Annotated in this window: 32 protein-coding genes (2 of these 32 running past the window's edge); 17 read left to right on the top strand and 15 right to left on the bottom strand. The window is 71.4% G+C overall.

Features of this window, described 5'->3' with window-relative positions; all coding sequences use genetic code 11:
* Positions 1–235 carry the 3' portion of a UdgX family uracil-DNA binding protein gene (locus tag ACIRPT_RS06485; RefSeq protein WP_403823125.1) on the top strand. Its footprint begins 482 nt before the window's first position, so only the last 235 of its 717 coding nucleotides appear in the window; its start codon lies beyond the left edge, outside the window; it ends in the stop codon at positions 233–235.
* Between the two features lie 97 nt (positions 236–332).
* Here the strand turns inward: ACIRPT_RS06485 and ACIRPT_RS06480 are convergent, their stop codons facing one another.
* Positions 333–890: a MarR family winged helix-turn-helix transcriptional regulator gene (locus tag ACIRPT_RS06480; protein WP_403823122.1), complete on the bottom strand. Its 558-nt coding sequence runs from the start codon at positions 888–890 to the stop codon at positions 333–335.
* A 212-nt stretch (positions 891–1,102) separates the two neighbouring features.
* Between ACIRPT_RS06480 and ACIRPT_RS06475 the strand changes: the two genes are divergently transcribed.
* The 3 genes from ACIRPT_RS06475 to ACIRPT_RS06465 all read left to right on the top strand — a co-directional run bounded on the left by ACIRPT_RS06475 (position 1,103) and on the right by ACIRPT_RS06465 (position 3,425).
* On the top strand, positions 1,103–1,462 hold the full coding sequence (locus ACIRPT_RS06475) for a DUF3040 domain-containing protein (protein WP_403823120.1): 360 nt from the start codon (positions 1,103–1,105) through the stop codon (positions 1,460–1,462).
* Positions 1,449–1,697: a DUF2180 family protein gene (locus ACIRPT_RS06470; protein ID WP_403823117.1), complete on the top strand. Its 249-nt coding sequence runs from the start codon at positions 1,449–1,451 to the stop codon at positions 1,695–1,697. The genes ACIRPT_RS06475 and ACIRPT_RS06470 overlap by 14 nt, the downstream gene beginning before the upstream one ends.
* A gap of 138 nt (positions 1,698–1,835) precedes the next feature.
* Positions 1,836–3,425 (top strand): FMN-binding glutamate synthase family protein, encoded by a 1,590-nt coding sequence (locus ACIRPT_RS06465; RefSeq protein ID WP_403823402.1) that lies wholly within the window; start codon positions 1,836–1,838, stop codon positions 3,423–3,425.
* Positions 3,426–3,568: 143 nt separating this feature from the next.
* On the opposite strand, the gene ACIRPT_RS06460 is transcribed toward ACIRPT_RS06465, so the two are convergent.
* On the bottom strand, positions 3,569–4,780 hold the full coding sequence (locus tag ACIRPT_RS06460) for a serpin family protein (protein ID WP_403823114.1): 1,212 nt from the start codon (positions 4,778–4,780) through the stop codon (positions 3,569–3,571).
* A gap of 218 nt (positions 4,781–4,998) precedes the next feature.
* Here ACIRPT_RS06460 and ACIRPT_RS06455 point away from each other — a divergent pair, with 218 nt between their 5' ends.
* The 3 genes from ACIRPT_RS06455 to ACIRPT_RS06445 all read left to right on the top strand — a co-directional run bounded on the left by ACIRPT_RS06455 (position 4,999) and on the right by ACIRPT_RS06445 (position 10,379).
* Positions 4,999–6,444, top strand: a complete 1,446-nt coding sequence (locus ACIRPT_RS06455; RefSeq protein WP_403823111.1) for an MFS transporter — start codon at positions 4,999–5,001, stop codon at positions 6,442–6,444.
* Between the two features lie 811 nt (positions 6,445–7,255).
* Positions 7,256–8,779 (top strand): glycerol kinase GlpK, encoded by a 1,524-nt coding sequence (gene glpK / locus ACIRPT_RS06450; RefSeq protein ID WP_403823108.1) that lies wholly within the window; start codon positions 7,256–7,258, stop codon positions 8,777–8,779.
* A 7-nt stretch (positions 8,780–8,786) separates the two neighbouring features.
* Positions 8,787–10,379, top strand: coding sequence for an FAD-dependent oxidoreductase (locus ACIRPT_RS06445; RefSeq protein WP_403823105.1), 1,593 nt, complete (start codon positions 8,787–8,789; stop codon positions 10,377–10,379).
* A gap of 195 nt (positions 10,380–10,574) precedes the next feature.
* On the opposite strand, the gene ACIRPT_RS06440 is transcribed toward ACIRPT_RS06445, so the two are convergent.
* The gene (locus tag ACIRPT_RS06440) at positions 10,575–10,925 is read right to left on the bottom strand and encodes a PRC-barrel domain containing protein (RefSeq protein WP_403823102.1); all 351 of its coding nucleotides are present in this window, start codon (positions 10,923–10,925) and stop codon (positions 10,575–10,577) included.
* Between the two features lie 394 nt (positions 10,926–11,319).
* Here ACIRPT_RS06440 and ACIRPT_RS06435 point away from each other — a divergent pair, with 394 nt between their 5' ends.
* The 4 genes from ACIRPT_RS06435 (at position 11,320) to ACIRPT_RS06420 (ending at position 13,668) form a co-directional block, all read left to right on the top strand.
* The gene (locus ACIRPT_RS06435) at positions 11,320–11,448 is read left to right on the top strand and encodes an LPFR motif small protein (RefSeq protein WP_403823099.1); all 129 of its coding nucleotides are present in this window, start codon (positions 11,320–11,322) and stop codon (positions 11,446–11,448) included.
* A 62-nt stretch (positions 11,449–11,510) separates the two neighbouring features.
* The gene (locus ACIRPT_RS06430) at positions 11,511–12,299 is read left to right on the top strand and encodes an Fpg/Nei family DNA glycosylase (RefSeq protein WP_403823096.1); all 789 of its coding nucleotides are present in this window, start codon (positions 11,511–11,513) and stop codon (positions 12,297–12,299) included.
* A gap of 329 nt (positions 12,300–12,628) precedes the next feature.
* The gene (locus tag ACIRPT_RS06425; RefSeq protein WP_403823093.1) at positions 12,629–13,246 is read left to right on the top strand and encodes a hypothetical protein; all 618 of its coding nucleotides are present in this window, start codon (positions 12,629–12,631) and stop codon (positions 13,244–13,246) included.
* Positions 13,243–13,668, top strand: a complete 426-nt coding sequence (locus ACIRPT_RS06420) for a methyltransferase (protein ID WP_403823399.1) — start codon at positions 13,243–13,245, stop codon at positions 13,666–13,668. The genes ACIRPT_RS06425 and ACIRPT_RS06420 overlap by 4 nt, the downstream gene beginning before the upstream one ends.
* Positions 13,669–13,827: 159 nt before the next feature.
* On the opposite strand, the gene ACIRPT_RS06415 is transcribed toward ACIRPT_RS06420, so the two are convergent.
* Positions 13,828–14,385, bottom strand: coding sequence for a CGNR zinc finger domain-containing protein (locus ACIRPT_RS06415; protein ID WP_403823090.1), 558 nt, complete (start codon positions 14,383–14,385; stop codon positions 13,828–13,830).
* A 97-nt stretch (positions 14,386–14,482) separates the two neighbouring features.
* On the opposite strand from ACIRPT_RS06415, the gene ACIRPT_RS06410 reads away from it, so the two are divergent.
* A complete protein-coding gene (locus ACIRPT_RS06410; RefSeq protein ID WP_403823087.1) occupies positions 14,483–15,175 on the top strand; it encodes a haloacid dehalogenase type II in 693 nt (230 codons plus the stop codon).
* A gap of 36 nt (positions 15,176–15,211) precedes the next feature.
* On the opposite strand, the gene ACIRPT_RS06405 is transcribed toward ACIRPT_RS06410, so the two are convergent.
* The 8 genes from ACIRPT_RS06405 to ACIRPT_RS06370 form a co-directional block, all read right to left on the bottom strand.
* On the bottom strand, positions 15,212–15,895 hold the full coding sequence (locus tag ACIRPT_RS06405; protein ID WP_403823084.1) for a thioesterase II family protein: 684 nt from the start codon (positions 15,893–15,895) through the stop codon (positions 15,212–15,214).
* Positions 15,896–16,153: 258 nt separating this feature from the next.
* Complete coding sequence (locus tag ACIRPT_RS06400) at positions 16,154–16,420, bottom strand: hypothetical protein (protein WP_403823081.1); 267 nt, start codon at positions 16,418–16,420, stop codon at positions 16,154–16,156.
* 11 nt (positions 16,421–16,431) lie between these two features.
* Complete coding sequence (locus ACIRPT_RS06395; protein WP_403823078.1) at positions 16,432–16,647, bottom strand: MbtH family protein; 216 nt, start codon at positions 16,645–16,647, stop codon at positions 16,432–16,434.
* A gap of 1 nt (position 16,648) precedes the next feature.
* A complete protein-coding gene (locus ACIRPT_RS06390; RefSeq protein ID WP_403823075.1) occupies positions 16,649–40,639 on the bottom strand; it encodes a non-ribosomal peptide synthase/polyketide synthase in 23,991 nt (7,996 codons plus the stop codon).
* Positions 40,640–40,724: 85 nt separating this feature from the next.
* Entirely contained in the window at positions 40,725–43,025 is a 2,301-nt protein-coding gene (locus ACIRPT_RS06385) for an ATP-binding cassette domain-containing protein (RefSeq protein WP_403823072.1), read from the bottom strand.
* A gap of 225 nt (positions 43,026–43,250) precedes the next feature.
* The gene (locus ACIRPT_RS06380; protein ID WP_403502997.1) at positions 43,251–43,547 is read right to left on the bottom strand and encodes a DUF5132 domain-containing protein; all 297 of its coding nucleotides are present in this window, start codon (positions 43,545–43,547) and stop codon (positions 43,251–43,253) included.
* 368 nt (positions 43,548–43,915) lie between these two features.
* Positions 43,916–45,034: an alpha/beta fold hydrolase gene (locus ACIRPT_RS06375; RefSeq protein WP_403823068.1), complete on the bottom strand. Its 1,119-nt coding sequence runs from the start codon at positions 45,032–45,034 to the stop codon at positions 43,916–43,918.
* Between the two features lie 58 nt (positions 45,035–45,092).
* Positions 45,093–46,838: a DUF885 domain-containing protein gene (locus ACIRPT_RS06370; protein ID WP_403823065.1), complete on the bottom strand. Its 1,746-nt coding sequence runs from the start codon at positions 46,836–46,838 to the stop codon at positions 45,093–45,095.
* A 160-nt stretch (positions 46,839–46,998) separates the two neighbouring features.
* Here ACIRPT_RS06370 and ACIRPT_RS06365 point away from each other — a divergent pair, with 160 nt between their 5' ends.
* The 5 genes from ACIRPT_RS06365 (at position 46,999) to ACIRPT_RS06345 (ending at position 53,909) form a co-directional block, all read left to right on the top strand.
* Positions 46,999–48,600 carry an ABC transporter substrate-binding protein gene (locus ACIRPT_RS06365; RefSeq protein WP_403823062.1) on the top strand — a complete coding sequence of 534 codons (1,602 nt, stop codon included), beginning with the start codon at positions 46,999–47,001 and terminating at the stop codon, positions 48,598–48,600.
* 27 nt (positions 48,601–48,627) lie between these two features.
* Positions 48,628–49,614 carry an ABC transporter permease gene (locus tag ACIRPT_RS06360; RefSeq protein ID WP_403823059.1) on the top strand — a complete coding sequence of 329 codons (987 nt, stop codon included), beginning with the start codon at positions 48,628–48,630 and terminating at the stop codon, positions 49,612–49,614.
* Between the two features lie 88 nt (positions 49,615–49,702).
* Entirely contained in the window at positions 49,703–51,565 is a 1,863-nt protein-coding gene (locus tag ACIRPT_RS06355; protein ID WP_403823056.1) for a dipeptide/oligopeptide/nickel ABC transporter permease/ATP-binding protein, read from the top strand.
* A complete protein-coding gene (locus ACIRPT_RS06350) occupies positions 51,562–52,569 on the top strand; it encodes an oligopeptide/dipeptide ABC transporter ATP-binding protein (protein WP_403823053.1) in 1,008 nt (335 codons plus the stop codon). The genes ACIRPT_RS06355 and ACIRPT_RS06350 overlap by 4 nt, the downstream gene beginning before the upstream one ends.
* On the top strand, positions 52,503–53,909 hold the full coding sequence (locus ACIRPT_RS06345; RefSeq protein ID WP_403823051.1) for an NAD(P)/FAD-dependent oxidoreductase: 1,407 nt from the start codon (positions 52,503–52,505) through the stop codon (positions 53,907–53,909). Before ACIRPT_RS06350 ends, ACIRPT_RS06345 begins: the two co-directional genes overlap by 67 nt.
* A gap of 148 nt (positions 53,910–54,057) precedes the next feature.
* Here the strand turns inward: ACIRPT_RS06345 and ACIRPT_RS06340 are convergent, their stop codons facing one another.
* From ACIRPT_RS06340 to ACIRPT_RS06330, 3 genes are all read right to left on the bottom strand, one after another.
* The gene (locus ACIRPT_RS06340) at positions 54,058–55,578 is read right to left on the bottom strand and encodes a SulP family inorganic anion transporter (protein WP_403823048.1); all 1,521 of its coding nucleotides are present in this window, start codon (positions 55,576–55,578) and stop codon (positions 54,058–54,060) included.
* 35 nt (positions 55,579–55,613) lie between these two features.
* Complete coding sequence (locus tag ACIRPT_RS06335; protein WP_403823045.1) at positions 55,614–56,234, bottom strand: carbonic anhydrase; 621 nt, start codon at positions 56,232–56,234, stop codon at positions 55,614–55,616.
* A 676-nt stretch (positions 56,235–56,910) separates the two neighbouring features.
* Positions 56,911–57,671, bottom strand: the 3' portion of a protein-coding gene (locus tag ACIRPT_RS06330; RefSeq protein WP_403823043.1) for an SMP-30/gluconolactonase/LRE family protein. Its footprint extends 82 nt past the window's final position; 761 of the gene's 843 nt are visible here — the last part of the coding sequence; the start codon falls outside the window, past its right edge; the stop codon is at positions 56,911–56,913.

Below are 57,671 nucleotides of genomic sequence, written 5' to 3'. Positions count from 1 at the left end.
GTCGTTCCGGGTGACGAAGGACCGGGGCACGCTCGTTCGCCTGCCCGAGGACGGGGGATCGGGAGACGGGCGATCGGCAGACGGCGCGCCGGGCCCTGCCGACGGCAAGGGGGGATTCGTCGTGGCGACTCTCCATCCCGCGGCTATTTTGCGTGCCGAAGACCGCGAGAAGCCGTACGCGGGGCTGGTATCGGACCTGCGGGTGGCGGCCAGGGCTTTGGTTCGGGAGTCATGAACCGTGTCCCTGGCCCGGTAAGAGTCCGCGCGAGCCGGAGACCACCGAGCCCTGGCCGGCATCGTGTCCACCAGCGGCGCCTCGCCGGCGGCCCACTTCAGTCATTCCGAAGATCGTCAATACGCCTGGGGGCCTTGGGCGATTCGGTCAGCGAATCCACCGCCACCTCACCCGCGGTCTCGGTCAGTGCCCGTAGCGCCCGTACCAGGCCGGTGCGCTGATCGGCGGAGAGGCGGGCGACGATCGCGCCGATTTCCTCGTACCGGTGCGCCATGACCCTCTCGACCAGTCGCCTGCCCGCTCTCGTGACGCGCAGGACAACCTCGCGGCGGTTGCCCTGATTGATCTGCCGGTCCACGAGGCCGATGATTTCGAGTTTGTCTATCATGCGCATCGCCGTGGACGGGTTCACATCCAATGCGGTGGCCAGCACGGCGAGCTTGACCGGGCCCTCTCCGTGCAGAACGACCAGGGTGCGCAGCTGGGGCAATGTCAGCGTCGGGTCGATGGCGGCGAGCGCGCGGGCAGAGATCGCGACGAAGAGCCGGGACGCCGTCATCACGGCGGCAGTAACCTCCCCGACGGTGTCGTGCAGATCATTCTCGTGCGGATTCACCGGCACCGCTCTTCCGTCCCGCTTCGCCTTCCGCCCCATATCGCCTTTATATCGCTCCCCGCATCACCGGAACACGCGATTGACTGCCGACTTCCCCGGCAGATATTCATCATTGCAGAATGCAATGATAGCCTGAAAGTGACGCCATTCGAAGCATCTGAAGCGAAGCGATTCGAATGGCGGCCAAGTAGCCCGTCCGCGCGGCACGGCATCACGCATTCACGGCATCGGGGGGCCGGGAGGAGGCGACCATGGGCCTGTCCATACATGACCGGCGGGTCCTCGCCGAGATCGAGCAGCACTTCATGGAGAACGATCCCGACCTCGCCCTGCGACTGGCCGCCTTCGGCGCTGACTGTTCGACGCGCCGCCGGATCTCCGTTGTGTGGCGTCTCCGCTTCGGTGTCCTCCTGGCCTGCGCATTCCTGACGGCGAGCGTGATGCTGCTCATCGCGGCCTGCGTCGCCCAGAACGGGGCGGTGCTGATCGCAGCCGGAATCTCTGCATTCGCGGTCGGAGCGCCCCGCCTCGTGGCACGCCTTGTCGCCGGGTACGGCCGCCGGGGCCGGCGAGTCCGGAAAAGGAAGGCGGGAACTCATGAAGTGCTATGACTGTGCGCTGGCCGACAAGGCAGTCGAGGCCGTGGGCAGCTGTCACCACTGCGGCGCCGGAGTCTGCCTCCAACACTGCCATGCCACCTTGGAGCCCGGACACCGGCTGGCCGGGGTCGGCCAGACCACACTTCCCCGGCTTGCCCGCGAAATCACTTGCCTCACGTGCCATTTTGCTCAGTCTCCGGCGTATCCGGCCGAGACGAAGAGGGCGCGGGACAGGGCCGCCACATGAGTGCACGCAGAGGCCCATGCCGACAGGCATGAGCCACCGGTCGTGGAGGTATGCCACCCATTGTGCCGATGGGGCGGAAGGTGTTCCCATGCCATGGGGATGCAGTGCACACCGGAGGCTCCCGGGAAGGGAGGTGCCATGAACCGCAGAATCGCTGTGCTCGCTTTGGTGCTGCTGGCAACGCTCGGCGTGGTTGCCGCATTGGCCCTCTCCCCATGGTGGTGGTGCGCGGCCGGCCCGTTGCTTGCGACGGCTGTGACCGGCACGTACGACCTCACCCAGAAGCGTCATTCGGTACTTCGCAACTACCCGGTCATCGGGCATCTGCGGTACGTCATGGAAGACCTCAGACCCGAGCTCCAGCAGTACTTCGTTGAGCGGGACTACGACGGGCGCCCCTTCGACCGGGACACCCGCTCGACGGTCTATGAGCGGGCCAAGGGCACCGCGGATGTGGATCCGTTCGGTACCGAACTGTCGGTGTACGAGCCCGGCTACGAGTACTTCGCGCATTCCGTCGCGCCCTGCCGCGTGCCCGAAAGCCCGGCTACGGTGACCGTGGGCGGGCCCGGATGCGACCGCCCCTACGAGATGGCGCTGCTGAACGTGTCCGCGATGAGCTTCGGTTCGCTGTCGGGCAATGCAATCCTCGCTCTGAACCGGGGTGCCGCCGCAGGGCATTTCGCACACGATACGGGTGAGGGCGGAATCTCCGAGTACCACACCCGCTACGGCGGGGATCTGGTCTGGGAAGTGGGGACGGGTTACTTCGGCTGCCGCACCCCGGACGGAGATTTCGACGCCGAGGAATTCGCCCGGAAGGCGGCTTGGGAGAGTGTCCGCTGTGTCTCCCTGAAACTGTCCCAAGGCGCGAAGCCAGGAAAGGGCGGGGTTCTCCCGGGAGCGAAGGTCAATGCGGAGATCGCCCGGGTACGGGAGATCGAAGAGGGCCGCACCGTCATCTCGCCCTCCTACCACCGCGTCTTCTCCACCCCACGTGAACTGGTGCTGTTCCTTGCCCGGATGCGTGAACTGGCAGGCGGAAAGCCGGTCGGCTTCAAATTGTGCGTGGGCAGCCGACGCGAAGTGCTGGCAATCTGCAAGGCGATGCTCGCCGAGGACATCACGCCGGACTTCATCATCGTGGACGGCGCCGAGGGAGGTACCGGGGCCGCCCCGCTGGAATTCGTCGACCACGTCGGCACACCCTTGACCGAAGGGCTCATCACGGTCCGCAACGCCTTGGTGGGCGCAGGACTGCGGGACCGCATCCGCATCGGGGCGAGCGGAAAGGTCGCCACCGGTGCGGATATCGTCAAACGGCTGATCCAGGGAGCGGACTACACCAACGCGGCACGCGCCATGATGTTCGCGGTCGGCTGTATCCAGTCACAACGCTGCCACGCCAACACCTGCCCCGTGGGCGTCGCCACGCAGGACCCTCACCGGACTCGGGCGCTCTACGTACCGGACAAGTACCTACGGGTTCAACGCTTCCAACAGGCCACGGTGCACAGCGCCATGGAAATCATCGCGTCGCTCGGCGTACGAGAACCCTCGCAGCTGCATCCTCGTATGCTCTACCGACGGATCTCACCGCACGCCGTCGCCTCGTACAACGAACTGTTCACTTGGCTGGAGCCCGGCCAGCTGATTTCCGGCGATCGGCTTCCCGAGGATTGGGCGGGCGATTGGGCCGGGTGCTCACCGGACACGTTCCGCGCGTGAGCAGGTGCCGGATTCGCCCCGTTGGAGTCGTACAGGCCGGCGTGGGCCGCCGTTGGTCCGGCCCCTGATACCGCCCGTCGGCGTTCCTCTGACCGGCGGTGTCATGCCGTCTCCCCGCTCCAGGCCTAGCTGTCGCAGTTGTCTCACTCGTCGTAGTCGCCGTACTCGCGGTGCTCCGGGTAGACCGGTTCGGCCACCCATCCCGCTGTCAGGACCAGGCGCGAAACGCGGTGGACGGTCAGGAATCCGAAGGGGCGGTCGAAGACGGCCTCGATGCGGCGGACCGTGTGGCGCGGCCGCGGTGGCATACCGCCGGCCACGGCAGCGAACGCCGTGACGGAGGCCGACTCGAAGCCCTCGGCGTCGAACACGGCGAGGGCCGCCTGGCGGGCCGAGCCGATCGCCAAGGGTTTCGGGCCGATGCCCGGGAAGTGGCCGCGGCTCGTGTCCCTGGCCGTCGACAGGCCGAACAGCGCCGGCCGCGCCAGTAGATCGTGTTCCGCCTCGACGCGGAAGGGCACGGTACACACGTCGAGCACCGGCTCCGGGGTGCGGCTGCGCTCGGTCGACACCCGCACCCCCGGGCCCGCCTCGCCGAAGGGAAGGCGGCTGCCGGGGACCGGGGCAAGGGCGCCGGAGAGCGCGCCGATCCCATGGCACAGGACCTGAGCGGGAGTCATGGACGGCGCTCCCATGACGAGGTGGACATCGACGCCGGTGTCGCCGAGCACCTTGAGCAGCGTCAGAGGCCCGTCCGGGGTCTCCGCCGCGGCCACCCGGTCCGGTAGCGAGGTGGTGCGGCGCAGCCCGAGCAGGTGCCGCCCTTGCCATGGGCCGCTGTCGGGGACCGTCTCCGTTTCGTCGAACGGCTGCAGCCAGCGGGTCCGCACCGTCTGCGCGGCCGCCAGGACGAGTTCGGTCTCCTCGTCCAGCGCGACCGGCATGCTGCGGATCAGGCCGTCGGTGCGCTCCTCGACCCATGTGTCGAGGGCCCTGCGGTCGGCCGCCGGGTCGCCGCTGAAGGTACCGGTTGTCCCGGCAGGCAGCCGGGTCGTCCAGCCGGCGTGCAGCGGCAGAGTGGCCCTGGTCCAGAGCCCGAGCGCGGTCCGCGTACCGCGGATCGACCCCAGTGCATCGAGAAAGCCGCACGCTGCTTGGGCAGCCTCGGTGGCGGACAGGCCTACCGCATCGGCCAGTTCGGTCCGCGCCGGACCGTCGGCGGCGTCCGCGAGGAAGGCGAGCGGCGGCCACAGGCCGGTGGCGGAGAAGACCGTCCCCTCCGGCCCCGTCCGGGTCCCCGCCCACCGCGCGGTGAGCCGGTTCACTAGGCGTACGGCATGTGCTGTCGGCTGCACGACATCCCCTGGTCCCCCGGGTTCCCCCAGCCTCCGGAGGCACGCACCCCGTAGCGGCCACCGCCTCGTTGAAGCTGCTCCAACCCGAAATCGAGTGGCACACAGTAACGTGCGCCGAATAGTTTGTGCGCTCGTGGCTGATGGTCCAAAAGCGTTCATCACTTGGCTGGTTGGTACTCGCGGCACCCGCTGTGACGGTCCCCGGCGGGCGGATGGCGATGGCTGACCGTGCGCTCGTGCGGCCCGAGGCCGCCGAGGAGGGATTGTTCTCCCGGGAGTACCGGACCGCCACCTCTAGCTCCGCCGCGGTGATGTTCCTCACCGGCTTCGCCGCGTTGGCCGTGGTGCCTATCCTGCCGATGGCCGCGCGGGACCTGGACGGGGTGTCCCTGTTCCCGTTGGTGGCAGGCTGCTTCGTGGCAGCGAGCCTGCTGGGCGGGGTCTTGGGCGGCCACTGGGCGGACCGCTCCGGGGCGCGCAGACCGCTGGCGGCCGGGATGGCGCTGACGGTGGTCACCCTGGTGGTCTCGGCTACCAGTACCTCCATCTGGCAGCTCGCGGGCGGGCGCTTCCTGGACGGGCTGGCCGCGGGCATGGTCGCGGTGTCGATCAACACCGCCATCGGCCAGGCATACCCGGAACGTCTGCGGCCCCGTGTGCTGGCCTTGATGAGCGCGTGCTGGATCATCCCCTCGCTGGCGGGCCCCCCGGTGGCCGGGCTGGTGTCCGAGTGGTGGTCGTGGCGGGCGGTGTTCTTCGGCCTGGCCGCCCTGACCCTGTTGCCGGCTCTCGTACTGGTCGTCGCGCTGCGAAGCCCTTCCTGGCAGGGAGCCGCTGCGCCGTCGGACGACCGTCCGCCCCGCCCGCCGCTCCTGCTCGCGTCGATGGTGAGCCTGGGCGCGGCGCTGGGGCAGTACGGCGTGTCGGGCTGGGACGTCCACCACTTGTGGTGTGCGGCGGCGGGGCTGGGCCTTCTCGCTTGTGCGCCGCGGCTGCTGCCGGCAGGCACATGGCGGGCCGCCCGGGGCCTGCCGACCACGGTGTTGCTGCGCGGCCTGGCCTCTGGCACGTATTTCACGATCGAGGCGTTCGTGCCGCTGATGCTGATCAGCGAACGGCACCTGGCCGCGGTCGTGATCGGCCTGGCGTTCACGGGTTCCGCCGTGCTGTGGGCTGCCGCTTCCTGGGTGCAGGGGCGGCTGCTGGAGGACCGGCCCCGGCACCGGCTGGTGGCCGTCGGTGCGTTGGTGATGACGGCGGCGGTCGCGCTGGCCGTGGCCGGGACGCTTCCCGGGGTGCCGGCGCTCACTGCCGCGTCGGCCATGCTCGTGGCGGCCGTCGGCATGGGTCTGCTGGCCCCGTCCCTGTCCGTGTTGTCGCTCTCGCACAGCCCACCCGGCCGACAGGGCTACGCAAGCAGCGCGATGCAGACCAACCAGAACCTTGGCCAGATCACGGTCCTGGCCCTGTCCTCCGCCGTACTCAACGCCTGCCTGGGGATCGGCGCATCCGAACTGGCCGGCTACGGGGCCGCCTTCGGACTGCTGTTCGTGCCGACCCTGCTGATCGTCCTGTTCGCCGGGCGTGCCCGCAGCACCGGAGCCGGGGTGGCTGCTGTTGCCCGTCGCAGCGAGCCGTCCTCGACGGGCAGCGGTTCGAAGTGACTCCGCCGACTACCTGGAGCGCACCGTCGAGATCGCGGGAGACGAGCTGCCGCAGGGCCACGGCGGCCCTCGGTCATGCCCAGGGCCCGCTGCTCGCGCCGCTTCGGCCAGGGTTCAATTGCGCCCTGCTGGCGGCGAGTTACGAGAAGTACGGTGCCGCGGGTAGCGAACTCGTACGCCGCGCGCTCGCGGCACTACGACCTGATCATGACCTCCGGCTACTACGACTACGAGGCCTACGCGCGCACCCTGGCCGCCGAGCTGGGCGACCACCGGAACGTCCTGGAACTCTGTGTGGGCACCGGGCTGGTCCCCGAAAGCCTGCTGAAGCTCGGCAGGTCCGACCTGCGGATCACCGGCATCGACCATACCGAGAGCATGGTCTCGGTAGGCACGAGCCAGGCTCGGGAACCGCGTGCGGCTGATCCGGCAGATCATCGCGGAGATGACGGTGCCGGCGGCCTTCGATGCGGCCTACTCCGTCGGCGGCGTCTGGTAGGGGGTCCAGGACACCGCCCCTCACCGGCTCTCTCCCGCCGGCGGGACGCTCCCGATCCCGCCGGCTCGGATCGCTACCACGTCGAAGTTACCGGCCGGCAACCCCTTGACGTCATTCTCGGGGCGAGCAAAACTGCCGTCCACCGGTCGACATTGTCGAACACCGGACGGAGATCGGGGCAGCGTCGCCCCGACGGGGGCTAGGCCAAGGTGCGGTCGGTAAGCGGAATCGGCGCTGCCTGTACGAGCCGGCTCCCCCTGAATACCGGGTCCCGTCGCCACCGCACCGCATTGAGCCGCTCAGGAGCACACCGTGACCGACGCGCATACCGCCGGCCCGTTCATCGCCGCGATCGACCAGGGCACCACCTCCAGCCGCTGCATCGTCTTCGACAGGGACGGCCGGATCGTGGCCGTCGACCAGAAGGAGCACCGGCAGATCTTCCCCAGGCCGGGCTGGGTGGAGCATGACGCCGGGGAGATCTGGATCAACGTCCAGGAGGTCGTCGCCGGCGCCCTCGACAAGGCCGGGATCACCCGCACCGACCTCAGGGCGATCGGCATCACCAACCAGCGCGAGACCACCCTGCTCTGGGACAAGAACACCGGTGAGCCCGTCCACAACGCCATCGTCTGGCAGGACACCCGCACCGACGCCCTGTGCAAGGAGCTCGGCCGCAACGTCGGCCAGGACCGCTTCCGCCGCGAGACCGGCCTGCCGCTCGCCTCCTACTTCTCCGGTCCCAAGATCCGCTGGCTGCTCGACAACGTCGAGGGCCTGCGCGAGCGCGCCGAGCGCGGCGAGATCCTCTTCGGCACGATGGACTCCTGGATCATCTGGAACCTCACCGGCGGCCGGTCCTGCGGCGTCCACGTCACCGACGTCACCAACGCCTCGCGCACCCTGCTGATGAACCTGCACACCCTGGAGTGGGACGAGCGCATCCTCGCCTCCATGGAGATCCCGGCGGCCGTCCTGCCGCAGATCCGCTCCTCCGCCGAGGTGTACGGCATGGCCGGCGGAATCCTGTCCGGCGTGCCGGTCGCCGCCGCGCTCGGCGACCAGCAGGCCGCGCTCTTCGGCCAGACCTGCTTCGCGCAGGGCGAGGCCAAGTCCACGTACGGCACCGGCACCTTCATGCTGATGAACACCGGCCACCAGCCCGTCAACTCCCACAGCGGGCTGCTGACCACGGTCGGCTACCGGATCGGCCGGCGGGCGCCGGTCTACGCCCTGGAGGGCTCCATCGCCGTCACCGGCTCGCTCGTCCAGTGGATGCGCGACCAGATGGGGCTGATCAACACCGCCGCGGAGATCGAGACGCTGGCCGCCGCGGTGGAGGACAACGGCGGCTGTTACTGCGTTCCCGCCTTCTCCGGCCTGTTCGCCCCCTACTGGCGCTCGGACGCGCGCGGCGTGATCACCGGCCTGACCCGCTACGTCACCAAGGAGCACATCGCCCGCGCCGTGCTCGAGGCCACCGCCTGGCAGACCCGCGAGATCGTCGATGCGATGCACAAGGACTCCGGCGTACCGCTGACCGCGCTGCGCGTCGACGGCGGAATGACCTCCAACAACCTGCTGATGCAGACCCTCTCCGACGTCCTCGACGCGCCCGTGGTGCGCCCGCTGGTCGCGGAGACCACCTGCCTCGGCGCCGCCTACGCCGCCGGACTGGCCGTCGGCTTCTGGCCGGACACCGACGCGCTGCGCGCCAACTGGCGCCGGGCCGCCGAATGGACCCCCCGGATGGACGCGAACACCCGTGACCGCGAATACGAGAACTGGCTCAAGGCCGTCGAGCGAAGCACCGGCTGGATCGAAGAGGAGCGCTGAGGACGGCATGAGCACCCTGCGAAATGAGCATCCCCTGGGCGCGCATCCGAACTCCGGCCGCGCCGAGACCCGTACGCACCTGGCCAAGGCGACGTACGACGTCCTCGTGATCGGCGGCGGCATCCTGGGCATCTCCACCGCCTGGCACGCCGCGCAGGCCGGACTGCGGGTGGCCCTGGTGGACGCCGGTGACTTCGCCGGCGCCACCTCCTCCGCCTCCTCCAAGCTGCTGCACGGCGGTCTGCGCTACCTGCAGACCGGCGCCGTCAAGCTCGTCGCGGAGAACCACCGCGAACGGCGGGTGCTGGCCAAGGACGTGGCCCCCCACCTGGTCAATCCGCTCACCTTCTACCTGCCGGTCCACAAGGGCGGCCCGCACGGCGCGGCCAAGCTCGGCGCGGGCGTCTTCGCGTACTCGATGCTGTCGGGCTTCGGCGACGGCGTCGGACGGCTCATCTCCCCCGCCAAGGCCGCGGCCGCGAACCCCGGCTTGCGCACGGACAACCTCAAGGCGGTCGCGGTCTACGGCGACCACCAGATGAACGACGCGCGCGTGGCCGTGATGACCGTGCGCGCGGCCGTCCAGTCCGGTGCGGTCGTCATCAACCACGCCGAGGTCACCGGCCTGCGCTTCACCCATGGCCAAGTGTCCGGTGCCGATGTGCAAGACCGCCTGGACGGCACCGAGTTCGGCGTCGACGCCCGTCTGGTCATCAACGCCACCGGCCCGTGGGTGGACCACCTGCGCCGCATGGAGGACAAGAGCGCGGCCCCGAGCATCCGCCTCTCCAAGGGCGCCCACATCGTCCTCCGGCGCAACGCCCCGTGGAAGGCCGCGATGGCCACCCCGATCGACAGGCACCGCATCGCCTTTGCCCTGCCGTGGGAGGACCAGCTGCTGCTGGGCACCACCGACGAGGCGTACGAGGGCGACCCCGCCGACGTTCGCGCCACCGAGGCCGACATCCGGCAGATCCTGGGCGAGGCCGCGCTGTCGGTGCGCGACGAGCACCTGTCGCGCGACCTCATCACGTACGCCTTCGCGGGTCTGCGGGTGCTGCCCGGCGGGCCGGGCGGAGTGGAGTCGGCCAAGCGCGAGACGGTGGTCACCGAAGGGCGCGGCGGCATGCTGTCGGTCGCGGGCGGCAAGTGGACGACGTACCGCCACATCGGCCGTACGGTGCTGCGGAAAGCGGCGCGGCTGCACCGCTCGCGCTCCGGCGGCGAGAAGCCGGCCTCCCCCCTCACGCGACGAGCGCCGCTGCCCGGCCTCGCGGACCCCGAAGCCGTCGCGCACCGGCTGCTGACCCACCGGGAGCCGGGCGTGCTGATGGACCCGGTGACCGCGCGCCATCTGGCGACCCACTACGGGTCGCTGTCCTTCGACATCGCGCACCTGGTCATCGACGACCCCGCCCTCGGTGAGCGGATCCACCCCGACGGCCCGGAGATCTGGGCCCAGGTCGTCTACGCACGGGACCACGAGTGGGCGAGGACCGTCGACGACGTGGTACGCCGCCGTACGACGCTGACGATCCGCGGCCTGGACACGGACGACGTCCGCGCCCGCGTCCGGGACCTACTGGTGCGGAAGGAGTGAGGCGATGAGGGCACCGGACGGGAGCCGACATCCCGGCCGCGAAAACGTCTTCAACACCACGATCACGTGGCTTCGTTGACACGCGGTCCGCAATGCGCCGCCGTGCCGGGAGAAGGGACCCCCATGCACCAATTGCTCGACGACGAAGCGTGAGCTCGGCGGTGCCGGCGGGTGGTTCGACACCGCGGCCCTCCGTCAGGTGTGCGGAGCGCCGTAGTAACTCGCCAGCTCACGGTGATATTCGTCGTCGCGGATGTGTTTCTCCCTGTCGAACTCTGGCGCGTTCTTGATTTCCCGCTTCGTACGGGCGACATACAGCGTCGTCGCGTCGAAGTCGACCGAGGAGATGACGCCGGCCGGCAGCAGGACATGCTTGCCGAAGATCCGTCCTCCTGTGTCGACCACCAGCCAGGAGGCGCCGGCCTCGTCGGAATGCTCGTCGACCGTGCCGACGCTGCCGTCGATGGCCTCGACCCTGAAGCCGGTCAGTTCGGTACCCGGCCGGTGGCCCGAAGCGTCCTGATAGCTCCAGATGTTGCCCGCCATGGCAAGAGCTCCCATTGTCGTCACAGCTGTGGCGGCAGAGCCGGACGTGAGGAACGGATCCGGCACCACGGAGGAGGAGCGCGAGGAACGGAGAGCCGAGGTGCAAGACGAGAAGTAGCGGATTCCCGGCTTTCGCTGTCTGACGGTGTGGCCATTGGCCTTTTGGCCGCCGAGCCTTGGCCTTCGTCCGGGGCGCTCACCTCTGACACAATTATGCGCCCGACACCGGACGGCTGCCGCCGCGGCAACCCACCGGAGGGGGCGGACCTTCGACTGAGCGGGGCGTGACCCGAACGGGTACGGTCGAACTGACGGCGCGCTTCGCTCCCTCAGCGGGACCGGAGGCGTCACCCTCACATTCCCTGGCCGGCGGCCAGGACGGAGGTCCGTACGCATGCTGAAGGCACTCGCAGATATCGTCCGCTCGGTCGGCAGCGCCATTGCCACGGTCGTCACCTTGCCGTTCCGGGCCGTGGCCCGGCTCTTCGGAGGGGCCTCGGACACGGTTCACGGGCGCCACTGAGTCGTGTGCGTCATGTCCTCAACACCGTCCGGGTGTGCGCCGCGACGGAGGCGCGATAGGCGATGCCCGAGTTGCCCGATGTCGAGGGCTTCCGGCAGGTCCTCGTCTCCTGTGCGCTGGGGCGGACGGTTCGGCGGGTCGAGGTGTATGACGCGGGTGTGCTGCACGGGGTGAGCGCGTCGCGGTTGCGCCGCGAGCTGGAGGGCCGCCGGTTCGCCGAGCCCGAGCGGCACGGAAAGTGGCTGCTCGCCCGCTGCGACGGCGGGCCGACGCTGCTGATGCACTTCGGAATGACCGGGCTGTTGGTGTGCTGCCACCCCGGCGACCCTCTCGATCCCCATGACCGCGTCGCGTTCACGGTGGGCCACGACCGTCAACTCCGCTACCGCGACCAGCGCAAACTCCGGGGCCTGTGGCTGGCGGACGATTCCGGCGTGGCGCGGACCCTGGACCGTCAGGGGCCCGATGCGCTGGCGGTCGACCGCGCGGGGTTCGATGCGGCGCTCTCCGGACGGCGCGGGGGCGTCAAGTCGGCCCTCATGAACCAGTCGGTACTTGCCGGGCTCGGCAATCTGCTGGCCGACGAGGTCCTCTGGCGGGCAGGGCTGCACCCGGCCCGCCGGGTCGGCGGACTGAGCGAAGGCGAGCGAGGCCGGCTGTACGCGGACATGCGCCGCACCCTGCGGTCGTCCGTGCGCGCGAGGCGCGTACCGCCCCGGGAATCCTGGCTCACCGGTCATCGCGACGCCGGCAACGCGGTATGTCCGCGCTGCGGCGACCGGCTGTGCAGGGGCCGGATCACAGGGCGGGGCACGGTGTGGTGCCCCAGCTGCCAGCCGGACAGATCCTGAGCCCGCGGCCGGCGGGCCGGGATGTCCCGGCTGCGGTGGCGACGCTGCGCCGTGAAGAGGTGGCATCGGGAAGCCGCCGGACCACCCGCCCCGTGACCGCCCCGAAAAACCCTCCCCGACAGACCGCAGAAAGGGCCTCAGCGGCCGCGTGAAGGGGTCGCCAGGCCACCGACAGACCCGGCGGGGGGCCTGGGTCAGCCACCCGCGCAAAGGGCGGACAGGCGATCCACAAGACGCTCGGCAGACCCGGCGAAACCGCCGCTGAACTGCACATATAACCGATAATTGTAGGACGTACCAGCACCCCCCTCGACGACAGGAGTGAACCCTTGGCGACCCCCGGCGAGGCCCGGCAGGCCGTTCCCAACAGCCACCGCCCGTCCTCGCCCCTGCACGACCTGATGTACGGGCACATCCACGCGTCCGCCCTGCGGGCCGTCACGGTGCTCGGCATCGCGGATCTGCTGGCCGACGGCCCGCGCACGCCCGAGGACCTCGCAGCGCGCTCCGGCACCCAGGCGGGCCCGCTGCGCCGCGTCCTGCGGCTGCTCGCCGTGCGCGGCCTGTTCCGCGAACACCCCGACGGCACTTTCGCCCTCACCGAGGCGGGCGCGGCCCTGCGCGACGGCGTGCCGGGCTCCCAGCGCGCCGCGGTGCTGCTGTTCACCGACGAGATGTTCCGCCGGGCCGCCGCCGGCATCCCCGAAACCCTGACCACCGGGCAGGCCGGCTTCGACGTCGCCTACGGCCTGCCCCTCTTCGACCACCTGTCGGCCACCCCCGAGGCGAGCCGGCTGTTCGACGGGGCGATGACCTCGCTGACCGGCAGCGTCAACGCTCCCCTCGTGCGCAGCTACCCCTTCCCCGACAGGGGCACGGTCGTCGACGTCGCCGGCGGCCGGGGCGGGGGCTCCTTCGCGAGGTCCTCACCCGGCACCCCGGCCTGAGCGGGATCCTCTTCGACCGGCCCGAGACGGTCACCGACCACCTGCTCGACACCGAGCACCTGGCCGGCCGCTGGAGCGCGCAAGACGGCGACCTCCTCACCGCCGTGCCCACCGGCGGCGATCTATATCTGCTCAAGAACATCCTGCACGACTGGCCCGACGAGGACTGCGTACGCATCCTGGCCACCTGCCGGACCGCCATGGCGCCCGGCACCCGTCTCCTGGTCATCGACGCGGTCCTGCCCGGCGACGGCACCCCGCACCCCGCCATCGCCCTGGACATCGTGATGCTCATGCCCCTCAAGGGCCGCGAGCGCACCGCGGCGGAGTTCGAGGACCTGCTGAAACGCACCGGTTTCCGGCTCAACCGCGTCCTGCCGGCCTCGTCCGTGTCCTCGGTCATCGAAGCCCAAGCGGTCTGAAGCAGCCCGGCCCGGCCGGGACCCGCCGCACCAGGTCGGCGGAGGCGATCGTCAGAAGCCGGCAAGCTGCTGAGTAACTCGACGACCGCCTCCGCCGACGGACGGAAGCGGCGCCGGACGTTCTTGCCGCAGCTCGTGATCGGCAATGCGGCGGGTACGTCAGGTCGTTCCCTCGCGCCCGCGGCCCGCGGCGGTGGTCGAGGCTCGTCTGCGCGCTCGATAGGCCGCGGCCTTGACGCGGTTGCCGCACTCGTCCATCCCGCACCAGGTGCGCCGGGCGCCGCGCGAGCGGTCGAGATAGAGGCGCGTACAGCCGGTGCGACCGCACTCCTTGAGACAGGCGTCGGGATCGGCGAGTACGGCGATACCGCTTCTGGCCAGGTGAGAAAGGACTGCTGGGAGGTCTCCCGACATCTGCAGCCCTGCGTCGCTGAGCTTCATCGTGGGCACTGGCCCGGCGGCCGTGTCGTTGACGATCTCGAGACTGCCTGGATCGAAGGGCCGGCCGAGCACGCGGGCGAGGGCCAGTTGGTAGATCGCTTCTCGCAGTGACAGCGCGGCCTCGAACGTGGCGAAGTCGGCGGCAACTCGGTCGGGGAGCTCGTCGCACTCGGCCACCCACCGCTCCAGGTCCCCGGGTGCGGCGAGGACGTCGACGGGCCCGTCTCGGCGAGACCCCACGGTGCCGGCCAGATCGAGGGCTGGGTTACCGCTCACGAACGCGAAATTCACGTCACCATCTTGACCGGTGACGAGGCTGCTGGCAACGTCGTCACCTGTTGAACCGGTGACACCCTCACATACGGGAGAACGCATGGCCCAGATCCCCGGCATCGAGGTCGTCGTCTTCGACGTCCTCGGAACGCTGGTAGACGAACCGAGCGGGCTTCGAGCGGAAATCCGCGGCGCGCTGCCCGGGTTTGACGATGCGTCTGTCGACGAGCTGCTCACCTTGTGGCAACGGCATCGCGAGGTCGAGGAGCGACGCATCGGGCAGGGGCACCGCGCGTACGTCAATACCGAGGTCATCGATCGAGAGGCCGCTCAGCGGGTGGCCGACCATGCCGGACTCGACGATCCGGCGGCCATCGCCCGGCTGGCCACGGCGGGCCAACGGCTGCCGCCCTGGAGCGACTCCCCCGCCGCTCTCGAACGGCTCGCGCGGCGGTTCCCCGTGCTGGGCCTCTCCAACGCCGGCCGCACCTCTCTGCTGCGGCTCAACGCACATGCCGGGCTGCGCTGGCACCAGGCCCTGTCCGGCGAAGCCGCCCTGGCCTACAAGCCGGCGCCGGAGGTCTACCGGCTCGCCATCGACGTCGCCGGATGTCCACCGGAACGCGTGCTGATGGTGGCCGCCCATGCCTGGGACCTGCGCGGAGCCCAGGCGACGGGCATGCGGACCGCCTACGTCCGGCGACCGGTCGGGGATCCGCCGACGAGCTCCGATGCCTTCGACCGGCGGTTCAACGGACTGGACGAACTGGTCACCGCGCTGACGGCGAGGTAGCCGGGCCGATCCGCGCTCCGCCGGGCGGCCGGCACCTCACCGTAGGCGGCCGCCGATGTCGGCGAGCAGTTCGCGCTCGCGCGGCACGAGGTAGAAGTGGTCGCCCCGGAACGAACGGACGTCGAAGGCTCCGGGGGCGGTCAGCTCGGACCAGGAGCGTGCGTCGTCGACGGCGCAGTGAGGGTCGTCGTCACCGGTGTAGGCCGTGATCGGCGCCCGTACGCGCGCTGGGTGCCGGGGGCGGTAGTTTTCGAGGAGCCGGTAGTCGGCTCGCAGCGCCGGCAGCAGCAGTTCGCGCAGTTCGGGGATGTCGTAGGCCTCCGCGTCGACGTTGCCGAGCCGCCGGACTTCGGCGATCAGCGTCTCGTCGTCGCTCTTGTGCAGTTCGGTGCGCTCGGCCCGGTGCGGGGCGGCTCGCCCGGAGACCAGCAGCCGCCGGGGGACGATGCCGCGCTTTTCGAGCCGCAGGGCGACCTCGTAGGCGACGGAGGAACCCATGCTGTGGCCGAAGAGCGCCAACGGACGGTCGAGGTAGGGCTCCAGGGCCGCGTCGATCGCGTCGGCGAGGTCGTCCATGCGCTCGGCGCAGGGTTCGGTGAAGCGGTCCTGACGGCCGGGGTAGCGGACCGCGAGCAGTTCGACGTCCTGGGGCAGCAGGGCGCGCCACCCATGGTAGAGCTGGGCGGTGCCGCCGGCGTGGGGGAAGCAGATCAGGCGCAACCTCGTTTCGTCCGCCGCCCGGTGGACGCGGAACCACGCGCTCGCACCGCTCCCGGCTCGGGGCCACCCGGCACTCCGGTGGGCCAAGGTCATGGTGCGCTCACTCCCTTTCGGCCGTGTCGGCCGTTTTCTCTCGACAACCCACCCTTGGGCACCGGCCATTGGTCGCTGGCCATTGGTCACTCGCCATGGGCCGCCGGCCTTCGGCCGTTCTCTTGCGGTCGGGCGGCACGAGAGATGCCGCCCGATGGCAACGAATCACTGATAGCCATTGGCCTGCTTCGAGTTCAGCATGGAAAGGAACATCGGCAGCTTCTCCACGGCTTTCTTGGCGATCGGTGTCGTCTGCACGGTGTTACGCAGGCGATCCCTCACGATGAGCTTGTAGGTGCCGCCTTCCTGAATGAGCTCGGCCGTATACAAGAGTGTTTCCATGGCTGGCATTTCCCCTCGTCGTTGTGTGGTCTCGTGGAATACGGGTGGCTGGGCGGTGTCCGTCGCGGTGTCGTCGGTGGTGGAGGTCACGGGTTGCGGTGCTACCGCTGGCTGTTCATGGCGTCGATGAGGCTCTGCGGCCGCATGTCGGTCCAGTTGCGCTCGACGTACTCCAGGCAGGCGTCGCGGCTGTTCGCAGGATGGGCGACGGTCCAGCCGTCGGGCACATCGGCGAAGGACGGCCACAGGGAGTGCTGGCCTTCCTCGTTGACGAGCACGAGGTAGGTGCCGTCCTTGTCCTCGAAGGGGTTGGTCATGTCAGTTCTCCTGGGTGGGTGCGGGGGTGCGGGTGAGGTCGGCGATCTTCGCCTCGAGGATCGGCCCGATCTGGGCGAGCGAACCGGGCTGGGTCATGCGGTCGTGCCGGGTGGTGATGTCGTGGGACTCGATCCGGCCGCCCACGTACGGCCGCCAGATGTCGGCGCCCGGTGAGTTGTCCTCCCGGTCGATGGTGGAGTTGAACAGCAGCAGGTCACCGTCGAAGCGGCCGGGCGTGAAGTCGAGCGCCAGCTGAGCGTTGTTGATCATGATCGCGACGACGGCCTCGATGTGGCGTTCCTCCAGGCTTGCCAGCGCGCTGCCGCGGCCGCGCAGGATCTCCGCGACCTCGGGGTAGGTCAGCGGCCCGTCGCCCAGCTCGTCCGGATCGCAGTCGAGCATCCCGACCAGGACGTCCCGCTCGGTGGGCACCGGCGGTTCGTCGAACGAGACGTCGCCCACCGGGTAAGCGTCCAGGATGGCCAGCAGCGCGGTGTGTTCGCCGCGCGCCCGCAGCTCGCAGGCGATGGCGTGGGCGATCAGCCCGCCGGCGGACCAGCCGAGCAGCTTGTAGGGGCCGTTCGGCTGGACCTTGCGGATCTGGTCGGCGTAGTCGGCCGCCATTTCCTCGAAGGACGTCGGGCGGGGTTCGGGCCGCCCCAAGCTGCGCGCCTGGATCGCGTAGATCGGGTGCTCCGGGCCGAGGTGGTTCATCAGCCCGCAGTAGGACCAGCTGATGCCGCCGCCGGGGTGGATGCAGAACAGCGGGGTGTGACGTCCCGTCGGGCGCAGCGGCAGGAGGACGTCGAAGGCGTCGTCGGGGTCGTTCATGGCCAGGCGTTCCGCCAGCGCCGCCACCGTCGGCGCCTCGAACAGCGTTCGCAGCCCCAGCTCGATCCCGAGTGTCTCGCGGACTCGGGAGACCAGACGGGCGGCGAGCAGCGAGTGCCCGCCCAGGTCGAAGAAGTCGTCGTCGATGCGGACGCGGTCCCGGCCGAGCACTTCGGCGAACAGGTCGCACAGCAGCTGTTCCTGCGGCGTCCTGGGGGTGCGCCCGGTGCCGGCCGCACCGTACTCGGGGGCCGGGAGGGCGGCCCGGTCCAGCTTGCCCTGGGGGGTCAGCGGCAGCGCGTCCATGGTGACGAACGCCGACGGCACCATGTACTCGGGCAGTTGGCGGCGGAGCCGGGCGGACAGTTCGTCGGGCTCGGGCGTCCCGTCCGGGCCGTCGGGCGCGGGCACGAGGTAGGCGACGAGCCTTTTGTCGCCCGGCCGGTCCTCCCGTGCGATGACCGCGGCCTGGGCGATCCCCGGGCAGACGGCAAGCGCGGCCTCGATCTCGCCGGGTTCGATGCGGAAGCCCCGCAGCTTGACCTGGTCGTCGGCGCGGCCGACGAATTCCAGGGTCCCGCCGGCAAGCCACCGCACCAGATCGCCCGTGCGGTACATGCGGGTTCCGGCCGGGCCGTACGGGTCGGCGACGAAGCGCTCCGCGGTCAGCGCCGGCCGGCCGAGGTAGCCGCGGGCCAGGCCCGCCCCGGCGAGGTACAGCTCCCCCGCGACGCCCGGCGGCACCGGCCGCAGCCCGGCGTCGAGCACGTAGTGCCGCATGTTCGCCATCGGCCGGCCGATCGGCACGGTGCGCTCGGTGTCCGGCGGTGCGCACATCCGGTGATGGGCGGCGAAGGTGGTGGTCTCGGTGGGCCCGTAGCCGTTGACCACGGCGGTCTCGGGGCACACGGCCAGCACCTTGGCCACCGCGGCCGCCGACACGACGTCGCCGCCCGTCCACACTTCGCGCACCCCGGCGAAGGACTCCGGCTGCTCCTCGGCCATCAGCTGGAACAGGCCGGACGTCAGCCACAGCCCGGTGACCCGGTGCTCGGTGATCACCCGGCGCAGCGTGGCGGTGTCCGGCTGTCCGGCGGGGGCGACGACGAGCCGGCCGCCGCTGAGCAGGGGCACCCACATCTCGTACGTCGAGGCGTCGAAGGCCGTCGGGGAGTTCAGCAGGACCCGCTGGTGAGCGCCGCCGCGCCAGCATGGGGCCAGTGCCAGGGCCGCCACGTCGTGGTGCGTGACACCGATGCCCTTGGGCGCTCCCGTCGAGCCGGAGGTGTACATCACGTAGGCCAGCTGCCGGGGGTGGCAGGTCACCGCCGGGGCGGTGGGGCGGGGCTCGCCCTGGCTCAGCGCGGTCAGCACGTCATGGGTGAGCACCATCGCGGCGCCGGTTTCCCGGACGATCAGGTCGACGCGGGAGGACGGGAAGCGCGGGTCGAGCGGGACGTAGGCCGCGCCCGCCTTGACGATCGCCAGGAGCGCCACGATCAGCTCCGCCGAGCGGTCCAGCAGGACCGCCACCGAGGTCTCCGGTCCGGCGCCCTGGGCGATCAGCGCATGGGCGAGGTGGTTGGCGCGCGCGTCGAGCTGCGCGTAGGTGAGGGTGGCGTCGTCGGAGACGACCGCCACCGCCTCGGGGGTGGCCCGAACCTGCGCGGCGAAGAGCTCCGGCAGGCCCGCGTCGGGAAGCTCGGCGGCCGTGTCGTTGTTCCCGACCAGCAGCCGGTGGCGTTCCTCGGCGGAGAGGACGTCGATCCGTCCGATCGGCCGCTCCGGGTCTGCGACGACCGCCCGGAGCAGCCGGATCCACCGTTCGAAGAGTCGCTCGACGGTCGGCGGGTCGAACAGGTCGGTGGCGTACTCCACGGCCCCGAGGACACCGCCGGGGGTGCCGTCCGGGTCGTACTGTTCGGCGAGGCTGAAGGTCAGGTCCATCCGGGCGGTGCCGGTCGGCGCCGACGCGAAGCCGGTGTCCAGGCCCGGCAGGGTGAACTCGCCCATCGGCGCGTTCTGGAGGCCCAGCATCACCTGGAACAGCGGGTGGTGGGAGAGCGACCGGGCCGGGTTGAGCGCCTCGACGAGGTACTCGAAGGGCACGTCCTGATGGGCGTAGGCGGCGAGCGCCTTCTCCCGTACCTGGCCGAGCAGTTCGGCGAAGGTCGGCTCGCCGGAGGTGTCGGTGCGCAGCACGAGGGTGTTGACGAAGAAGCCGACGAGATCGTCCAGGGCCTGGTCGGTACGGCCGGCGATGGGGCTGCCGATGGGGATGTCGTCTCCGGCGCCGAGCCTGCTCAGCAGGGCGGCGAGCCCGGTCTGCAGCACCATGAACGTGCTTGCGCCGTGTGCCGTGGCCAGCTCGCGCAGGCTCCGGTGCAGTTCCGCGTCCATCCGCACCGGAAGCTGGCCGCCGCGGTGGGACGCCGTCGCGGGTCGGGGCCGGTCGGTGGGCAGTCGCACCTGTTCGGGCAGCCCGGCCAACGCCCTTTTCCAGTAGTCCAGTTGAGCGCTGAATCGGCTGTCCGGGTCGGACGCGTCGCCGAGCAGTTGCCGCTGCCACAGGGTGTAGTCGGCGTACTGCACCGGCAGCGGCGTCCACGTCGGCGCGGCGCCGCGGCACCGGGCCGCGTACGCCAGCGCGAGGTCCCGGGAGAGCGGTCCCATCGACCAGCCGTCGCCGGCGATGTGGTGCACCACGACCAGCAGTACGTGCACCTCACGGGACGTGGCGTACAGCACCGCCCGTACGGGCAGTTCGGTCGCCAGGTCGAATCCGCGTTGCGCCCCTTCCGCCAGCCGTTCCGGGAGTTCGGCCGCACTGGCCTCGACGACGGGCATGCTCGGGCGTGCTTCCGACGGGGCGAGGACGTGCTGGTAGGGCACGCCGCCGGATGCGCGGAAGACGGTGCGCAGACTCTCGTGCCGGGCCACCACATCCGCGAGCGCGTCGTGCAGGGCCCGCCGGTCGAGTTCGCCGGTGAGCCGCAGCGCCAGCGGCATGTTGTACGTGGCGCCGGGCCCGTCCATCTGGTGCAGGAACCACAGGCGGCGCTGGGCGAACGACAGCGGCACCCGCTCCGGGCGTCCGGAGGCCGTCAGCGCGGGCCGCGCCCGCCCCGCGTCGTCCAGGCGGGCGGCGAGTGCGGCCACGGTCGGCGCCTCGAACAGGATCCGGACTTCCAGTTCGGCGCCGAGGGTCGCACGGACGCGGGCCACCAGGCGGGTCGCCAGCAGCGAGTGCCCGCCGAGGTCGAAGAAGTTGTCGTCGACGCCGACCTGCGCCAGTCCGAGCACCTCGGCGAACAGCTCGGCCAGAAGCTGCTCCTGCGGGGTCCGCGGCGCCCGCCCGGCCCCGGCCGAACCCAGTTCGGGGGCGGGCAGCGCACCGCGGTCCAGCTTTCCGCCGGCCGTCAGCGGCAGTTCGTCCAGCATCACGAACGCGGACGGCACCAGGTAGTCGGGGAGCCGCTCGTCCAGGTAGTCGCGCAGTTCATGGATGAGGGCGCTGGTTCCGCGGCTGCCGGTCGGGGTGTTCGTCAACGAGGCCGGCGAGGTACCTGCGGGCCGGGCGGGTCGATAGAGGTCGACGGGAGCGGCCGACGGCGCGGCCGACGGGTCGGCGAAGACGATGTCCACGGCGTCGGCCGCGGTGGCCGACCAGGTGATGCCCACCCAGCGGCCGTACTCCCGTCCGAGCTCGTGGAACGCCTCCAGGTCGACGAGGTCGCCGTCATCCGTGGCGTGCAGCTGGGCCAGGAGTTCCGGGAGCGAGGCGCCGTCGGACTGCACCGCCCGGGCGAGGGCGGTCTCCCGCACGACGCGGCTGTTCGGCACCCCGGTGACCCGCAGCGCGGCCGGGCCCCGCTCCAGGAGGAGTTCGCGCAGCTCGTCCAGCCCGCCGGCCTGGCGGCCCCACTCCACCTCGACCGGTTCACCGGAGGGGAACGGGGCGACCGGGTGCTTGTGCAGCGTGACGTCGTAGCGGTAGCGCGTCAGCTCGTTGTGGTGCCGGCCGCGCTTGACCTGGACGGCGACGCCGGCGACGTCCTCGCCGTGCTCCCGCAGGGCCACGAAGAAGTCCGGATCGACCAGGAGTTCCTTCTCGACCAGTACGGCCTGTTCGACCGCTCGGCGCACGGTCGGCAGGTCGGTATCGGGGCCGGCCCGGTGCAGCTTTACGGCGGTGGTCAGCGACCGCTGGAGGCGCAGATTGCGCACATCGCCGACGAACAGCGTTCCGCCGGGTGCGAGCAGCCGCATCAGCCGGTTGATCACATCGACCAGGTAGTCGGCGGTCGGGAAGTACTGGACGACCGAGTTGATGACGATGGTGTCGAAGCCGCCGGCCGGCAGTCCGTCCGTGTCATGGGCGGGACGGGTCTCCAGCGTGACCCGCTCGGCCAGGCCCGGGTCGCGGCTGACCTCGGCGGTCAGCGCGTCGATCGCCGTGGCGGAGAAGTCGGTGGCCCAGTACGTCTCGCAGTGCGGCGCCACCCGGGAGAGCAGCAGCCCGGTGCCGACGCCGACCTCCAGCACCCGCCGGGGTTGCAGCGCCAGGATCCGTGCCACGGTCTCGTCGCGCCATTCCCGCATCTGTTCCACGGGGATGGGGCCGGCGTCGTAACTGCTGTTCCAGCCGGTGAAGTTCTGCCCGAACGCGGTCCGCTCCGCGGCGACGGGCAGCGCGTCGTAGATCTCCCGCCACTCGGCCACATGGTCCCGCTCCAGCCGGCGGTCACGACCGTCCTCGGCGGCGTTCCGGGCCACGACATAGGCGACGAGCCTCTTGTCGTCCGGCGCGTCCGTCCGGTCCTGCCGGGCGATCACCACGGTCCGGGCGACGCCGGGGTGGGCGGCGAGCGCGGCCTCGATCTCGCCGGGCTCGATACGGAAACCGCGGACCTTGACCTGGTGGTCGGCCCGGCCGACGAACTCCAGATTGCCGTCCGCCCGCCAGCGCACGACGTCGCCCGTCCGGTACATGCGCGAGCCCGCCGGCCCGTACGGATCGGCCACGAACCGCTCCGCCGTCAGACCGGGACGGTTGAGGTAGCCGCGGGCCAGTCCCCCACCGGCGACGTACAAGTCACCAGCCACACCGGGCGGCACCGGCTGAAGACCGGCATCGAGGACGTAGACCTGGGTGTTGGTGATCGGCCGTCCGATCGGCGGAACGCCGTCCGACGGGGCGAGCGGATCGCTCATCGTCGCGCACACCGTCGTCTCCGTCGGACCGTACGCATTGATCATCCGACGACCCGGCGCCCACCTCGCCACCAACTCCGCCGAACACGCCTCACCCGCCACCACCAGCGTCGACGCCGACAGCCCGCCCTCCGGCAGAGACGCCAGCACCGACGGCGCCAACGTGACATGGGTGATCCCGGAAGCGCCGTCGGTCAGGGCGGCGAGCGGGGAGCCCGGTGGCGGCAGCACCAGCGTCGCGCCCGCCAGCAGCGTGGTGAACAACTCCGACACCGAGGCATCGAAGCTCGGCGAGGCGAACTGCAGAACCCGGCTGTCGGCGTCGATCGCGAACCGTTCGACCTGCGCGGCTACCAGGCCGGCGATGCCCGCATGGCTCACCACCACGCCCTTGGGACGACCGGTCGAACCCGACGTGTAGATCACATACGCCGGATGCCGCATATCGAGTGCGACCACCGGATCGGTGTCCGGGCGGCCGGCGGTCTCGGTGACCGTGGCGGGATCGTCCACCACCAGCGCGGGCCGCGCGTCATCGAGCATGAACGCAATCCGGGACTTCGGGTACTCCGGGTCGACCGGCAGATACGCCGCCCCCGCCTTCATCACCCCCAGCAGCCCCACGACCAGCTCCACCGATCGCGGCAGCGCCAGCGCCACCACCTGCTCGGGACCCACACCACGCCCGATCAGCGCATGCGCGAACCGGTTCGCCCGCGCATTCAGCTCCCGGTAGGTCAGCGCGGCGTCCCCGGAAACCAGGGCCACCGCGTCCGGCGACGCCGCCACCCGCTCCTGGAAGGCGTCGGGGAGCGGGGCGGGGGCGACGGCGTCGGTGGCGTCGGTGGCGTTGTAGTCGCCCAGCAGCCGGCCCCGCTCTTCGGAGGACAGCAGGTCGATCCGGCCGATCGGCCGGTCCGGGTCGGCGACGACGGCCTCCAGCAGCCGGGTCCACCGCGCGATGAGCGTCTCGACCGTGGCCCGGTCGTACAGATCGGTGGCGTATTCCACCGCGCCGGCGATGCCGCCAGGGGTGCCGTCGGAGCCGTAACGCTCGCACAGGCTGAAGCCCAGATCGAACTTGGCCGTGCCCGTCGGCGCCGGCACGCCGGACACCCGCAGCCCCGGCAGCTCGAAGTCGCCCATCGGGGCGTTCTGGAGCGCCAACATGACCTGGAACAACGGGGGGTGCGACAGCGACCGCGCCGGGTTCAGCACCTCCACCAGGTGCTCGAACGGAATGTCCTGATGCGCGTACGCGGCGAGGGCGTTCTCCCGTACCCGGACCAGCAGTTCGGCGAAGGTCGGATCGCCGGAGAGGTCGGTGCGCAGCACGAGGGTGTTGACGAAGAACCCGACGAGGTCGTCCAGCGCCTGGTCCGTGCGGCCGGCGATGGGGCTACCGACCGGGATGTCCGTACCGCCGCCCAGCCGGCTGAACAGCGCCGCACATGCGGCGTGCAGGACCATGAACATGCTGGCCCCGGCACGGCGGGCCAGCGCGGCCAGTCCGGAGTGCACGTCGGGGCTCAGCTCGATGGTGAGGTGGTCGCCCTGGTAGGACGCCACGGCCGGTCGCGGGCGGTCCGTGGGCAGTTGGATGCGCTCCGGCAGCCCGGTGAGGTGATGGGTCCAGTAGGCGAGCTGCCGGGCGAGCCTGCTGTCCGGGTCCGCGGCGTCACCGAGGAGCTCCCGCTGCCACAGGGTGTAGTCCGCATACTGCACCGGCAACGGCGACCACTCCGGCTTGGAGCCGCGGCACCGGGCCGCGTACGCCGCCGCGAGATCGCGCGACAGCGGCCCCATCGACCAGCCGTCGCCGACGATGTGATGCACCGTCACCAGCAGCGCATGCTCGTCCGGTCCGAGCGCGAACAGCTCCGCCCGCAGCGGTGGCTCCTCCGCCAGGTCGAACGCGTACCGCGCCGCCTGGGCCAGCAGCCCCGCCAGCTCCCGCCGCACGGTGGCGGTCGTCCGCAGCCGGGGCCGGGCAGCCGCCGCGTCCAGCACCCGCTGGCCGGGCACCCCGCCGATCTCCGCGAAGACCGTACGCAGGCTCTCGTGCCGCGCCACGACATCCGCCAGCGCCGCCTCCAGCGCCGATTCGTTCAGCTCGCCCGACAGCCGCAGCGCCAGCGGAATGTTGTACGTGGCACTGGGCCCCTCCATCTGGTGGAGGAACCACAGGCGGCGCTGGGCGAACGACAGCGGCACCACGTCGGGACGCTCGTACGCGGTCAGCGTGGGCCGCGCGGTGTCCGCACCGCTCAGGCGGGTCGCCAGTCCGGCCACGGTCGGTGCCTCGAACAGTGTTCGCAGCTCGACCTCGACATCGAGCACCGTGCGCACCCGCGACACCAGCCGCGTCGCGAGCAGCGAATGCCCGCCGAGGTCGAAGAAGCTGTCGTCCACCCCGACTTCGCCTACGCCCAGCACCTCGGCGAACAGCTCCGCCAGCAACTGCTCCCGCGGCGTCCTCGGCGCTCGACCGCTCGTGACGGCCGGGTCGAACTCCGGAGTCGGCAGGGCGGCACGGTCCAGCTTCCCGCTCGGCGTCAGCGGCAGGCCGTCCAGGGTCACGAATGCCGACGGCACCAGGTAGTCCGGCAGTCGCCGCCGCAGATGCTCGCGCAGCTCGACGGCCTCGGGGGCGCCCGCCGCCCCTCGGACGACGTATCCGACCAGCCGGTCGTCCCGGGCGATCACGGCGGCCTGGGCCACGCCGGGGTGCGCGACGAGCACGGCCTCGACCTCACCGGGCTCGACACGGAAACCGCGGACCTTCACCTGCTCATCCGCCCGCCCGACGAACTCCAGCTCACCGTCCGCCCGCCAACGCACGACGTCACCCGTCCGGTACATCCGCGACCCGGCCGACCCATACGGATCGGCCACGAACCGCCCGGCGGTCAGCGCCGACCGGTTGAGGTAGCCACGAGCCAGCCCCCCACCCGCGACATACAAATCCCCCGCCACACCGGGCGGCACAGGCCGCAGACCGGCATCGAGCACATACACCCGGGTATTGACGATCGGCCGTCCGATCGGCGGAACGCCGTCCGACGGAGCGAGCGGATCGCTCATCGTCGCGCACACCGTCGTCTCCGTCGGACCGTACGCATTGATCATCCGACGACCCGGCGCCCACCTCGCCACCAACTCGGCCGAACACGCCTCACCCGCCACCACCAGCGTCGACGCCGACAGCCCGCCCTCCGGCAGGGACGCCAGCACCGACGGCGGCAGCGTCACATGCGTCACGCCCAAGGCACCGTCCGTCAGCGCCGCGAGCGAGGATCCGGGCGGCGCCAGGACCAAGGCGGCGCCCGTCAGCAGGGCGCCGCACAGATCCCAGAACGACGCGTCGAAACTCGGCGAGGCGAACTGGAGCACACGGCTGCCGGCGTCGAGGCCGAGCCGTTCGACCTGAGTGGCCACCAAGCCGGCGATGCCCGCATGACTCACCACCACGCCCTTGGGACGGCCCGTCGAACCCGACGTGTAGATCACATACGCCGGATGCTCAGGGCGCGCCCGGACGGCCGGATCGACGTCCGGGTACCCCTCTGTGCCGGTGACCGCGGCCGGGTCGTCCACCACGAGCGCGGGACTCGCGTCTTCGAGCATGAACGCGATCCGCTCCTCCGGGTACTCCGGGTCGACGGGCAGATAGGCGGCTCCCGCCTTCGCCACGGCGAGCACGGCCACCACGAGTTCGACGGACCGCGGCAGGGCCAGCGCGACGATCCGCTCCGGACCCACACCGCGCTCGATCAGCACATGCGCGAACCTGTTGGCCCGCGCGTTCAGTTCGCCGTAGCTGAGGCTCGTCTCGCCGGACACCACCGCGACCGCGTCCGGCTGCGCCCGCACGCGCTCCTCGAACATCGGGGCCAGGGTGGTGGCGAGCAGCGGCCTCGCGGTGTCGTTGCACTCGTGCAGCAGCCGGTGGCGTTCCTCCGGGGCGAGTACGTCGATGGCGCTCAGCGGCCGTTCCGGGGCGGCGACCGCCGCCGCGAGCACGCGCGTCCACCGCGCGACGAGCGTCTCGACCGTGGCCCGGTCGAACAGGTCGGTGCTGTACTCCACCACTCCGTCGAGACCGCCCGGAGCGCCGTCCGGTGCACGGCGCTCGGCGATGCTGAAGGTCAGATCGAGCCTGGCGGAGCCGGTCGGTACCGCCAGACCCGAAACCCGCAGCCCCGGCAGCTCGAAGTCGCCCATCGGGGCGTTCTGCAGGGCCAGCATGGTCTGGAAGAGCGGGTGGTGCGCCAGCGACCGCGTCGGGTTCAGCTCCTCCACCAGGTGCTCGAAGGGGATGTCCTGGTGCGCGTAGGCGGCGAGGGCGCTCTCCCGTACCCGGACCAGCAGTTCGGCGAAGGTCGGATCGCCCGAGGTGTCGGTGCGCAGCACGAGGGTGTTGACGAACAGCCCGACCAGGTCGTCCAGTCCCTCATCCGTACGGCCGGCGATCGGGCTGCCGACCGGGATGTCGGTACCGGCACCGAGCCGGGTGAACAGCGCCGCCAGCCCCGCCTGAAGCACCATGAACAGACTGGTTCCGCTGCGGCGCGCCAGGTCCGCCAGCCCGGCATGCAGCCGCGCGTCCATACCCAGAGGCAGCAGGTCTCCCCGGTAAGACGTCACCGCCGGCCGCGGCCGGTCCGCGGGAAGCTGGATCTGCTCCGGCAGCCCCGCCAGATTCTCCGCCCAGTACGCGCTCTGCCGGGCGAACAGGCTCTCCGGGTCCGACTCCTCGCCGAGCAGGTCCCGCTGCCACAGGGCGTAGTCCGCATACTGCACCGGCAACGGCGACCACCGCGGCTCAACGCCCCGGCACCGCGCCGCATACGCCGCAGCCAGATCCCTCGACAACGGCCCCATCGACCAGCCGTCACCCGCGATGTGATGCATCACCACCAGCAGCACATGCTCATGCTCATCCGGTCCGAGCGCGAACAGCTCCGCCCGCACCGGCAGCTCCGCCGCCACATCGAAGCCGTACCGAGCCGACCGCGCCAACCGGTCCCGCAGCTCCGATTCGTCCACGGCTGTCACCGGCAGCGGCAGACACGCCTCCGCCGCCGGAAGGATCCGCTGGTAGGGCACCCCTTCGCTCTCCACGAACAGCGTACGCAGGTTCTCGTGCCGGCTCACGACGTCGTGCAGCGCGGATTCGAGCGCCTGCCGGTCCAGGGCTCCCGACAGCCGCAAGGCCAGCGGCATGTTGTACGTGGCGCTCGGCCCCTCCATCCGGTGCAGGAACCACAGCCGGCGCTGCGCATACGACAACGGCACCCGGTCCGGACGCCCGTACGCCGTCAGCGCCAGGCGCGCCTTCCCCGCGTCGCTGAGCTCCGCGGCCAGTCCGGCCACGGTCGGGGCCTCGAACAGCGTTCGCAGCTCGACCTCGACGCCGAGGCACGCACGCACCCTGGACACCAGCCGCGTCGCCAGCAGTGAATGGCCGCCGAGATCGAAGAAGCTGTCGTCGACGCCGACCTGGGGCACGCCCAGCACCTCCGCGAACAGCGCGCACAGCAGCTGTTCCCGCGGGGCTCGTGGTGCCCGGCCGGGGCGGGCGGACCCGAGTTCGGGAGCGGGCAGGGCGCGGCGGTCGAGCTTGCCGGTGGAGGTCAACGGCAGCGCGTCGAGGGTGAGGAAGGCGGCGGGCAGCATGTAGTCGGGCAGCCGCTCCCGCAGGTGTTCGCGCAGCAGGTCGTGCCACTGGCCGTCGAGCCGGCCGGGTCGGTCGGCGTCGGCAGCGATAGGCACGACATAGGCGACGAGTTGCTGTTGGCCGGGGCGGGCCTCATGGGCGGTCACGGCCGTCCGCGCCACACCGGGGCCGGTGGCGAGCACTGCCTCGACTTCGCTGAGCTCAATGCGGAAGCCACGGATCTTGACCTGATGGTCCGCCCGTCCGAGGAACTCCAGCTCGGCGTCCGCCCGCTGACGGACCACATCGCCCGTGCGGTACATCCGCGCCCCGGCAGGCCCGTACGGATCGGCCACGAACCGCTCCGCCGTCAGCCCGGGACGGTTCAGGTAGCCCCGGGCCAGCCCCGCACCGGCGAGGTAGAGCTCCCCCGGCACACCGGGGGCCACCGGCCGCAGCCCGGCGTCCAGCACGTACACCCGGGTGTTGGCGATCGGCCGGCCGATCGGCGGCGGCAGCGGGCAGTCGGCGAGGTCGGCGGGCAGCGTGTACGCGGTGACGACATGGGTCTCGGCCGGACCGTAGTGGTTGTGCAGCAGGCGGCCCGCGCCGCCCTCGTGGAATGCGCGCACCGAGCGGCCGATCCGCAGCGCCTCACCGGCCTGCGCGAGGGAGCGCAGGTGCGGCAGATCGCGTCCCCGCTCGTCGGCCGCCTCCGCCACGGCCTCGATCACCAGACTGGGCGCGAACAGCTCCTCGACCTCGTGCCGGTCCAGCCAGTCGACGAGCAGTTCCGCGCTGCGCCGCTGCTCCTCCGTGGGCACGACCAGCGTCTTGCCGAAGGCGAGCGCGGAGAGGATCTCCTGCACCGAGACGTCGAAGCTGATCGCGGTGAACTGAGCGGTCCGTGTTCCCTCGCCGCCGGCGACGGCGCGGTGGTGCCAGTGCAGCAGATTCAGCAGCCCGCTCGCCGGCATCGCAATCGCCTTGGGGCGGCCGGTGGAGCCGGAGGTGTAGATGACATAGGCCGGGTGCTGCGGGAGCAGCGGAGCGGTCCGGTCCACGTCGGTGGGGTCGGTGGCCGTCCCGGAGCCCAGGGCTCGTGCGACCGCGGCGTCGTCGAGCACGAGGCGCGGCGGGCCGGCTTCCTCGGGGACGAGCCCGGCCGTCTCGGTGGTGGTCAGCAGCAGCGCGGGCGCCGCGTCCTGGAGCATGAACGCGATCCGGGCCGCCGGATACTCCGGGTCCACCGGCAGATACGCCGCCCCGGCTTTGAACACGGCCAGCATCGCGACGACGAACTCCGCGGAACGGGGCAGGGCGAGGGCGACGATCCCCTCGGGGCCGACGCCGCGCCGGATCAGCGCATGGGCGAGGCGGTTGGCGCGTGCGTTGAGCTCGCCGTAGGTGAACGTCGTGCCATCGGACAGCACGGCGACCGCGTCCGGCGTCGCCGCCGCCCTGGCCTCGAAGAGCTCCGGCAGGGTGGCGGCGGGAACCTCGGTCACCGTGTCGTTGGCGACGGTCAGCAGCGCGTGGCGCTCCTCGGCCGACAGCACCTCGACCTCGCCGATTCGCTGCTCGGGGTCGGCGGCCACCGCTTGCAGCAGCCGCACCCACCGCGCGACGAGGGTCTCGACGGTGGCCCGGTCGTACAGGTCGGTGGCGTACTCGACGGCTCCGGCGAGCCCACCGGGACCGCCGTCCGCCCCACGGCGTTCGGAGAGGGCGAAGAACAGGTCGAACTTCGCGGTCCCCGTGGACACCGGAACCGTCGACAGGTGCAGCCCCGGCAGCTCGAAGTCCCCGTCCGGTGCGTTCTGCAGCGCCAGCATCACCTGGAACAGCGGGTGATGCGACAGCGACCGGGCCGGGTTCAGCACCTCGACCAGGTGCTCGAACGGCACGTCCTGATGCGCGTACGCCGCCAGCGCGTTCTCCCGCACCCGCTCCACCAGTTCGCTGAAGGTGGGATCGCCCGACAGGTCCGTCCGCAGTACCAGCGTGTTGACGAAGAACCCGACCAGATCGTCCAGCGCCTCGTCCGTGCGGCCCGCCACGGGGCTGCCGAGCGGAACGTCGGTGCCCGCGCCGAGTCGGGTGAACAACGCCGCCAGCCCGGCCTGAAGCACCATGAACAGGCTGCTCCCGGTACGCCGTGCCAGGCCCGTCAGCGCGGCATGCAACTCGGGGGGCAGCTCGACGGTGAGACGGTCGCCCCGGTACGACACCACGGCCGGCCGCGGCCGGTCCGCCGGCAGCGGGATCTGCTCGGGCAGCCCGGCGAGGTGCTCGGACCAGTACGCGAGCTGCCGGGCGAACAGGCTGTCCGCATCGGTGGCGTCGCCGAGCAGCTCCCGCTGCCACAAGCTGTAGTCGGCGTACTGCACCGGGAGCGGGGCCCAGTCCGGCGCTTCGCCGCGGCAGCGGGCCCGGTACGCGGCCGCGACATCGCGCGCGAGCGGCAACGTGGACCAGCCGTCCCCCGCGATGTGGTGCACCACCAGCAACAGCACATGCTCGTCGGGCGCGAGCGCGAACAACTCGGCCCGCACCGGCGGCTCCGCCTCCAGGTCGAAGGCGTACCGGGCCGCCTCGGCCAGCCGGTCCGGCAGCCCGGCTTCGGCGGTCTCGGTCACCGGCAGCCCCAGACCGGCCTCCGCGGCGGCCAGAACGCGCTGACAAGGCTCCCCGTCGACTTCCGCGAACACGGTGCGCAGGCTCTCGTGCCGGGCGACGACATCCGCGAGGGCCCCCTCCAGCGCGGGCCGGTCCAGCCCGCCGGTCAGCCGCAGGGCGACGGGGATGTTGTAGGTGGCGCTCGGCCCTTCCAGCCGGTGCAGGAACCACAGCCGGCGCTGCGCGAACGACAATTCCACCCGCGCCGGGCGCTCGTACGCGGTGAGCGCGAGCCTGGCCTCTCCCGCCTCGGCGAGTTGCGCGGCCAGTCCGGCCGGCGTCGGGGCCTCGAACAGGGCGCGCAGCCCGACCTCGACGCCGATGGTGGCGCGGATGCGGGCGACGAGCCTGGTGGCCAGCAGGGAGTGGCCTCCCAGATCGAAGAAGCTGTCGTCGACGCCGGCCTCGGATACGCCCAGCACCTCGGCGAACAGCTCGCACAGCAACTGCTCCTGCGGCGTACGCGGCGCCCGGCCGCCCCCGGCAGCCGCGCCGAAATCCGGCTCGGGCAGCGCCCGGCGGTCCAGCTTCCCGCTCGGCGTCACGGGCAGTTCGTCCAGCGCGACGAACGCCGACGGGACCATGTGGTCCGGCAGCCGCTCCCGCAGGTACCGGCGCAGTTCCACCGGACGGGCGACGCTCCCCGCGGCGGGTACGACGTACGCGGCCAGCCGGTCGTCGCAGGCGATCACCGCGGCCTGGGCAACGTCCGGGTGGATGCCGAGCAAGGACTCGATCTCGCCCGGCTCGATGCGGAAACCGCGCACCTTGACCTGGTCGTCGGCCCGCCCGACGAATTCCATGTTCCCGTCCGCGCCCCAACGCACCACATCACCGGTGCGATACATCCGCGACCCGGCAGGACCGTACGGATCGGCCACAAACCGCTCAGCCGTCAGCCCGGGACGGTTCAGATAGCCCCGCGCCAGCCCCGCACCCCCCACGTACAACTCCCCCGCCACACCCGGTGGCACCGGACACAACCCGGCATCCAGCACATACGCCATGGTGTTGGTGACCGGTCGGCCGATCACCGGCCGGGACGAGCCCGCGATCCGTGCGGTGAGGGCGTCGACGGTGCACTCCGTCGGACCGTAGTGGTTGAAGCAGGTGCTTCCGTCCAGGGACCGCAGTTGCTCCCACAGCCGCTGCGAAACGGCCTCGCCGCCGACCACGATCAGCGGCGGACGTCGCCGCGGGGCGTCGAGGAGTCCCCTCGACATCACCACCTGCATATGCGACGGGGTCAGGTCGAGAAGATCGATCGCCTCCCGGTCCAGTCGCTCGGTCAGCACACTCGGATCGGTCAGCGTTTCCCGATCCCAGACGTGCAGCTCGTGGCCGGCCAGCAGGCAGAGCATCTGCTCCCAGGAGGCGTCGAAGGACATCGACGCGGTCAGCGCGACGCGCAGCCGGCGGTGCGGGGACCCCACCGTCGTCGGCGGGTACAGGTGTGCGCGGTAGTGCGTGAACAGGTTCACGACGCCCGCGTGGCTCACCACCACTCCCTTGGGCCGCCCGGTGGAGCCGGAGGTGTAGATGACGTACGCGGGATGCTGCGGCAGCAGCGGGACCACGGGGCTGGTGGACGGATGGCCGTCCGTCGCCCTGACGGTCTCGAGGTCGTCGATCAGCAGCACCGGCCGTGCGTCGTCGAGCATGAAAGCGACGCGGGCGGCCGGATAGTCCGGGTCCACCGGGACATACGCGGCTCCGGCCTTGAGCACGGCGAGGACGGCTACGATGAGTTCCGCCGAGCGCGGCAGGGCCAGCGCGACCAGCCGCTCCGGCCCGGCCCCGCGCTCGATCAGCCCATGGGCGAACCGGTTCGCCCAGGCGTCGAGCTCGCGGTAGGTGAGCGTCATGTCGTCGGACACCACCGCCACCGCGTCCGGCGTCGCCGCCGCCTGCGCGGCGAACAGTGCGGGAATGGTGCTCGCCTCGACGGTGACCGCCTCGCCACGGCAGGCGGTCGCGAGCTCGGCGCGTTCCTCGGCCGAGAGCACCTCGAGCCGCCCGATCCGCTGCTCCGGATCGGCGACCACCGCCTCCAGCAGCCGTACCCACCGCGCGACGAACGACTCCACCGTGGCCGCGTCGAACAGGTCGGTGGCGTACTCGACCACGCCCTCGAGGCCGCCGGGGCCGCCGTCGGCCCCCCGCAGCTCGGACAGGCCGAAGGTCAGATCGCACTTGGCCGTGTCGGTGACGACGGGGAGCCTCGACAGGCGCAGCCCCGGCAGCGCGAAGCCGTCCTCCGGGGCGTTCTGGAGCTCCAACGCCACTTGGAACAGCGGGTGGTGCGCCATCGACCGGGTCGGGTTCAGCACCTCGACGAGGTGCTCGAACGGCAGGTCCTGATGCGCGTACGCCGCCAGCGCGCTCTCCCGCACCCGGCCCACCAGCTCGGCGAACGTGGGATCGCCCGACAGATCCGTGCGCAGCACCAGGGTGTTGACGAAGAATCCGACCAGATCGTCCAATGCCTGGTCGGTGCGTCCGGCGATGGCGCTGCCGAGGGGCACGTCGGTGCCGGCCCCCAGCTTGCTCAGCAGCGTCGCCAGCCCGGCTTGCAGCACCATGAACAGACTGCTGCCAGTACGGAGCGCCAACGCCGACAGGGCCTGGTGTGCCTCGCTGCCGAGCCGCACCGCCACCCGGGCACCACGGTTCGACGCCACGGCGGGACGCGGGCGGTCGAACGGCAGCTCCAGCTGCTCCGGGAGCCCGGCCAGCGTCGTCGCCCAGTACGCGCTCTGCCGCGCGAAGAGGCTGTCGGGGTTGGCTCCCTCGCCGAGGAGCTCGTGCTGCCACAGCGTGTAGTCGGCGTACTGCACCGGCAGCGGCGACCACTCCGGCTTGTCGCCATGACTACGGGCCGCGTACGCCGCCGCGAGATCGCGCGACAGCGGCCCCATCGACCAGCCGTCCCCCGCAATGTGATGCACCACCACCAACAGCACATGCTCATCGGGCGCGAGCACGAACAACTCGGCCCGCACCGGCGGCTCCACCTCCAGGTCGAACGCGTACCGCGCCGCCTCGACCAGCCGCCCCGCCAGCTCCGACTCGGCCACCGCCGTCACCCGCAGCCGGTCGCCGACCTCCGCGGCATCCAGGACACGCTGGTACGGCACGCCATCGACGTCGGGGAAGACCGTGCGCAGGCTCTCGTGCCGGGCGACGACATCCGCGACCGCCGCTTCCAGCGCGGCCCGGTCCAGGGCGCCCGACAGCCGCAGCGCAACGGGGATGTGGTAGGTCGCGCCGGCGCCCTCCATGCGCTGCAAGAACCACAGCCGGCGCTGCGCGAATGACAACGGCACCCGCTCCGGACGCTCGTACGCCGTCAGCGCGAGCCTGGCTCGTCCCGCCTCGCCCAGCTTCGCGGCCAGCCCGGCCACCGTCGGTGCCTCGAACAGCGTCCGCAGCTCCACCTCGACGCCCAGGGCCGAGCGCACCCGGGAGACGAGCCGCGTCGCCAACAGGGAGTGGCCACCCAGGTCGAAGAAGCTGTCGTCGACGCCGGCCTCGGGTACGCCCAGCACCTCGGCGAACAGCTCGCACAGCAGCCGCTCCTGCGGCGTACGCGGCGCCCGGCCGCCCCCGGCAGCCGCGCCGAAATCCGGCTCCGGGAGCGCCGCACGGTCCAGCTTGCCGTTCACGGTCAGTGGCAGGGCGCCGAGCGCGACGAACGCGGCCGGGACCATGTAGTCGGGCAGCCGCTCCCGCAGGTGTGCGCGCAGCCCGTCCGGCGCGAGCGTGCGTCCGGATACGGGTACCGCGTAGGCGGCCAGGCGGGTGTCGTCGGCACGGTCCTGACGCGCCACGACCGCGGCCTGCGCGACGTCCGGGTGCGCGGCCAGCACCGCCTCGATCTCGCCTAGTTCGATACGGAAACCGCGCACCTTGACCTGGTCATCGGCCCGCCCGACGAATTCCATGTTCCCGTCCGCGCCCCAACGCACCACATCACCGGTGCGATACATCCGCGACCCGGCAGGACCGTACGGATCGGCCACAAATCGCTCAGCCGTCAGCCCGGGACGGTTCAGATAGCCCCGCGCCAGCCCCGCACCAGCAACGTACAACTCCCCCGCCACCCCCGGCGGCACCGGCCTCAGACTCGTGTCCAGGACATACGTCCGGAGATCGGGGATGGAGGTGCCGATGACGCTGGCCGATCCCGCTCCGGCGCCGCGGCGGTCCAGGGCGGCGTAGGTGACATGGACCGTCGTCTCGGTGATGCCGTACATATTGACCAGCACCGGGGCGTCGTCCGCGTGCCGCCGGTACCAGTCCTCCAGGCGTGCGGGCTCCAGGGCCTCGCCTCCGAAGATCACGGTGCGCAGGGAGAGCGCCCGCCCGATCTCCGGATCCTCCTGGTCCGCCTGCATCAACTGGTAGAAGGCGGACGGCGTCTGGTTCAGCACGGTGACGCCTTCGCGGGCCAGCAGCTCCAGGAAGCGCCGCGGTGAACGGCTGGTCTCGTGCGAGACGACGACCAGGCGCCCGCCGTGCGCCAGCGCCCCCCAGAGCTCCCAGACGGAGAAGTCGAAGGCGTACGAGTGGAACAGCGTCCACACGTCGTCGGTGCCGAAGGTGAACCGCTGCCGGGTGGTGTCGAACAGGCGCACCACGTTTTGGTGCGGGATCACCACGCCCTTGGGGCGGCCGGTGGAGCCGGAGGTGTAGATGACGTACGCCGGGTGCTGCGGACGGACGGTGGCGCCCGGGTTGGTGTCCGGGTAACCCGCGATCGTGCCGATGGTCGAGGGGTCGTCCATGAGCAGCCGGTCGGCCTGCCCGGCGCCGAGCAGGCCGCTGTCGGTCCGGACGGTGGTCAGGAGGAGGGTGGGCCGGGCGTCGTCCAGCATGAAGGCGATGCGGGCGGCCGGGTAGTCCGGGTCCACGGGCAGATACGCCGCGCCGGCCTTGAGCGTGGCCAGGATCGCCACGACCAGCTCAACCGAGCGCGGCAGGGCCAACGCCACCAGTCGCTCCGGCCCGGCTCCCCGTACGATCAGCGCATGGGCGAGCCGGTTCGCCCGCGCGTTGAGTTCGCCGTACGTCAGCGTGTCCTCGCCGGACGCCACGGCCACGGCGTCCGGCGTCGCCGCCGCCTGCGTCTCGAACAGGGCGCACAGGGTGGTGCGGGGCGCGTCGGTCATCGTGTCGTGGGGGACGGCCAGCAGCCGCTTGCGCTCCTCGGCCGAGAGCACCTCGAGCCGCCCGATCCGCTGCTCCGGATCGGCGACCACCGCCTCCAGCAGCCGTACCCACCGCGCGACGAACGACTCCACCGTGGCCGCGTCGAACACATCGGTCGCGTACTCGACCACGCCTTCAAGACCGCCGGGCCCGCCGTCGTCCCCCCGCAGCTCGGTGACCATGCAGGTCAGGTCGCACTTCGCCGTCCCGGTGGAGACCGGAGCCGTGGACAGGCGCAGCCCCGGCAGCGCGAAGGTGCCGGCCGGCGCGTTCTGCAGCGCCAGCATCACCTGGAACAGCGGATGATGCGACAGCGACCGAGCCGGGTTCAGCACCTCGACGAGGTGCTCGAACGGCACGTCCTGATGCGCGTACGCCGCCAGCGCGCTCTCCCGCACCCGGCCCACCAGCTCGGCGAACGTCGGATCCCCCGAGAGATCCGTCCGCAGCACGAGGGTGTTGACGAAGCACCCGACCAGGTCGTCGACGGCTTCGTCCGTACGTCCGGCGATCGGCGTGCCCACCGGGATGTCGGTACCGGCCCCGAGCTTGCCCAGCAGCGCCGCCAGCCCCGCCTGAAGCACCATGAACAGGCTGGCTCCGCCGTCTCTCGCCAGCTCACGCAGTCCCCGATGCAGCTCCGGGTCGAACCGGACCGCCACCTGTCCACCGCGGTGCGACGCCACGGCGGGACGGGGACGGTCGAAGGGCAGGGCGACCTGTTCGGGCAGGTCAGCGAGTGCGTCCGTCCAGTAGGCGAGCTGTGTGGAGAGCAGGCTGTCGGGGTCGGCGGCGTCGCCGAGGAGCTCGTGCTGCCACAGCGTGTAGTCGGCGTACTGCACCGGCAACGGCGACCACTCCGGCTTGTCGCCATGACTACGAGCCGCGTACGCCGCCGCGAGATCGCGCGACAGCGGCCCCATCGACCAGCCGTCCCCCGCAATGTGATGCACCACCACCAACAGCACATGCTCATCGGGCGCGAGCGCGAACAACTCGGCCCGCACCGGCGGCTCCACCTCCAGGTCGAACGCGTACCGCGCCGCCTCGACCAGCCGCCCCGCCAGCTCCGACTCGGCCACCGCTGTCACCCGCAGCCGCGGCAGCGCCGCGGCACCGTCCAGCATCCGCTGACACGGCACGCCGCCGACCTCCGCGAACACCGTCCGCAGGCTCTCGTGCCGCGTCACCACATCCGCCAGAGCCGCCTCCAGGGCCGACTCGTTCAGCTCGCCGGACAGCCGCAGCGCCAGCGGAATGTTGTACGTCGCGCTCGGCCCCTCCATACGATGCAGGAACCACAGCCGGCGCTGCGCGAACGACAACGGCACCCGCTCCGGACGCTCGTGAGCGGTGAGCGCCGGCCGTGCCTTCTCTGCCCCGTTCAGGCGGCCCGCCAGCCCCGCCACCGTCGGCGCCTCGTACAGCGTGTGCAGTCCCAGCTCCACGCCGAAGGTCGTACGGATCCGGGCGATCAGCCGGGTGGCCAGCAGGGAATGTCCGCCGAGCTCGAAGAAGTCGGCGTCCGCGGCGACTTCCGAGCGCCCGAGCACCTCGGCGAACAGCTCGGCCAGCAGCTGCTCCTGCGGCGTACGGGGCGCGCGCCCGGCCCCGCCCGCACCGAACTCCGGCTCCGGGAGCGCCTTCCGGTCCAGCTTCCCGTTCGGCGTCAACGGCAGCGCGTCCAGCGTCACCACGACAGCCGGCACCATGTGGTCCGGAAGCCGTTCTTGCAGATACGCACGCTGATCAGCAGGTCCGGAAACACCGGCGGCCGCCGGAACCGCGTAGGCCACCAGCCGATCGTCGCGAGCGACCACCGCGGCCTGCGCGACGTCCGGGTGCGCGGCCAGCACCGCCTCGATCTCGCCTAGTTCGATACGGAAACCGCGCACCTTGACCTGGTCATCGGCCCGCCCGACGAATTCCAGGCACCCGTCCGCACCCCAACGCACCACATCACCGGTGCGGTACATCCGCGACCCGGCAGGACCGTACGGATCGGCCACAAACCGCTCAGCCGTCAGCCCGGGCCGGTTCAGATAGCCCCGCGCCAGCCCCGCACCAGCAACGTACAACTCCCCCGCCACCCCCGGCGGCACCGGCCTCAGACTCGTATCCAGGACATACGTGCGTGTAGTGGCGATCGGCCGGCCCATCGCCGGGGCCTCTCCCGAGGGGGACAGCGGACCGCTCATCGTGGCGCACACCGTGGCTTCGGTCGGACCGTAGACGTTGATCATCCGTCGGCCCGGAGCCCACCTTGTCACCAGCTCCGGCGGGCAGGCCTCTCCCGCCACGGCCAGCGTGGGCACCGGCACCTCGCGGTCGGTCAGTGTCGCCAGCGCCGACGGCGGCAGCTTCGCATGGGTGATGCCCAGACCGGGGTCGGTCAGCGCGGCGAGCGGGGATCCTGACGGCGGCAGGACCAGTGCCGCTCCCGACAGCAGCGCGGTGAACAGCTCCGACACCGAGGCATCGAAGCTCGGCGACGCGAACTGGAGCACCCGGCTGTCGCGGTCGATCCCGAACCGCTCGACCTGCGCCGCCACCAAGCCCGCGATGCCCGCATGGCTGACCACCACGCCCTTGGGACGGCCGGTCGATCCGGAGGTGTAGATGACGTACGCGGGATTGCGCACGTCCCGTGCCACGTCCGGATCGGTGTTCGGGAGCCCGGTGGTATCGGTGACGGTGCAGGGTTCGTCGACGACCAGGGCGGGCCGTGCGTCCTCCAGCATGAACGCCTTCCGGGACTCCGGGTACTCCGGGTCCACCGGCAGATACGCCGCCCCCGCCTTCATCACCCCCAGCAGAGCCACGATCAGCTCCACCGACCGCGGCAGCATCAACGCGACGGTCCGCTCCGCTCCGGCACCGCGCTCGATCAGCGCGTGGGCAAACCGGTTCGCCCGCGCGTTCAGTTCCTCATATGTCAGCGAGGTGTCCCCGGAGACCAGGGCCACCGCATCCGGGGTCGCCCGCACCTGCTCCTCGAACAGCTCCGGGACCGTCGCCTCCGCCACCGCCCGGTCGGTGGCGTTCCGCTCCACCAGCAGCTCATGCCGCTCCTCGGCGGACAGCAGATCGATCCGGCCGAGCGGCTGCTCCGGATCGGCGGTCGTCACGGCCGTCAGCAGGCGCATCAGCCGTTGCTGGTGTTCCGCCAACTCCGCGTCACCGAAGGCGTCCGAGGCCGCCTGCAACCTTACCTGTGGTCCGCAGCCGTCCCCCCGGTCCCAGAAGGCGACGGTGAGCGTGGTCGCCCGCTGGGAGACGTCGTGTGCCGTGCTGCGATGCCCGGCGAAGGCCAGGCCGTAGTCGAAGAGACTGATGTTGACCACGGGGGAAAGATCGGCACCCATACCCGTGCCACCGGACAGGCGGAGATCCCTGTGGAGATCCTCGCTCCGGTAGCGCTGATGCTTCACCACCTGGCGGACTTCCGCCGCGGTCCCCGCCACGAGCTCGGACAGCGTCATCTCCGGCCGCAACGACAGCCTCAGCGGCACCACATTGGACACCGCGCCGGGCACGGACCTGAGGAGAGGATCGGTGCGCCCGCTGACCGCCAGACCCATGACCACGTCCTGTGCGCCCGTCACCCGGTGCACGTACAGGGCCGTCGCCGGGACCAGGAGGCGGGACCACCGGACCCCGGCCTTGCGGGCCACAGCCTCCAACGCGTCCGGCCCCGGCAACGCCAGCAGCTCGGTCCTGCGATTGACACCGACGACCTCACCCGGCGACCGTCCGACCAGTCGCGTCGGCTCCGGCCGGTCGGAAAAGCGCTCCGTCCAGTACGAGCGGTCCGCCGCGAACCGCTCGGAATCGCGGTACGCGGCGTCGCCGGCCACCAGGTCGGACAGCGAACCGAAGACCGCCGGACCGGCCGGCCTACCTTCCATCAACGCCGTGTAGACATCGGCGCATCGCCGCGCGAAGAGCGAGAGCGCGAACCCGTCCATCACCATGTGGTGGTAGGTCTGGTACCACCAGAACCGGTCGGGACGCAGCTTGAACAGGACATGCCCGAACAGCGGATCACGGGTGAGATCCATCGGACGGGACATGTCCGCCGCGATCCACTCCTCGGCGGCCGCGCGCGGGTCCGCTGCCGCACTGACGTCGACGACCGGCTGCTTCGCGTCCCGTACCGTGCGGACCACCTGCACAGGCCCGTCGTCCCCGTCCTCGAAACGGACGTGCAGTGCGTCGGTCTCCGCGACGACCTGCCGCAAAGCCGTCTCGAACGTCACCGAGTCGATCGGTCCCCGGATGTCCAGGTACTCACCGATGCGGTAGGTCACAAGCGCCGTACCCGACCGTTGTTCGGCCAGCCAGATTTCGCGCTGAGCGGCGGTCAGGGGGAAGACGGTCCCCTCGCGACGGGACATGGCGGTGCCTCCAGAGGATTTCGAGACGTGGGTATCCACCGGCGTTTGCGCCTGCTGTCCGCACCGGTCCGCGGACAGCGGCGACTTATGCGACCTTCTCGCCGGCCTGAAGGTGCCACAGGGATGCGTACAGCCCGTCGCGCTCCAGCAGATCGAAGTGGGTGCCCTCTTCCGCCACGACGCCGCCCTTGCCCATGACGTAGATCCAGTCGGCATGACGGATCGTGGACAGGCGGTGCGCGATGATGACCATGGTCCGGTCCGCCGCGAAACTCCGGAGGGTCCGCTGGATGGCCGCCTCGGTTTCGTTGTCCACGGCCGAGGTGGCTTCGTCGAGGATGACGACCGGCGAGTCCTTGAGGATGGCCCGGGCCAGGGCGATGCGCTGTTTCTGGCCGCCGGAGAGCGCGGCGCCGCGCTCGCCGATCATCGTGTCGTACCGCGCCGGCATCGCCTCGATGAAATCGTGCGCCTCGGCCATGCGCGCGGCGTTGACCACGCGGTCGGGGGTGCTGTCGAAACTGCCGTAGGCGATGTTCTCGCCGATCGTCCCGTCGAAGAGGAAGGGTTCCTGGGCGACGAATCCGACCGCGTTCCGCACGTCCTTGCGCGGAAGTTGGCGAAGGTCCGCGCCGTCGAGCAACACCCGTCCGGATTCCGCGTCCTGGAAGCGCAGCAGCAACTTCGCGATGGTCGTCTTTCCGGAACCGGTGGCGCCCACGATGCCGGTGACCCGTCCGGGAGCCATGCGCAGGGACAGGTCTTCCAGGACGGGGGGACGCCCGGGGTAGGCGAAGGTCACCTCGTCGAGGACGATGTCGCCCGTGATCCGGTCCGCGTCGAGCCGGAGGCCGTTGCCGTTGGATTCGACGGGGAGGCTGTGCAGGCGCTGGACCCGGTCGTAGGCCGCCAGGGTCCGCTGGTACTGGTCGACGGTGCTGCCCAGTCGCGTGAGTCGCCACAGAACCTGCTGCGGCAGACCGACCAGCGGGCTGAAAACCTCGAAGGGAAGGGTGCCGTTGAGCACCGCGCGGCCGCCGAGCAGGAGGGTGCCGGCCATGGAGGCGGTGGTGCACACCCGGATGGTCTCGGTGTGGAGGATGGTGCTCCGGTCGGTCCGCTGGTTGCTCTGTCGATAGGTCTCGCTGAGGCCGTCGATGCGGTCCGCTTCGTAGTCCTCGGCGCAGAAGCTCTTGACGGTCGCGCTCGCCTCGAGGTTGTTGACCAGCTGGCTGTGGAGCTTCGCCCGGTTCTCGCCGGAGACGGCGTAGTCGGCGGCGACCCGGTCGTGGAAGTGGAACGACAGCCAGGCGACGATCGGCACCGGCAGGAAGGCGATCCAGGCGATCTCGGGGGCCAGGAGGAGAAAGACCGGGACGAGGACGAGGAAGCTGGTGGCGAGCTGGATCACCTCGTTCATCGACGTGGAGAGGAAGTTGCCCATCTGCGTGATGTCTTCGGTCAGCGCGCCGGCGATCCGGGTTGTCCGCTCGCCCTCCAACTGCCCCAGTTCCAGGTGCTGTACGTGCGCGTATGTCGCATTGCGCCAGTCGTGCTGGACGGTTTGGCCGAGCTTGCGCCATTCGACGCCCGAGGCGTACGAGAGGCCCGCCGCGGCCAGGCAGACGAGGGCGGCCGCACCGGCCAGGAACCACAACTGGGCCGAGGCGCCGGCGAGTCCGATGCCGACGAGGGCCGCGCTCTCCCCCTTGATGAGGATCAGGGCGATCCAGCCGAGGAAGAGGCTGAGTGCCATTTCGGTGATCTGGCTGGTGACGGACAACAGGGAGGCGAAGCAGAAGCGGCGTTTGTGCGGGCCGACGATCCGTAGCAGGGGGTGTTGCGAGGCCCCGGTGGCGGACGAGGAGTCCCGTTGGGCGGCGGCTGCGCTCCACGCCCGCCGCACGATGACGGCCGTTGCCGTCACGATGCCGCCGAAGGCCACGAGGGGCTTGCGCAGCAGTTTGTGGCCGCCCAGGGCGAGGGCCGCTGCCGCGCCGGCGGCGAGCGTGACGGTGCGCACGGTGTCGCGGTTCGGCGCCGCCGTGGAGGTGCTGGTGGGGGCGTCGGACGGACCGGGGGCGGGCCTGCCGGGAAGGCCGGTCCTTTCGGCGATCAGCGCAATGGCTTTCCGGATGAGCCGCCCGACGTCCGTCGCATTCACCGTCGGGTCGTGCAGGACGAGGAGCCTACCGGTGACCGGATTGGCGCGCGCCTCCCTGATACCGGGGATTTTCCGCAGTGCGGCCGCGAGGGTCTCCGCGATGCGCGGCCGGCCGAGCACGCACCCGACATCCCAGCGCTGACGGCCGGGAATGACCGACCGCGCCCGTACGTCAGCGTCCGTGGGCCGGCACGCGGATGCTGCAGCCACCAGGGATGACATGTGAAAAATCTCCATGCTTTGGGAGTGGCGCACTCCCCGGAATTCGGGCACGACGAAGCCCGGGAAATGGAGAGGAGAATGCGAAGAAATCAAAAAACGCTGAACGGGGGATGTTCACCCGAGTGTGGGCGCGCCTCGCGGATGATCGTGAAATCAGAATCCCGTGAAGCGGTCAGGGGATGGGATTCGCGCCCACACAGACGCCGGGCCGGCGGCGGTCCGCGCTCAGTTCGCCTTGCTCGCGGCGGCGGGACGGGGCTTGGCGGTGCTCTTGCTTTCGGTGTCGGCTCCGCCGGCGTAGCCGCCGTCGGTCGCGGGGATCATCTGGGCGGTGACCATTTCGGCGGCCACTTCGGCGGCAAGGTCCTGGATCCCCTCGCCGGCCTCATGGGCGGCCTTCTTCACTTCCATCGCCAGTCCCACGGACGTTTTGACGACGCCCCGCACCAGCGGCTTGAACAGCCTCTTGGCGAGGGGAGCCGCAATGAGCCCGATCAGGAAGGGAGGCACTACAGGCGGCATGGTCTTACATCCTTCTCGTTTATGTGCGCAGTACGAATACCTCAACCCCGGCGCGCACTGAAACAGCGCATAGTTCAGTGGACGAAAGTATTCGGCCGACGCCGATTAAGGGAGGAATTCACTCCTCCCACAATTCACGTTGTACCACTCGAATCGACGCTACGGAATAGTAGGAATTTCCGCTTCCTGGAACTTACCACCCACTTCCCACACCATAGCCGAGGCTTGACGGGCGGAGCCAAATAGCTCCGGACCTATTCACCCTTTCGGGTACATGGCCCGCCAGGGTTCGACGAATTCAGGCCAGCGCCGCCGTATAGGCGTCGGGAGCGGTGGAAAGCCGGCCGCCCGCCGGAAATTCCGGGGGCCTACGACGAGGGCGCCGGCCGGTTCGACTCCAGTTCGTTCAGTAGCGTCCGCACGGTTTCCGCGACAAATCCGGGGACCTCGTCGGGGAAGCCATGGCCGGTTCCCTCCGGAGTGTGGATCCGCCTGGCCATGGTGGAGGTCGAGAGAAAGCGTTCCCGGGTGGTGAGGTAGAAGCGCCGCACCCGGGCGGCCTCTTCGGGGTCAGCGGCCAGGTCGAGCAGCTGCTCGCCTCCGGTCAGATCGCGGGGTGCGACGAGGAGGAGGGGGAGATCCCCGAGGTCGCCGTCGTAGACCATGGTGTGCCAGCCGGCGCCTGCCATTCCGGCCGGTGTGAGTTCGCGGAATATCGATGCCGCCGCGCAGTCGGCCCGCGTCCTGGCGCCGGCGGCGGGCGGGCTCTCGGCGTCCGTGCCGGGGTGGATGCCGAACAGCTTGCGCACGGCGCTCCGGAGGAAGAGGCGGGGGCCGGACTGCCGCAGCGCCGGGTTCGGCGGGCCGTAGGTGATGACGTCGGGGGGCGTGGGATCGAGCAGGACGAGACCCGCGACGAGGTCCGGGCGGCGCCTGGCGGCATTGGCGACGAGCAGCCCGCCGAAGGAGTGCCCCACGAACACGAAGGGCCCTTCCTCGCCGGCCCGCTCCAGGGCCGTGAGCAGTTCGGCCGCTTCGGTCGCCGTCGTGCGCGGGAAGGGGCCGGCGTCGCTCCATCCCGAGCCCGGCCGGTCGACGAGGATGGAGCGCGTGTGCTCCCGGAGCATCGTGTGCAGATGGTGCATGGCCTGGCCCGCGGCGTGGCCGCCGGGCATCCACACCACCGCGGGCCTGGTGGCGGACTCGCCCTCGGCGAGGAGGTGCATGCGGTAGCCCCCCACGTCGACCATCCGGCCCGGCGGCGGATTGCTCGCTCCGGCCCGTGCCACATGCACCAGGTGCCGCAGGGAGCCGACGGCCAGCAGCGCGGCGACGCCGAGCAGGAGGCCGCCCGGGACGGCCCAGGCGCCGCCGAGCGCGGTGCACCAGCCACCGCCCGCGGCGAGCGGCAGGGCGAGGGCGAGCCCCGCCCAGTCCCGGCTGACCAGCGCCAGCATCATGTTCGTGGCATACCTGCCTGGACGCATCCGTCCCTCCCTCCTCCGCACACCACTGCTCGGGCGGCGGCCGGTCCTGGGGCCGCGGTCAGGGCGCCGCCGGCGCGTCGGCAGGGAAATCGTCGCGCGAGGACAGCTCGCGCGCCACGCGGCGGGACAGGGCGGGGAACGGCAGCGTGCCCCCTTCGAGGACCGACTCGTGGAAGGCCCGGACGTCGAACCGGGCGCCCGCGCGGCTTTCGGCCCGTGCCCGCAGGGAGGTGAACTCCGCGTAGCCGGCGCGGTATGTCAGTGCCTGGCCGGGGAGGTCGGTCGCATAGCGCAGCAGCTCCGTGGCGATCTGCGCATCGGATTCGGTGCAATGGGCGCGCATGAAGGCCCTCGCCTGGTCGATGGTCATCGTGCCGAGATTGAGCCCCGTGTCGACGACGAGGCGTTGCGCCGTGAACCGCTCGTGGGCCAGGCGTCCGTAGGCGTCCCACGGGTCGTCGTAGAGTCCCATCTCCCAGCCGAGGCCGGCCGCGTACTCCGCCCAGCCCTCGTCGAACGCGCCGAACACGTTCAGTTCCCGCCGCAGGTCGGGCAGCGCGGAGTTCTCGGCCTGGCGGGCGAGATGGAAGTGATGTCCGGGGGCCAGTTCGTGGTAGATGAGGGCGGCGGAGCCGAGCAGTGAGCGGTTCGCCAGGTCCGAGCCGTTGTAGCGGTACCGTCCGACCGGCCGCGCGGCGGTGGGCTGCTCGTAGTAGCCGAAGGTCATGGCCGGCTCCAGCGCCGGGTCGAGGCGGGCCACGCCGTACGGAGCGCGGGGCAGGGTCGCGAACCAGCGCGGCAGCAGCGGTGTGAGCCGGTCGAGGTGGCTGCGGTAGCGGGCTTCGACCTCGTCGGGTGTGGCGGCGTAGAGGCGGGGGTCGGTGGCCAGCCGCTGGTGGAAGGCCGCCTCGGGGCCGGCGAAGCCGAGCGCGGTGCGGGCCTCGCGCATCCGCTCGGCGAGTTCGCGGCAGTGCTCCCGGCCGAGTTCGTGGAGGCGTTCCGGGGGTGTGTCGCCGGTGGTGTAAGTCCGTACGAAGGAGCGGTATGCCTCTTCGCCGCCGTCGTAGTGGGCCCATCCAACGGCCTGGGGGGCCTGGCGGACGTACGCGGGATCGTCGATGAGGGCGAGGAGGCGGTCGAATGCCGGGTGCAGTTCCTTGGCGACGAGCCGCGGGATGCCGTCGCGCAGTCGCCCGCGGGCGGCCGGGGTGAGGCGGGCGAGCCGCTCGCCGTCGGCCTCGACGTAGCGTGTGGTCCGGGCCCGCAGGCCGGTGAGGGTGGTGCGGACGCCGGGCAGGGCGGGGGCGGGGATGCGGAAGCCGCGGGCCGCTTGACCGGCTGTCTTGTCGGCGATCGTGTCGACGGAGCGGGCCAGGTCGTGCACGAGAGTCAGATACCGGTCCGCGTCGGCTCCGTCGTCGAAGGTGTAGGGACGGAAGACCACGTCGCCGTACAGGGGGAGGCGGAAGAGCTGGTAGGGGGTCGCGGTCGGGGTCAGCCAGTGGTGGCGGCCCGCCTGCACGTCCTGTTCGGCCAGTGCGGCGAGGAAGCCGGCGGTGTCGGCGTCGGGGCCGGGCAGGCCGGCGGTGTCGAGTGCGCGGAGCCGGTCCTGGATGCCCGAGGCGAAGCGGGTGCGTTCCGCGGCCTCCGCGGCGGATACCCCCGGCAGCGTTTCGACGGGCAGCCCGCGTCGCGTCCGCAGCAGCGGCTCCCGGGAGAGGAGGAAGTCCCAGTAGGCGGCCGCGAGGCGGTCGAGCTTCTTGGCCGCGGTCTCCCCGGCCGGGTCCGGTGCGTGCGTCGCCATGGGGCAAGTGTGGGTCAGGGGACGGGCGCTGTCACGAGCGCGTGTCGCGAATGGCGGATACCGCCGTGGTCACCCGAACGGTGGGTTTGGTCGGCTCGACGGACGTGCGGCGCCGAAGTGCCGCGCGGGCGTGAGCCGTTGTGGTGGCACGATGAGCGCCATGCGCCGTCGCACTGTGTCATCAGCCGCTGCGCGGTCGGCCGTGGTGGCGTCCGCGGCCGCCGTATCGGTGGGGCTGGCCGGTTGTGACGGGGCCGGTGTCACGTCCTCGACGCGTTCCCCGGTCGTCGTCGGCGGCACCGTCAAGGTCGCTGCCGCCTCCGAGACCACGAGCTTCAACCCGTACTCCCAGTTCGGTACGGGTGTGGCCCGCTACGCCTATGACTCTCTGGTCAATGTGTCGCCGCGCGGTGCGCTGGTCTCCGGTCTGGCCAGGAGGTGGCGGACGACGGCCACCTCGGCGACGTTCACCCTGCGCCGGGGCGTGACCTGCTCCGACGGTACGGCGCTGACCGCCTCCGCGGTGGCACGGTCGCTGACGTACGCGGGCGATCCGCGCAACCGGCTCGTCGGCGCGCAGGCGGCGCTGCCCGGTGTCCCGTTCACGGCGACGGCCGATGATGCGGCGGGCACGGTGGCGGTGCGGATGTCGTCGCCGTACAGCTTCATCACCCGGACGATCGGTGTGCTGCCCGTCGTCTGCCCCGGCGGGCTGGCGCATCCCCGGTCGCTGGAGAGGGGGACGAACGGCACCGGCCCGTACGTGCTGAGCGGGTACCGCTCCGGCGGGCCGTACGTGTTCACCGTGCGCAAGGGCTATGCCTGGGGTCCGGGCGGGGCGTCGAACGAGGCGCCGGGTCAGCCCGCGAAGATCGTCGTTTCGGTGGTGCCGCAGGAGTCCACCGCGGCGAATCTGCTGCTCACCGGTGGAGTGAACATGGCGAAGGTCACCGGTCCCGACCGCGCCCGGCTCGCCGGCCGCGGCCTGGCCACGGCCGAGGTGCCGACGATGGTGGGGCTGACCTTCTTCAATCAGCGCGGCGGCCGTCCGCTCGGCGACCCGGCCGTCCGCCGGGCCCTCGTGGCCGCCCTGGACCGCAAGGGACTGGCCAATGTGGCGGTCGGCGGCAGCGGAACGCCCGCGACGGGCCTGACCGCGACGAACGCCGTCTGCCATGCGGACGTGGCCACGACGAGCCTGCCCGCGCGCCACGCCGCGCGGGCGCTGCGGTCCGCGGGCTGGCGGAAGGACGCCGACGGCCGGCTGACGAAGGACGGCCGGCCGCTGCGGCTTCGCCTGCTCAGCAGCCCCGACCTCGGCTCGACGCTGCCGTCGGTGGCGGAGCTGATGGCCGCGACGTGGACCGCGCTGGGGGTGCAGGTCGAGCTCGTCAGCGAGAGTCTGAACGCGCTGGTGAAGGCGATGTACCAGGACGGGAACTTCGATGTGGTGGTCGGCAGTTCGCCGGGGCCGCCCCTGCCGTCCGAACTCATCCGGTACTTCTCCGGGCCGCCGCCGGACAAGGGGCTGAACTTCGCGGGGATCGACAACCCGGAGTACCGCCGGCTGGTCGCGCGCGCCCTGCGCCAGGCGGACAAGGACAGTTGCCGGACGTGGAACGAGGCCGCCGCGGCGCTGTTCCGCTCGGCGGACGCGCTGCCCATCGCGGACGGTACGAGCGTGGTCTACGGCTACCGGACGACGTTCGCTGTCGGCTTCGGCGGGGGCATCGTGCCGACCAGCATCCGGCTGCACCGATAACCGCCGTTCCGACGAGGAGGTTCACCGATGACGACCGTGCCCGCGTGGCTCGGCGCCATGGCGCGGCGGCACCCGTGGCCGGTGTTTCTGTGCCGGCGGGTGGCGCGGCTGATCGTCTCGCTGTTCATCGTGGTCACCGGTTCGTTCGCGATGATCCGTCTGATTCCCGGCGACCCGGTCCGCGCCGCGCTCGGCGTGGACGCCGCGCCCGGCCTGGTGGCGGCGAAACGGCATGAACTCCACTTGGACGAGGGGCTGCTGACGCAGTACCGGCATTATCTGCGCGATCTGGCGCACGGCGAGCTGGGGGTGTCGCTGGTGACCGGCGACCCGGTGTCGGACCTGGTCAGGACGCGGCTGCCGGCCACCTTGCAGCTCGCGGTCCTGGCGTTCCTGTGCGTGCTCGTCATCGCCCTGCCGGGGGGTCTGCTCGCCGGGGTCCTCACCCGCGACGGGCGGCGGCCGCGCGCGGAGCTGGTGTTCACGACCACGACGTCGGTGGTGGCGGGCCTGCCGGACTTCGTTCTCGCCGCGGGGCTGACGGCGGGGCTCGCCGTCGGGCTGCACCTGTTCCCGGTCGCGGGCGATGTGGGTGCGGCGTCGTTCGTGCTGCCCATGCTCGCGCTGGCGCTCGCCCCGGCGGCCGTTCTGCTGCGGATCGTGCGGGTGGAGACGCTGAAGGTCCTGGGCGAGGACTATCTGCGGGCCGCCCGCGGGAAGCGGCTGCCGGCCGCCTCGCTCTACCTGCGGCACGCGGCACCGAACATGCTGACCGCGTCGCTGACGATCGCGGGGAATCTGCTGCCCGCCCTGATCGCCGGGACCGTGCTCGTCGAGAAGGTGTTCGCCTGGCCCGGTATCGGGTCGGCGATCGCGCAGTCCGCCGTCACGCAGGACTATGCGGTGGTACAGGCGGCGGTGCTGATCCTGGGCTCGGCCGTACTCGTCGCGAACTTCCTGGTCGATGTGGTGCTCGCGCTGCTCGACCCCCGCTCGGCCATCCGGGAGAGCTGACGCCATGATGCCTTCGCCGCCCGTGCGGGCGCCGCGCTCCGCCGCCCGGAAACGGTTGCGCGCGGCCCGGTCACGGTGGTCCTCGCCGATGGCGGTCGTCGCGGTGACGATGCTCGGGTCGTTGGCCGTCCTGGCCGTCATCGGACCCCTGGTCTGGGGGCCGGCGGCGGATCGTCCGGACCCGTCGGCGGTACTGCAGGGGCCGTCCGCGGCGCATCTGCTGGGCACGGACTATCTTGGCCGCGATCTGCTGGCCCGGGTGCTCGCCGCGTCCCGGCTGTCCCTGCTGCTGGCGCTCACCGCGGCGCTGCTCGGCGCGGCGGTGGGGATCACGCTCGGGGCGCTCACCGCCGTCGTGGGCAGGCGCAGCCGGCGGCTGCTCGGGGCGCTGATCAATCTGTTGCTGGCGTTCCCCGGCCTCCTGGTCGCGATCTTCTGCTCGGTGATCTTCGGCGCGGGGGCCCGCGGCGCGGTGTTCGCGCTGGCCGTCGCCGCCACGCCGGGCTTCGCGCGGATCGCGCAGACGCTCGCCGCCGGCGTCGCGGGCACGGACTTCATGGCGGCGGCGCGCGTCCTGGGCCTGCGCCGCCACCGGCTGCTGCTGCGTCATGTCCTGCCGAACATCGCCGAACCGCTGATGCTCAATGCGACGATCTCCGCCGGTGCGATGCTCGTCGCGCTGTCCGGGCTGAGCTTTCTCGGGCTGGGCGTGCAGGCGCCCGCGTACGACTGGGGGCTGTTGCTCAGCCAGGGGCTGACCCGGATCTACGTCGAACCGCTGTCCGCGGTCGCCCCCGGTATCGCCATCGTCTACGCCGGGCTGGCCTTCCAGTTGCTCGGTGAGGTGCTGGCCGGCGGTGTCGCCCGACGCGGCGGTCCGCCCCGCGCGGCCGAGCCGGCGCCCCGGCCGTCCGACGCGCGGGACCCGGTGGCGGACGATGACGATGACGTGCTGCGGGTCGAGGACCTGGAGGTGGTCATCCCTACGGCGGACGGGGTGGTCCGCCCGGTGCGCGGTGTCACGCTCGCCCTGCGGCGCGCCGAGATCGTGGGGCTGGTCGGTGAATCCGGGTCCGGCAAGTCGCTGACGGCGCTGGCGATCGCCGATCTGCTGCCGGAGCGGGCGCGGGCGACCTGGCGGACCCACCGCTTCCTCGGCACGGACGCCGCGGCCCTGACGCGGAGGGCGCGGCACCGGCAGCTCGCGACCGGCCTGGCGATGATCTTCCAGAATCCGGCCTCGTCGCTCAATCCCGCGCTGCGCATCGGCACACAGGTCACCGAGGCGGTGCGGGCGCACCGCGGGGTGTCCCGGGCGGAGGCCGCCGAGCGGGCGGTGGCGAGCCTGCAGCGTGTCGCCCTGCCCGGTGCGCGCCGGCTGCTGCGGTCCCGCCCGTTCCAGCTGTCCGGGGGGCAGCGGCAGCGGGTGATGATCGCGACGGCGCTGATGATGCGGCCTCAGGTGATCATCGCGGACGAGCCGACGACGGCGCTCGACGTCACGGTGCAGCGCGGAATCGTGGAGCTGCTCGCCGGAATCCGGCGCGACGCCGGCACCGCGGTCCTGTTCATCAGTCACGACGTGGCCCTCGTCGCGCAGCTGTGCGACCGGGTCCTGGTCATGTACGGGGGGCGGGTCGTCGAGAACCTGCCGGCCGGGCGCCTCGCCACCGGTGCCCGCCATCCGTACACCCGCGCCCTGGTGGAGTCGGTGCCCGATATGGCCGTTGACCGGAATCGCCCGCTGCGTACGGCCGATGGAACGCCGTCCGAGGTGCCGGACGACATCACGGGCTGTCCGTTCCACGGGCGGTGCGCCCATCGGCGGGAGCGGTGCGTGACGGAGGATCCGGCCTTGGCCCCGCTCGGTGCCGGCCATCAGGTGGCGTGCTGGTATCCGCTGTCGGCGAGGTCGTCGCGGGAGGAGCCGAGGGAGGCCGAGACATCATGACGGGGCTGACGCTGGACGAGGTCATCGTCCGCCACGAGGGGCCGGGCGGCGCGGTCACGGCCGTGGACCGGGTGTCGCTGGCGGTGCCGGAGGGTGTCACCGTCGGCCTGGTGGGCGAGTCCGGTTCGGGGAAGTCGAGTCTGGCGCGGGCGGTCGTGGGGCTGTCCCCGCTGTCCGGCGGGCGCCTTTGGATCGACGGGCGCGAGGTGCGCAGCCGTACGGTCGGCGACCGGCGCCGGCTGGGGCAGCGGGTCCAGATGGTGTTCCAGGACCCGGACACCGCGCTCGACCCGCGGATGACGGTGCGTCAGACGCTGGCCGAGGCGGCGGGCGCGTTCCGCGGGCTCGACGGGCGCGCCCGCGAGCGGCGCATCGCCGAACTGCTGGATTTGGTCGGTCTCGATGCGCGGCTCGGCGACCGGCTGCCGCGGGAGCTGTCCGGCGGCCAGCGTCAGCGGGTGGCCCTCGCCCGTGCGCTCGCCGTCGGTCCCGGCATCCTGATCGCGGACGAAATCACCTCGGCGCTCGATGTTTCGGTGCAGGCGGCGGTGCTGACCACGGTCCGCGATCTGCAGCGCCGGCTGGGCCTGTCCATGCTGTTCATCAGCCACAACCTTGCCGCGGTCCGCTATGTGTCGGACGTCATCGCGGTGATGTACCTGGGCCGGATCGTCGAAACGGCCCCGGCCGAGCGCTTGCTGGCCGATCCGCAGCACCCGTACACGCGGACGCTGCTCGCCGCCGTACCGAGTCTGCACGAGCCGTTGCGCACCGGGGAACCGCAGCTCTCCGGGGAAGCACCCGATCCCTCGGCGCCACCGGCCGGATGCCGGTTCCATCCTCGCTGCCCGGTCGGGCCGAACCGGCACCCCGAACGGACGATCTGCGCCGAGCGGGATCCGCAGCCGGGCACCGACGGGCGGCCGCACCTGGCCGCGTGCCACTTCCCCACGAGCGCCGGACCCGCACCACAGCCGCCACCGACGCCACCGAACGGACGGTGACCCTCGCGATGACGATCCAGGAACCGGACGTCTGTCCGGCCGGCGCGGACGCGGTCGTCGTCGGGGCCGGCGTGATCGGTGCCGCCGTCGCGTTCGAGCTGGCGCGTGGCGGGCGCCGTGTCGTCGTCATCGACAAATCCGGCGGCGCCGGGCACGGATCGACCGGCGCCTCGAGCGCGGTCATCCGTTTCAACTACTCGACCTGGGACGGCGTCGCCACGGCCTGGGAAGCGCGTCACCACTGGGAGGACTGGGCGTCACATCCGGGCGGCTACGGCGGCGGTCCCGTGGCGGCGTTCCATCGGACCGGCGCGGTACTGCTCGACGCACCGGATGCCGGGACGGCGGCGGTTGCCGCCCTGTTCGACCGGGCCGGTGTGCCCTACGAACGATGGGACGCCGCGACGCTGCGCAGCCGGGTGCCCGGTATCGATGCGGGCCGGTACTGGCCTCCGAAGCCGGTGCACGACGATGCGTTCTTCGCCGAACCGGCCGGCGAACTCGGCGCCCTGTTCACGCCGGACGCCGGTTTCGTCGACGATCCGCAGCTCGCGGCGCAGAACCTTGCGGACGCGGCGGCCGGTCTCGGGGCGCGGTTCCTGTTCCACCGCACCGTCGTCGGCGTCGACCGGTGCGCGGACCGGGTGTCGGGCGTGCGGCTCGCCGACGGCACCCGGATCGCGGCGCGGGTGGTGGTCAATGCGGCGGGCCCGTGGTCGGGCGCGTTCAACCGGATGGCCGGCGTCGGGAGCGAGTTCACGGTGGGGGTGCGGCCGCTGCGCCAGGAAGTCCATCAGGTGGCCGCACCGCGCGGGTACGGCGCCGGGGACGCCTTCGGGCCGGTCCTCGCCGATCTCGACCTCGGCGTCTATCTGCGTCCCGCCGCCGGGGGGAAGGTCCTCGTCGGCGGCACCGAACCCGCCTGCGATCCGCTGGAGTGGATCGAGGATCCGGACGCGTCCAGCCCCTACCCGACGCCGGGGCGGTTCGCGGCCCAGGTGACGCGGGCGGCGCGGCGTTTTCCCCGGCTCACCGTCCCCAACCGGCCCACCGGCATCTCCGGCGTCTATGACGCGGCCGACGACTGGACGCCGATCTACGACCGCACCAACCTCGGTGGTTTCTATGTCGCGATGGGCACGAGCGGTAACCAGTTCAAGAACGCGCCCCTGGTGGGCCGGTTCCTCGCCACGCTGATCGACCGCGTGGAGGCCGGCCACGACCACGACCGCTCCCCCGTGCGGTACTTGGGCGACCACACGGGCAACGTCATCAACCTCGGCGCCTTCTCCCGCAAACGCCCCGTCACCCAGGGTTCGGCCCGCTCCGTCATGGGGTGAGGCGGACGTCGACAACAATCGCCCCCAAGTCCCGGCTAGCCGTAGGAAGTTGTGGGTTCCGGCTGAACGCGGCCGGGGCGGCCCGCGGCTCGTCGCCTACGGACCGCCCCGGTACACGGGACCTCCGGCTACCGTTCCAGGGGCACCGTCACGCGGATCGGCCCGCCGCCCCAGCCGAAGTGGCGGTGGCGTCGTTCTCCGTGGCCGGCACCCTCATCCGTACCGGTTCGGTGTCGGTGGTGTTGTGGCGGGCGGCCCAGTTCTCCAGGGCGGCGCGGCAGGCGTGGTCCAGGTGCCGCACGGCCGTCAGGTCGAGTTCGATGGGCTGGTCCTTCGGCAGTGCCTCCAGGGTCTGCAGGATGCGGGGGAGCCGGAGGAAGGTGGCGTTGCCGGTGAGGGTCACCACCAGCCTGCCGCCGGTGAGTTCGCGGGTGTCGACGTGGACGTGGGAGGTCTCCCACGCCGACTTCGCCACGGCCAGCACCAGGCCCAGGACCACGCCTTCGAACATGCTTGTCGTCACGATGGCGATGGCCGTGATCGCGAGGATGACGAGCTCGCCGCGGTGTTCGCGCCACAGCGGGAGGATCTCCTTGACGGGGATCAGCTTGCAGCCCGCGTGTACCAGGACGCCCGCGAGGGCCGCGAGCGGGATGATCCCGATCACCGCGGGCAGCAGCACGGTGAACAGCAGCAGCCACAGTCCGTGCAGGATGCGGGAGGCCTTGGTCTTCGCGCCTGCCTGGAGGTTGGCGGAGCTGCGGACGATGACCGCGGTCATCGGCAGGGCCCCGAGCACACCGCACACGGTGTTGCCCACGCCCTGGGCGACCAGCTCCTTGTCGTAGTGCGTACGCGGGCCGTCGTGCATGCGGTCCACCGCCGCCGCGCTGAACAGCGATTCCGCCGAGGCGATGAGGGCGAAGGCGAGAACCGTACCGAGCACCGCGACGCTGCCCAACGAGCCGAGATCGCTCAGGCCGGGCGGCTGGATGGCCTCGAAGAGCCCCTGCACCTTCACGTGGGCGACGTCCAGGCCGCCGAACGCCGTGACGGCGGTGGCGAGGGCAACCGCGGCCAGCGGAGCGGGGATCAGCCGCACCTTGGCGGGCAGCTTCTTCCATCCCACGAGCACGATGATGGTGCCCAGGCCGACCGCGAAGGCGGTCAGCGCGGAGCGGCTGGTGGCGATGTCAGCGACCAGCCCCGGAATGCCGAAGATCTTCTCCAGGCCCGAGCGCGGCTGCTGGACGCCGGCCATCGTGTACAGCTGCCCGAAGATCAGCACGAGTCCGATGCCGGCCAGCATGCCCTGTACGACCGAAACGGAGATCGCCCGGAACCAGCGGCCGAACCGCAGCACACCGAGGATGATCTGGAGCACTCCGGCGGCCAGCACAATGGCGCCGAGCATGCTCAGTCCGAACTCCCGGACGGCTTCGAAGACGAGTACGGTCAGGCCCGCGGCCGGGCCGCTGACCTGTAGCGCGCTCCCGGGCAGGACGCCGACGACCAGCCCGCCGACGATGCCGGTGATCAGGCCGAGTTCGGCCGGCACGCCCGACGCCACGGCCACGCCGACACACAGCGGCAGGGCCACCAGGAACACCACGAGCGAGGCGAGCGCGTCCTGGCGCAGGACGGCAGGATTCTTGAAAGCAGAAAGCATGAGTGAGGGTCCCCCCGAATTCGTGCGCGGCCGGTTCACAGGGCTTGGAAGGACAGTCCGCCGTCGTGCGGCTGTTGCGCTCTGACCGCGCCGGTGTGCACTTCGTAGTACCAGGCGTGCAGGGAGAGCGTGCCCGCGTCGATGCGTTCTTGGACGCAGGGGTAGCCGCGCAGCGTCTCCAACTGCGCGACGGCGTGGGCCTGTACGGCTTCCGCGACATCGGCGGAGGCCGCCGCCAGCGAGCGGACGGGGGCGTGCGGCGGCACGGCTTCCTCCAGCCAGCCGCGGACGGCGGGAACGGCGGAGAGGTCCTCGCCGCGGACCACCGCCCCTATCGCGCCGCAGTGGGAGTGCCCGCAGACGATGACGTCGCGGACGCCGAGGACGCGAACGGCGTACTCGATGGTGGCCGCCTCGCCCGTGGGGCGGTCGGCGCCGGGGTAGGCCGGGACGATATTGCCGGCGGTACGGAGTTCGAAGAGCTCGCCCGGGCGCGCCCCGGTGATCAGAGCCGGTACGACGCGCGAGTCCGAGCAGGTGATGAACAGGACTTCCGGGGACTGCCCGGCCTCCAGGGCCTGGAACAGTTCCGCATGCCGGGGGTCGGCCACGTGTGTGGCCGAGAAGGAGCGCGCGTTGTCGATGAGTGACTTCATGATGGCCTGCCTCCTGCGCCTGCGCGGCTTCAGCCGGGGCGCGGTGTGGTCGGGTCGGTCAAGAGCTATGGAGGGGTGTGGCGGCGATGTGTCGGCGCCACGTCCTCGGGGCGTTACGCCACACCACTGCGGCGCAGTCGGATTCGCAGCCGCAACAGCACTTTACCAGCACTTTGCCTGTTGATGACGGAGGAAATTATCGTCAATAGTCATGCAAACTGGGCATTGATCAAATTTAGGGCCGGATGAAAAGGCGCACGACACCGTCGCAGATTGCCCCAATGAGCTGTCCGCTCACTACATTTGCGCCGTTGACCGCCACGGGGAGCCTCGCAATCGACACATCGGGCGACACCGCGGGGGCGGCCACACCCTTCGCCCGAGCGACGGTTGCGCTTTAGTTTTCCTTTACCTTGAGTTGACCCGGCGGGACGCGACGCGCCGCCTGGGTCGCCACAGGGCGGCCGGCGCGTCCGCCACCAAGTCGTCTCTCTCCCCCACCGCGGCGTCTCCGGTCAACGTACGGGCGAACGCGGGGAGTTCGGCGTGGTGGCGCCCGAAGAACGCCAGAAGAACGCCCGGAGCTCGGCCGTGGCGTCGTGCGGCGGTCCGTTCGGGTGCACTCAAGGGGCGCCTGCCCGATGCCGCGCTGCGGTCCCCGCCCCCGCGTCCCGGCTCAGCCCGCAAAGGGAATGCCGGCCGTCCCGTGGCCCGCGTCCGGCAGCACCAGGAGCGATCCGGCGAGCGGATGCGGGCGGCTCTGGCCGGTGCGGGCCGTGGTGATGTACAGGTCGCGCAGGTCCGGGCCGCCGAAGGCGCAGGCGGTGGGGCGCGGTACGGGCAGCCGCACCGTCCGGTCCAGACGGCCGTCCCGGGTGTAGCGGCGGACCTGGCCGCCGTCCCACAGGGCGACCCAGACACCGCCGTCGGCGTCGACGGTGAGCCCGTCGGGGAAGCCCGCGCCGGGCTCGATGGCCGCGAACTCCCGCCGCTCGACGATGTGTTGGCCCTCGACGCGGAGCGTGTCGATGCGCCGGGTGGGGCTGTCGACGTAGTAGACACGGGTGCCGTCCGGGCTCCAGCCGGTGCCGTTGCTGACCGCAACGTCGTCGAGGAGTACGGCGGCGGTGCCGTCGGGCGCGACACGGGTGAGGGTGCCGCCGCCGGGCGACTCGTCGTAGCGCATGGTGCCCGCCCACAGGGCACCGTCGGGTGCGACGGCGGCGTCGTTGCCGCGGCGGCCCGGCACCGCGTCCCGTACCAGCCAGGTGAACGCGCCCCCGGCGTCGTACAGGCCGATGCCGTCCCGGAGGTTGACCACCAGGCCGCCCCCGGCGCGCGGCTTGGCGGCGCCGACGTGCTGCTCGGTGGCCATGACCGTGCGGCGGCCGGTGGCCGGGTCCCAGGTGTGGACGCGGGAGCCGAGGATGTCCACCC

Source organism: Streptomyces sp. NPDC101227 (genome assembly GCF_044767545.1).
Taxonomy (GTDB): domain Bacteria; phylum Actinomycetota; class Actinomycetes; order Streptomycetales; family Streptomycetaceae; genus Streptomyces.
The sequence above is the reverse complement of the archived record's forward strand: the minus strand, read 5'-3'. Positions and strand labels throughout refer to the sequence as shown.

Bases quoted from the DNA above. Each gene is read 5' to 3' on its own strand.
- ACIRPT_RS06480 (WP_403823122.1), bottom strand. From the start codon at position 890: ATGGGGCGGAAGGCGAAGCGGGACGGAAGAGCGGTGCCGGTGAATCCG.
- ACIRPT_RS06475 (WP_403823120.1), top strand. From the start codon at position 1,103: ATGGGCCTGTCCATACATGACCGGCGGGTCCTCGCCGAGATCGAGCAG.
- ACIRPT_RS06470 (WP_403823117.1), top strand. From the start codon at position 1,449: ATGAAGTGCTATGACTGTGCGCTGGCCGACAAGGCAGTCGAGGCCGTG.
- ACIRPT_RS06465 (WP_403823402.1), top strand. From the start codon at position 1,836: ATGAACCGCAGAATCGCTGTGCTCGCTTTGGTGCTGCTGGCAACGCTC.
- ACIRPT_RS06455 (WP_403823111.1), top strand. From the start codon at position 4,999: ATGGCTGACCGTGCGCTCGTGCGGCCCGAGGCCGCCGAGGAGGGATTG.
- ACIRPT_RS06445 (WP_403823105.1), top strand. From the start codon at position 8,787: ATGAGCACCCTGCGAAATGAGCATCCCCTGGGCGCGCATCCGAACTCC.
- ACIRPT_RS06440 (WP_403823102.1), bottom strand. From the start codon at position 10,925: ATGGCGGGCAACATCTGGAGCTATCAGGACGCTTCGGGCCACCGGCCG.
- ACIRPT_RS06435 (WP_403823099.1), top strand. From the start codon at position 11,320: ATGCTGAAGGCACTCGCAGATATCGTCCGCTCGGTCGGCAGCGCCATT.
- ACIRPT_RS06430 (WP_403823096.1), top strand. From the start codon at position 11,511: ATGCCCGAGTTGCCCGATGTCGAGGGCTTCCGGCAGGTCCTCGTCTCC.
- ACIRPT_RS06410 (WP_403823087.1), top strand. From the start codon at position 14,483: ATGGCCCAGATCCCCGGCATCGAGGTCGTCGTCTTCGACGTCCTCGGA.
- ACIRPT_RS06395 (WP_403823078.1), bottom strand. From the start codon at position 16,647: ATGACCAACCCCTTCGAGGACAAGGACGGCACCTACCTCGTGCTCGTC.
- ACIRPT_RS06390 (WP_403823075.1), bottom strand. From the start codon at position 40,639: ATGTCCCGTCGCGAGGGGACCGTCTTCCCCCTGACCGCCGCTCAGCGC.
- ACIRPT_RS06385 (WP_403823072.1), bottom strand. From the start codon at position 43,025: ATGTCATCCCTGGTGGCTGCAGCATCCGCGTGCCGGCCCACGGACGCT.
- ACIRPT_RS06380 (WP_403502997.1), bottom strand. From the start codon at position 43,547: ATGCCGCCTGTAGTGCCTCCCTTCCTGATCGGGCTCATTGCGGCTCCC.
- ACIRPT_RS06375 (WP_403823068.1), bottom strand. From the start codon at position 45,034: ATGCGTCCAGGCAGGTATGCCACGAACATGATGCTGGCGCTGGTCAGC.
- ACIRPT_RS06370 (WP_403823065.1), bottom strand. From the start codon at position 46,838: ATGGCGACGCACGCACCGGACCCGGCCGGGGAGACCGCGGCCAAGAAG.
- ACIRPT_RS06365 (WP_403823062.1), top strand. From the start codon at position 46,999: ATGCGCCGTCGCACTGTGTCATCAGCCGCTGCGCGGTCGGCCGTGGTG.
- ACIRPT_RS06360 (WP_403823059.1), top strand. From the start codon at position 48,628: ATGACGACCGTGCCCGCGTGGCTCGGCGCCATGGCGCGGCGGCACCCG.
- ACIRPT_RS06355 (WP_403823056.1), top strand. From the start codon at position 49,703: ATGGCGGTCGTCGCGGTGACGATGCTCGGGTCGTTGGCCGTCCTGGCC.
- ACIRPT_RS06350 (WP_403823053.1), top strand. From the start codon at position 51,562: ATGACGGGGCTGACGCTGGACGAGGTCATCGTCCGCCACGAGGGGCCG.
- ACIRPT_RS06340 (WP_403823048.1), bottom strand. From the start codon at position 55,578: ATGCTTTCTGCTTTCAAGAATCCTGCCGTCCTGCGCCAGGACGCGCTC.
- ACIRPT_RS06335 (WP_403823045.1), bottom strand. From the start codon at position 56,234: ATGAAGTCACTCATCGACAACGCGCGCTCCTTCTCGGCCACACACGTG.